Source organism: Stutzerimonas zhaodongensis (assembly GCF_003696365.1).
Classification (GTDB): Bacteria; Pseudomonadota; Gammaproteobacteria; order Pseudomonadales; family Pseudomonadaceae; genus Stutzerimonas; species Stutzerimonas zhaodongensis.
Window position 1 is genome coordinate 1 of record NZ_RFFM01000011.1, and the last position, 52,493, is coordinate 52,493.

The window sequence follows — 52,493 nt, forward strand, 5'->3', positions numbered from 1 at the left end:
TCTTTGGGCCAAGAAAAGTTGCCGCCTGATAAAAAACCAGGCTCTGATTGCGGCCCGTGCGTTGCTGAATAGCAGCGGGCAGGTCTTCGATAGGCTCAGCAAGCCATAAGGCTGCATATCGTAAATCTCGCATCGGGCCTTACCTGATCACTGGCTAGAGCTATCTACCTGTCCTTGAGCTGCGGTCGCCGAAGGCGACTGTCTTGCCGGTTCAGATTGCTCACTAAGAAGTGAAGCTATGGCAGTACGTGTCGTCCTCACTGACTGGTGGGTTATCAACTTTTGTCGAGCTCCGCTGAACATCGATGTTGATACGTAACGAAGCCTGGTTGCGCCTTGATCCACGGACCGGGTCAGACAGCGTGCGTTGGCACGCGATCCGAACGCTTCGCCAGTGCAGCTGCATCAGGTGGCAATCGGTCCAGGCTCTTAAACGAGTCCATTCAAAAGGCCTGCTTTCCATGAGATGCCTTCGAATAACGCTTTCCGCCGTAGCGGCTAGCAAGCCTAAGCAGGCATTTGGATAAGGCGCGTATTACGAAGGTTGCAAGGGTGCCTGCGTGTCGGTGCGCGCTGCCGCTCTTCATAGTGGCGAGCGATAGGTGCTGCGGAGCCGCCGTGTCGTACTCGGGATGGTTACCGAGTACGACGATCGGGGCTTTAGGTGGTGGGTTCGGTCGTCTTTTGTGCAGGTGCAACTGAACTCGGTTGAGCCGCTGGCTCGCGGCGCTTGATCAACTTCCAGTCCGCCTCGTCGATATAGATGCCGCTCGGGCCGCTACCGCCTTCCAGGTCAATGGCGACATGCGCCGAAACCTGCGGTTTGACCGAAGCCAGAATCGGTACGAAACCCAACTGCAGGCTGGTTTCGATCAGAGCTTGCTGGTTACGTTCGTCGATATCGGCTGCTTCGTCCAGATAGTAGGGTAGGCGTATACGTCCGGCCTGTTCTCGATCCATCAGGTGAAGCAGCAGATACATGTTGGTCAGCGCCTTGATGGTCATCGTGGTGCCGTTGGATGCTGCGCCATCGATATCCGTATGAATGACCGGCTGGCCACCTACCTTGGTGATCTCGAACGCGAGTTCGAACAGATCCTTCAAGCCGAGCTGGTTGTTGTTGGCAGCCACCAGGCGCGCCAGGTATTCCTTGGCTTCCTCGTTCTTGCTGTCCTGTTCGTTGCTCTGCTGCAGATCGAATACTGACAGCGTCTCACCCTGCTCGTATTGACCAGCGCTGTGGATGATCTGATCTATGTGCTTTAGCGCGTCCTTGTTGGGTGCCAGGACGATGCGGAAGCTTTCGAGGTTCGACACTTGCCTCTTGTTGATCTCGCGATTGAACAGGGCCAGCTGATGCTCGAGGCTATCGTAATCGCTGCGAATATTGCGCAGCGTGCGGGCGATATCGGTTACAGCCGCTCGGCGCGCCTTGGCAAGCGTCAACGCTTCGTCCTGGCGGTGGGCATAGGCATTCACCAAAAGCTGCATCCGACGCTCTGGATCTTCCTCGCTGTCGAACTTGGCGACTCCCTTAAGGCGAACCTGCGCATAAAGGGCTTCGATCTGACCATCGACACGCTGAAGCGCTTGCCAGCTGTCCTGATAGTCGTTGAGCAGCGGTTGCAGGTTTTCCAGCGAGTCATCCACTGGGTCCATGAAGGGGGTACCGAAAGGGAGATCCGTCGGCAGCAGCTGGCGACGACGAAGCGCGTCCTCAAGCGTACGCTCCTTGGCTTCGAGGTCCGCGAGCTGGCGGCCCACGAGTTGCAGCTTTGCTGACAAATGCTGGACTCGCTCAGTGAACGCATCGCTGGTCCGCTTGAGCTCATCCTGGGCTGCTTCGGCTTGCGCCAAATGTTCCAGCTTCGTCTGTTCTTCTGCAGACAGCGTCTGACAGCGGCGGAAATCCTCCAGCGCTTTTTGTGCGTCGAGGACCTCTTGATAGAACTGCTCGGCCTGGGCTTTGCTCGCAGCCCTGTCTACGGCAACAGAATGCTGGGCTTTGAGTTGTTTTAACTCGCGCTCCAGTCGGTCCTTCTGATCACGCAAAGCTGCGCGATCCGCCAGCGCCTGTAATGCAGGTGGTTCGATGTGGGACAGATCGATGGATAGACCAGGTGCCTCGAAACGCTCACCTTTGAATCCGTCGAGCACCGCTTCGAGCGATTTGACCCAGGCGTCGTCATCATCGACCGAGATGCCTTTTTCCCCCAACGGCAAACTGAACAACTGGCCGTTGAGCAACCGCATCAGTCGATCGACGTCCGCCTGGGAAAACTCTTCGCGCAGCCGGGAGTAGCTGTTGTTATCCGCGTGGTCCAGCTGCTGACGCACCGACTTGAGCCGTTTTTCCAGATCCCGCACGCGCTCGTCCAGGTCTTCGCTGGAAAATTGGCGGGATTGAGACAGCGCGCCAGCCAGCTCGTCGTGGGCATCCTTGGCTACGAGCAGCTGCTGTTCCAGTACCCGGGCATCGTCAACCAGAGCAAAGCGGTTCTTCAGCACGGACAATTCGCCCAGCCAGCGTTGAATGTCACTGATTTCGCGCTCCAGGCGCATCAGTTCCGCCGTGCTGCCGCGCTGCTCCTGCTGCAGACCATCCTGTTCCCGGCGGTAGTGCTCGGCCTGTATGACCAACTCTTCCTTGCGTGCGCCTGAGTAGTCCTGCCATGCGCCGAGGAGCGAATCGAGCAGGGGCGACAAGCGATGAAGCTTGCCTCGCAACAATTCACGTTGCGCTACTCCAGCTGCAAGCGCTTCGACCAGCGGGCCGGCGGCCACCAGAGCCTGATAGTCCTGCTCCATGCGGCGCACATCGCGGAAGGCCTCCTCTGTGGCAGCGATGTAGTCCACGCTGCCGGACCGCAGGCTGTGCTCGAACGCGTCGAGAAACAGCTGCTTTAGTTTGGCTGCGGTGATCTCGCGCATGTGCAGCAGATTGATGAACAGTGCGCGGAAAGTCTTGAGGCTCTGCTCGCTGGTTGAGCGCAGTGGGATCAGTGTCATGTCCAGCGGTATCGAGGTGTGGCCGCCCACCAGCAACCGACGAAGTTCATCAGGTTTGGCTTCGTACGCCTTGATACCGGCGCGCTCTAGGTTGGCGAAGAGCTCGCGCTGACGCAGGCATGTACCGTTCTGCTGGTAGTGGTCCAGGTCCAGCGACCCCTGATAGACGAAAAACTGATGGCCAAATCCGCCACCCGGTCCGCGACCCGCCACACCAATCACGTGTGGGCCATGGGGGAGGGCGACCTCGACGAGGATGTAGCTGGTGTCGCTGGCGAAGTAGAACTTGCGCGACTGCTCCAGACTGTACTTGCCGAAACTCATGTCCGACATGCGCGCCAGAATCGGAAACTGCAAAGCGTTGATCGATGCAGACTTACCGAGGTTATTAGCGCCATAGACCGACAGCGGAGTTTCCAGCGGAAAGATGCCGAGGCTGTAGCCCGCCGTGTTCAGGAGGGCGAAGCGTCGAATACCGTAGCGTTCCTGGCTCATGCTTCAAGCTCCTTTTCTGCAGCGATGGCTCGCGCCAGCGCGTCTTCTTCGGATTCATCTTCCGGGTAATCCAGCAGAATGATCTCTTCTTCTTCCTCTTCGGCGATCAACTGCGGCGCCGGCAGTGAGAGATCACTGCTGTGCAGGCTTGCGGCCAGATCGCGGTCCTGTTGGACGGAAAGGCAGACGTCGAGGAAGCGGTGCATGGGCGGCAGGAAGCGGTATATGCCGTTGCTGTCTTCGGCAAAACCCAGTTGACTGAGGCGGCGAATGATCTTCTCTTCCAGCTCGTCCTGGGTCGTCACCTCTGCCTGCAGGAAGAGGTCGCGGTACTTGTCCAGCAAGGACGGCAGCTCGTCACGGCCCAGAGTACCGCCATCAAGCACAGCGAGCGGATCGCGGCCCTGGTCCGCGAGATGCTCAACGAGAATGAATGTGAACAGCGCCAGGCGCTGGGCGGTCTTGTTGACCTGTGCACCCATCTGTTCAGGAACGAAGTAGTAAAACCCTCGCGGATCGCAGACCAGCTCGAAGCCGAGCGCCTTGAATAGCGCTCGGTATTGGTCCTGCATGTTGGAAAGCTGCGCGTAACACTCCGGCTCGCTCCGGGAAAGGTGGTAACCCTTGAACAGCTCGCGGAAGATCGGTGCCAGCTGGGTTAGTTCTTTCAGATCAATGTTCATACAGGACTCGGGTCGGTCGTGTGGTGAAAACCGCGATGCGCTTTTCACAACATGGATTCAAAACGGTACGGGCGATGTGTAGCTCAAGCATCGGTGTGAGCCAGCAGGGCGAATGAGCTGAGGCTGACCTGATGCTCGCGCGTCAGGTACTCGCGCCGCTCCAGACGGTCGCGCTGGAAGCGTGCATCACGCGACAGGCGTGAAAACCAGTAGAGCAATTCATCGGTGGCGCCTTCAGGCTCCTGCTCAAGCAGCCACTGCATCAGGTCTGGTAAGGGCAGGGCCTGCTCGCAACGGTCGAGCATTTCGCGGGCGGTAAGCGGCGAACGCGTGGTGTCGGCCTTGCGCTTGCTGCCAGCGCGCGGGAATTGCGCCGGCTTGGGCTCGAAGCGGGCCAATGCATAAACGTAGGCTTCGACTTGGCTGGCCGTTCCCAGGAAGGTGCTTTGCGGGCGAGTGAATAGCGGTAGCGAAGCCTGAGGCACTGCATCCAGCCCTTTCTTGCGAATGGCTGACAAGGCCAGCGCGGCCCCACGCGTGACGGCGTTATGCCGGCGCGCTTCTTCGCGCAGTGGCAGCAATAGCTCCCGGGCGTGACGCAGCGTTAGCTGAGCGGTGCTCTGCATGTCGAGAATGCGCGCATGGGTGCGCAGCAGTAGGTCATCGTCGACCAGTTGCCCCAGTCGCTGCTGTTCGCCGAGCAGCTTCATCAGCACCTGCTCAACGCGGTACACGCCTTGCTCGAACGCACCATCTGCTGCGACCAGCTGAATCATCGGCTCGACGTATTCATCCCAGGTCGCCAGCACTTCTGCATAACGCTGCCGCAGCGGGATCTGCCGGTCGCTGGTTTTGGCTCGGTCGGCCACGCCAATCAGAGCCTGTTCGTCGTTGGCGAGCTTCTTCAGCACGTCGCGCACACGCATGTCGAGCAGCCGTAGTTGTCGGGCGAGGTCCTGACCGTCGCGGATCTCGAAGGCGTCCTGGATGTGTCCGGCGAGGCGCTCCAGGTGGCGCAGGTAGGCTTCGATCTCCAGGCACAGGCCCAGCCGGTGCTCGCGGCGCAGATAAGCGAGAAAGTCATGGATCTGTGCGTTCAGCTCGAAGCGGTTCGGGCTTTTCGCCACAGGCACCAGGATATCCAGGCGGATCCACTGATCGAGCAGGGCGGTGATATCGGTGGGTGTGCCTTCCGGCAACTGCGCGGCGAGCTGGTGGCGGAGTTCGACCAGGCTCAATGTGCCGGTATCGAAGCGTTCGCACAGCGGCTCTAGCAACGTCCAGTGTTCGGCAAGTGCACGCAGTACGCGCTTGGGTTCGATCATCTGAATCGGTTCTGTCGGCTGCGAAATAGCCGGCAATTGTACTGCCTGGGCCTGGTGCAAATCAGCCCGTACCGATCACTGGGTTGGCTCAATGAGGCGCTCGGCCTTCCCGCTTTGTTGGTTTCCGGCCACAATTCACACTTGAGGTGCCGCCTGAGTCCGCACGGCTGGCCAAGAGGAGTTCGACATGAGCAGCAACGACCGCGTCATCATCTTCGACACCACCTTGCGAGACGGCGAACAGAGCCCCGGGGCCTCCATGACCGGCGAAGAAAAGCTGCGCATCGCCAAGGCCCTCGAACGCTTGAAAGTGGACGTGATCGAAGCCGGGTTTGCCATCGCCAGCCCAGGCGATTTTGCGGCCGTCAAAGCGGTCGCGGATAACATCAAGGACAGCACCGTTTGCAGCCTTGCGCGTGCGGTCGATGCCGATATCGAGCGCGCGGCCGAAGCATTGGCGGGTGCCAATTCCGGGCGTATCCACACCTTCATCGCCACCAGCCCGATCCACATGCAATACAAGTTGCGCATGCAGCCGGATCAGGTCGTTGAACAGGCCGTGCGGGCGGTGACCAAGGCGCGCAACCTGTGTGCCGACGTTGAATTCTCCTGCGAAGATGCTGGCCGCTCCGAAATCGATTTTCTCTGCCGAATCATCGAAGCGGCCATCGACGCAGGCGCACGAACGATCAATATCCCGGACACGGTCGGTTACGCCATTCCGCACCAGTACGCCGACATGATCCGCCAGCTGCTCGAACGCATCCCCAACGCCGACAAGGCCGTATTTTCCGTGCACTGCCACAACGACCTGGGTCTGGCCGTGGCCAACTCGCTGGCGGCGGTTGTCGCGGGTGCGCGGCAGGTCGAGTGCACCATCAACGGACTGGGTGAACGCGCTGGCAATGCTGCGCTGGAAGAGATCGTCATGGCGATCAAGACCCGCCAGGACTTGCTCGACGTGCATACCCGCATCGAGACCGAACATATCCTCAGCGCCTCCCGCCTGGTGTCTGGCATCACCGGTTTTCCGGTGCAGCCGAACAAGGCCATCGTCGGCGCCAATGCCTTTGCGCATGAATCCGGTATCCACCAGGACGGTGTGCTCAAGCATCGTGAAACCTACGAGATCATGTCCGCGCAATCGGTGGGCTGGAACGCCAACAAGATGGTCATGGGTAAACATTCCGGGCGCGCGGCGTTCCGTTCGCGACTCGAAGAGCTGGGCATCGTTCTGCTTGGAGAGGGCGAGCTGAACGCAGCTTTTGCCCGTTTCAAGGAGCTGGCCGACAAGAAGCATGAGATCTTCGATGAAGATCTGCAGGCGCTGGTGTCCGACACGCTCGCCGAAGACATGCACGAGCACTTCAAGCTGGTCACGCTGGAAGTCGCGAGCAAGACTGGCGAAGTGCCGGACGCCAAGCTGGTCCTGAACGTAGACGGCGAGGAGATGCCCGCGTCCGGACAGGGTTCAGGGCCGGTCGATGCCACCTTCAAGGCCATCGAATCTGTCGCCAACTCGGGCGCCACGCTGCAACTGTATTCAGTCAATGCCATCACCAAGGGCACCGACTCGCAGGGCGAAGTCACGGTGCGGCTGGAAAAAGGCGGGCGGATCGTCAATGGGAATGGCGCCGATACCGACATCGTCGTGGCATCGGCCAAGGCATACCTCAATGCGCTGAACCTGATGCAGGTCGGTGCTAAAGCTCATCCACAGGTGGCTGGCGTTTGATTACTGAAAGTCGGCGTCGAGCCTTTCTCGACGCCATGCAGATCACGACCTGGCTGCCCCGGACCGAGCTGCCCTTCGCCGCGCCATCGCGCCCGGAGCTGCTGTCCTTCGACGATACCGACGTTGAGCCTGCACCGGTCATTGAGCTTGAACAGCCGGAAGCCGCACCGGCTGCGCCAGCGCCCAAGGGGGCGAACTCAGCCACGGCGAGCCCCGCTGCTGATGCGGTTCGTGCCGCCTTGCCACGCATAGCGATGCCTGAATCCAGGAAAAAGGCTGTCAGTGATGAGCAGGCGCCCGCTGTCGAGCAGAAACCTGCTGTGCCGCCACCACGCTTCGCGTTGCAGCTATTACGAGCGGGTAACGTGGTGCTGCTGGTTGAGTTGCCCACCGGTGAGTCCTTTCAGAGCAGGGACCCGGCGTACATCCTGCTCAAGGATCTGTTGCGTGCTGCCAAGCTGCCGGACAAACCGCAGCAGGTCGGTGACGGCGAGCCAATACGTTGGCCATTGCTGCATCGCGGCAGTATCGATCAGGGCGCCGAGGCCGCACGTGACTATGTTCAGGGTGTGGTAGCTGCCGAGCTGGAAGAAATGGATTGTGCGTGTCTCTGGCTGATTGGTGCGCCGGCGCTGCGTTTCGCCGGGGAAGTCGATCCCGATGCGTGCTATCGCGAGCTCACCGTCGAAGGCCTTGGCGTCGCGCTGACCATGCCCGGCCTTGAGCAGTTGATGGAACAGCCGGGCAGCAAAGCGCAATTATGGAAGGCCATGCGCCGCAGTATGCCGAGATGGGTGGTGGGTTTGACTGAGTCCGCGAGTAGTGTTCATGACTGATGCAGTAAGTTTTCGGCCGATGATTGCGGAGGACCTGGAAAGCGTCCTGAAAATAGAATACGCAGCCTTCAGCCACCCCTGGACCCGCGGTGTGTTTACCGACGCATTGAGTGCCTACGAGTGCTGGGTCATGTTCGAAGGCGAGCAGCAGGTAGGCCACGGGGTGATCAACGTCATCCTCGACGAAGCGCATCTGCTCAACATCACGGTCAAGCCGCAGAGCCAGGGTCACGGGCTTGGGCTGCGGCTGCTCGAGCACCTCATGCAGCGTGCTCAGGAGCGTGGCGGACGGGAGTGTTTTCTTGAAGTGCGCGCCAGCAATACATCTGCTTACCGGCTCTACGAGCGCTATGGCTTCAACGAGATAGGGCGGCGTCGCGGGTACTATCCATCCGCCGATGGGCGCGAGGATGCGCTGGTAATGGCCTGCACGTTGCTCGACTGATCTGGAAGCGCACATAACAAGCCCGGTCATGCGAGCCGGGCTTTCTCGTGTCTGGAGTGCGGCAAAGGCCCGGCGCGATGCGCCGGGAGCGGCCGTTAACGTGGCTGCTTGTCGCGCCCGGAATCCAGCGGGGCGTCGCCTTCGAGCTCTTCATCGTCCATGAAATCATCATTCTCGTGTAGCACGGCGTCGCCGCTACTCAGCCCGGTATCCTCATCACCGTCCGCCGGGCCGTCCCACGGCTTGCCATCGAGTGGATGGACGCGACCCTCTTCGGCCTCGTCAAGGTCAACATCCGCGCCGATGCTGTGCGCGGACACTTCGCTCAACTCCTGATCAGCCGGCCCGCCATGGCCACGTTCGTTGGGTGAACGTGCACCGTCTTCTTTGATCAAGGTTTCCGGCGCCATGTCATCCATGGTCGTGTCGCCGTCAGGTACCTCGCCAGTGGTCATTCCGGCCTCCGCGACCCGCTCTGGGGGGTATTCGTTTTCGATCTCTTCAAGCGGTACTTCGTCACCGATGCGGCCCTTGCGGTCGTCGCGGCGCTGGTCGAAATCGAGCTGCTCGATGGAGCCCATGCGGTCCTCGGTGTCGTCGATTTCGGTGGGGGTGTAGGGCTTCTGATCGTTCATGACAACCTCCTGCGTGAGCTGCGTTCTTGCAGATTGTGACCCGGTGCCTCGGTGAAGATTCAGCGATACCGCTGGCCGGCTTCGGGTTTATGAACCAAGCTGCAATGATCCCTGGCAGCGCGTAAGCGCTTGTGGTGCTACAAAAAATTGCGAACCACCATCGACGATCCGGAGTCTCAAGGAGCATGAACGAACCAAATGACCGACCCGGGCTAGAGGTCCGGCGCTGCGCTTTTTTCTTCGATGTCGACGGCACGCTGGCTGAAATTCAGCCGCGTCCCGAACTCGTTTCCATCCCGCCTCGCTCGCTGATCGCCCTGGAGCACCTGCACCTGAGTGAGATACCCGTGGCGGTGATATCCGGAAGACCGCTCAGCCAGCTAGACGATCTGCTTTTACCTTTGCGGCTTCCCGCTGCCGGCGTGCACGGCGCCGAGCGCCGTACCGCTGCCGGAGAAATGCACAATCTGGCCCTGGACGACGATGTCTTCAATGCCATCCACCGGGAACTTGAGCAGGCATGCGCTAAGCATCCAGGCCTGTCGTTGGAAAACAAGACCGTCGCCTTTGCGCTGCATTTCCGCCTTGCGCCTGAGCTGGAACAGCAGGCGCGCGAGCTGGCAGAAAGCTTTGTCGAGCGCTACGGCGACGTGCTGGCCCTGCAGCCTGGCAAGTGCGTGTTCGAACTCAAACCACGCGGTGCCAGCAAGGGGGAGGTGATCCGAACCTTCATGCAGGAGTCGCCTTTCAAAGGGCAGGTACCCGTATTCGTGGGTGACGACCTGACAGACGAAGCCGGCTTCAAGGTCGTCAACGAACTGGGCGGAATCACCATCAAGGTAGGTGAGGGGCCGACCGAAGCCACCCAGCGTCTCGAGTCGGTAGGAGCCGTCGGTGAATGGCTTGAAGGCTTGCTCGGCGCCCTGGCCGAGCAGCCGCAACAATCAAATGAAACCAGACTGAAGCGAGAATGATCGATGAGCCGACTAGTAGTGGTTTCCAACCGGGTAGCGCCGATCAAACCGGGAAAGGTCGCTGCTGGCGGGCTGGCGGTCGGTGTATATGACGCCCTGCGTCAGGCCGGTGGCATCTGGTTTGGCTGGAGCGGCGACGTAAGCAGCACTCCACAAACCAATAGCGAGACCATCGGCAACATCACCTACGTCACCATGGGGCTGACCAAGCAGGATTACGACCAGTACTACCGTGGCTTCTCGAATGCCACGCTCTGGCCGATATTCCATTACCGGATCGATCTGGCACGTTACAACCGCCAGGAATACGAAGGGTATCGGCGGGTCAATGCAATGCTGGCGGAGAAGCTCAAGCCACTGCTCGAACCCGACGACATCATCTGGATCCACGACTACCATCTGATCCCCTTTGCCGAAGCCTGCCGTCAGCTTGGCATCCGCAATCGCATCGGCTTCTTCCTGCACATTCCGTTTCCGCCGCCGGAAATTCTCACCGTCATTCCGCCGCACAATGAGCTGCTGAAAACGCTGTGCTTCTACGATCTCATCGGGTTCCAGACCGAAACGGATCGTCTGGCATTTCAGGATTACATGACGCGTGAAGTGCGCGGCATCCTCGAATCCGATGGCAGCCTGACAGCTTATGGTCAGAACTTCCGCGCCGGGGTCTATCCCATTGGCGTGGTGCCGGATGAAATTCAGAAGCTCGCCGAGTCCTACAAGGGGCGTAGCAAACCAATGCGGCGCACCACGGACGTCGACCGCAAGAAGATCATCAGTGTGGATCGGCTGGATTATTCCAAAGGTCTGGTCGAGCGATTCAAGGCTTATGAGGCGTTTCTCGAGCGCTACCCGGAGCACCGCCGCGCCGTTGAATTCATCCAGATAGCGCCCACGTCCCGGTCTGACGTGAAAACCTATCAGAACATCCGGCAGCAGCTGGAAAGCGCAGCCGGGCATATCAACGGCTGGCTGTCTGACCTGGATTGGACGCCGCTGCATTACCTCAACAAAAGCCATGATCGCCGCTCGCTGATGGGCTTGTTCCGTCAGTCCGATATCGGCTTTGTCACTCCCTTACGAGACGGCATGAACCTGGTTGCCAAGGAGTTCGTGGCCTCGCAAGACCCTGAAAATCCTGGCGTCCTGGTTTTGTCGCGCTTCGCCGGGGCCGCGCGTGAACTGACCTCCGCACTGATCATCAACCCCTACGATTGCATTGGCATGGCCGAAGCCCTCGACCGAGCCATGCGCATGTCGCTGACCGAACGCAAGGATCGCTACGAACACATGATGCGCGCCATTCGCGCCGCGGATCTGGATGCATGGCGCGACAACTTCCTGCGCGACCTGCGTGCTTTCTCCTCCCGCCCGAGAGCCGAAGTCCCGTCGAATCCGCTGTTTGCCGTATAAGACGTGACGTACCGGTTGGCGTGCTTGTCAAAACGCCGACCGGTTCGTAACGTGCGTGTCGGAATGGAAGGGGCGGGCGATGAGCAACGAGCTTCAACAGTTATTCGAGAACAACGCGCGCTGGGCTGAGGCGATCCTCGAAGAAGATCCGACGTTCTTTACCAAGCTTGCCAAGCAGCAGGTGCCGGAATACCTCTGGATTGGCTGTTCCGATGCCAGGGTGCCCGCCAATGAAATCGTCGGTCTCCTGCCAGGCGATCTCTTCGTCCACCGCAACGTCGCCAATGTGGTGCTGCATACCGATCTCAATTGCCTGTCGGTGATCCAGTACGCCGTCGATGTGCTCAAGGTGAAGCATATCCTTGTCACGGGCCACTATGGTTGCGGTGGTGTACGCGCTGCAATGCGCGATGACCAGCTCGGCCTGATCGATGGTTGGCTGCGCACTATTCGCGACCTCTACTACGAGCACCGCGACCACATCGGCATCTTTCCGACCGAGGAAGCTCAGGTGGATCGTCTTTGCGAGCTCAATGTGATTCAGCAAGTCGCCAACGTCAGCCACACCAATATCGTCCAGAACGCCTGGCATCGCGACCAGCCGCTGTCGGTGCATGGCTGCATCTACGGCATCAAGGATGGCATCTGGAAAGACCTTAACGTCACCATCAGCGGCCTTGATCAGCTACCCCCGCAGTACCGCCTGCGCACGCGTCGGCCGGTCTGATGGGGACGCGTCAAGGATGGGCCTTCGCAGGCCTGCTGCTGGCCGTGCTCTGCTGGGCGGGTAACGCTCTGGTCGCGCGCGCTTTCCATGACGAGATTCCGCCCCTGAGCCTCGCGTTCTGGCGTTGGACCCTTGCGACCTGTTTGCTCCTGCCGTTCGTTGCGCGCTCGATCTGGGCCCATCGGGCGACATTACGCGCGGCGGGCTGGCGACTACCTGTCGTCGCGGCGCTGGGCGTCAGCAGTTACAACTCGTTGTTGTACACCGCTGCGCAAAGTACCGAGGCAATCAACCTCACCCTGGTCAACACCTGCCTGCCACTGTTCACCTTTATCGGGGGCGGGCTGTTGCTGGGTGAGTGGCCGGCCCGGCGTGCCTGGTTTGGCCTGAGCGTAGCTGCTGGCGGGCTGGTCTATTTGATCAGCCGTGGAAGCTGGGAAGCTTTTGCCAATTTCGCATTCAAGACAGGCGATCTGATCATGCTCGCGGCCGTACTGGTCTGGGCGCTGTACACCTTGTCATTGCGGCGCTGGGCGGGCTTTCTGCAAGTGCCGCCACTGACCTTGCTTGGCGTTCTGATGTTGCTGGGCACGCCATTGATTCTGCCGTTCTACCTCGTCGAGCTAAGCCATGTAGGGGGATTTGCACCGAGTCTGACCAACCTCTCGGTAATCGCCTACACAGCTATCTTCGCCTCGCTGGTGGCGTACCTGTCATGGAACCACGGCGTCAAAATCGTTGGCGCGGCCAAGGCATCGATGGCGACCTATTTGATGCCAGTGTTTACTGCGATTCTCGGTTGGCTGCTGCTGGGGGAGGGGTTGCAACCATTCCATTGGATCGGCGGCGGGCTGATCTTCGCCGGCCTGCTGCTCGCTACCCGTACCACGGTGCGCAGCGCCGCGCGCTGACACCGCTCCGGTCGATTAAGAAGCGCGCGATTCAGACCTTGCGCTTCGTTCGAGCGCAACCCGCTGTTCCTAAGCTCGCCGCCTTGGGCAGCTACTTTTCGAACCCGGCACTTGCGGCAGTCTGCTTCCGGCTAAGTAATGGATAGTCGGGGCAGGTGCGGTAAACAATTCCTGCGCCTCTCACGATTCTCCGCTCAGCAAACCCGACGGCCACTTCTCACTCGGCGAGGAATTTCATCACTGCACTGGAGAAGCGTTCGGGTTGATCCAGCATGACGAAGTGAAAACTGCCGTCGATGCGGCTGAAGCTGACGTCAGGGATCGAGACATAGGCGCTACGGTACATTGCGTCGACGTTGACGGCGGACACGCCGTAGAGCTCATCGTAGGCATAGATGACCTCGACTGGCGCCTTGATACGACCAATCTCGGGGCGCAGGTCCGTGGTCATCAATTCATACGCGGCATCGGCTACGGTCTCGCGATCCGACTTGATCGCCGCGCCGACGAGGCTTGGCCTGTGCGTTTCGGTTTTAGCGAGACGGGCAATGGATGCGTTCTGCATGGCTTCGTTCTGTTCGGGCGATGCCATCAACATCGCATCGCGCATCCGTGCAGCCTGTGGAGTCGCTGTTTCGCTGGTCGCAGAAGGATCGAACAACAGCGTATAAAACGGCAGCGCATCGACGACGATCAGCTTTCCGACTCGGTCTGGATGACGGGCACCCAGCATCAGAGCAACCTCACCCCCCAATGAATGACCAATGATCACCGGCGCCTCGATGCGCTGGCGCTCGATGTACGCGGCGATTGCGTCGGCTGTCGGCGCCGCGACCACTCCCTCTTGGTTAGGCACAGGAGGCAAGCCCGCGAAGCCTGCAATCTGTACGAGATGGAGACGATGATTCTGCCGTAGCTTTGAGACTAGGCCTGCCCATATTTCACGCGACGACGCCAGTCCCGGAATCAGTATCACATCTGCTCCAGTCCCTTCGACCACCACGGAGATACGGTCCTGAGTCACCTCCCCGGAGAGCAAGGGCGTCGAACCACCTGGCGCTGCCAGTGCCAGTGTGGGAACCATCGACAATACGGTCCCTAGTGCCGCAAGGATCATTCTTATACGCATGGGCTGCCTTTGGGAGTGGTACTCACTGACATCAGGGGGGGCATAAAAGTAGCCACTAAAGGGCGTATGAACAAGCCACGAAACCGTCGAACCAGCTGACCCAATATTCGCCACGGGAGCTGTGCTGAGTGTCCGATCAGTTAGCGTGCGTGCCCGCCCACGGCATGACGATCTGCAAATCGCCAACAAGCACCTGCGCCGCAACCATCCAAATCACAATCCCGATCAGCCCCAACGATAGGTGCCCCACGACGATGCCGATGGCGATCTGTTTCCAGAGCCCGGTGTATTGGTTGGAAGGGGTCGCTGCGGCGATGTGGTAGGGCGTTTCGCGCTCGGCGCGGATGTTGTCGAAGCTGTCTCTCATGGTGCGCTCTCGGTGGTGCTTGGCTGAACGACGGGCACAAAAAAAGGGTTCAGCTTTCGCTGAACCCTTTTGAATTTGGTGGCTACGCAGGGACTTGAACCCCGGACCCCAGCATTATGAATGCTATGCTCTAACCAACTGAGCTACGTAGCCAAGTGGCGCGCATTATTCGCGTCGCGCCTGTGCCTGTCAACCCTCCTTCCGTGATTTTTCGTCCGTCTTTCAAATGCTTATGCAGCGCCGCCGTTTGGCCCCTGTTGCGTGCGCGATGGCACGTCCGTTCTGCAGCAGATCAGTCCCACTTGGGGGCAAAGCCGGGGTTCGCCAGGCGGTCGTTACGGTCTAGCGCGGCGATCTGCTGCATCTCATCGTCATTCAGGCGCAGCTCTTGCGCCGCAAGGTTGGCTACGAGGTTCTCACGCTTGGTGGAGGAGGGGATCACAGCGAATTCCTGCTGCAAGAGCCAGGCGAGGGCGATCTGTGCGGGGCTGGCGTTGTGGGCTTCGCCGATGCGCTTGAGCACCTCGTCCTGCATCACCTTGCCGTAGGCCAGCGGCATGTAGGCGGTGATGTGTATACCCTGGCTGCGGGCAAAGTCGGTCACCTTGCGGTTCTGCAGGAAGGGATGCACCTCGACCTGGTTGGTGGCGATGTTCTCGGCGCCGATGGCGTCGATGGCTTGCTGCATATGGGCGATGGTGAAGTTGGAGATGCCGATGGCGCGGGTCAGGCCGCGCTCCCTGGCTTCCATCATGCGCGTCAGGTAGTCGGCAACAGCGAGTTCGTCGTTCGGCGAGGGCCAATGCACGAGGGTGAGATCGACCTGTTGCAGGCGCAGCTTGCTCAGGCTCTCCTCGAGGCTTGGGAGCAGGCGGTCCGCGCCGAGGTTGCTGGTCCAGACCTTGGTGGTGACGAACAGCTCGTCCCAGGGCACCTCGCTCTCGGCAATGGCCTGGCCGACTTCGGTTTCGTTGTCGTAAATCTGCGCCGTGTCGATGTGGCGATAGCCGAGTTCGAGTCCCGTTTTCACCGAGTCGATAACTTGCTGACCCTTGAGGCGGAAGGTGCCAAGGCCGAAAGCGGGAATGGTCATGAAAGGTCTCCTGGTTTGATTGAGGCCGTGGTGATGAATTCTTTTGGGGCCGAATGCGAGTCATGGAAGCGGCCAATGCGCCGGGATGAATACGAGCTGACCCATGTGTATGAGGTCTCGGTGTCCGAGATCTGACCTAGGTGCACTCCACTTGATCCATGTGCTGCCCGACGGACCGGGTGTGCCTCGCCAGGCGAAGTGGGGCTGTTGAGCTCGATGGTCCGCTGCGTGCCGCGGCCGCGAACACGTTCGCTGAATTGCTTGCGTGCAGTCTGTACCGCAGACTCCTGCGGATAAACCGGGCCACGGGCCAAACACAATTGACTGGGAGTCACAGATGAAAACCACGCTGGACGAGTTGCAGGCCTTTACGGCAGTGGTTGACACCGGCTCCCTCTCAAGCGCGGCGGTACAACTCGGGCGGACCGCTTCGGGTGTCAGCCGTGCCTTGAGCCGGCTGGAAACAAAGCTCGCCACGACATTGCTGCGTCGCACAACGCGTCGCCTCGAGCTGACGGAGGAGGGGGCAGCCTTTCTAATACAGGCGCGGCGCATTCTCGAGGCCGTTGAAGAGGCTGAAGAGCAGATGTCGCGCCGGTTACAGCAGCCGGCCGGACGGTTGCGGGTCAATGCCTCGGCGCCATTCATGCTGCATGTGCTGGTGCCGCTGACGGGCGGATTTCGCGAACGCTATCCGGACATCGAGCTCGAGCTGCACAGCAGCGACCAGATCATCGATCTGCTGGAGCATCGCACGGACCTCGCGCTGCGCCACGGCCCTCTGCGCGACTCCAGCTTGCATGCCCGCCCCTTGGGCCGCAGCCGGATTCGGGCGGTAGCCAGCCCGGACTATCTGGCGAGACGCGGCACTCCGCAGCAGGTGGAAGACCTGGAAAACCATAGTCTGATCGGATTTACCCAGCCGGAAAGTCTCAATCATTGGCCGCTGCGCCATTCGCTTGGTGAAGCCTGGTCGATCGTGCCGAGCGTTTGGGCATCAAGCGGTGAGACGGTACGGCAGCTTGCGCTGGCGGGCGAAGGCGTTGCGTGCCTGTCGGATTTCATGACGGCACGAGACCGCGCCGAGGGAGCGTTGGTGGAGATCCTGCCCGATGCCAATACCCACGTGTTGCAGCCGATTCACGCGGTGTATTACCGCAATACGGCGTTGTCGGCGCGCATCACCTGTTTCCTCGATTACCTGAGCGAGTGCCTGGGTGAGCAGGCCTGGACACGCCACGGATGACCGGTCCGAACGAAGGGAGGGTGTTCCTGCCTAATTGATAGACACCTATGTGAGGACACTTCCATGCTGAACATTTCCCTCCCAAGCCATCAGCCCTTGTATCCCTGGCTAGCTGATGAATCGCCCCTGAATGACCTCGATGACGCCGAGAGTGATACCGAGCTGGATGACGGCGACACCTTGCCTGATGAGGTGCTAGAGCAGCTTGAGAAAGCACCGCCGCCGCCAGATCCGATGCCTGATCAGGGTGTGATGTAGGCTCGCTGACGATGGATGGAGGACTTCGTAGTGCTGCCCATGCGACGGCGCTGCGAATCTGCGTTATACCGCGCAACGAAAAAGGGTCGGCTTCGCGTCAAGGGCGGTCGGAATAGGGCGGCCAGCTTCGAGTGTCAAATATCACTAACGATGTTTGAATTGCGCGTGCAAGGACGCGCTTCGACGGCTGAGCGGGCGCCGGCACTGACGATGGCTGCCTTCCAACGCATACCGATTTGCTAAGGCGACCGCGCTGAGTGACACGCGATGCTGTACATGTCGCCAGCAGGTTCGCTCGCCCTTTGCCAGTTGGGCTCATCCATTTAATAGCAGGTCGCTTTCCAGAGTTACTCTCAAGAGACGTGATGCATGAACAGGCGGTTGTTGGTTGGAGTGCTATTGATTGGTCTGCATGTATTCGTCGGCGTCACGTTGATTCCGGACTTGAGCCTGGGGCTCCTTGGGTCCGCGCTGGCGTGGGGCTATCTCACGCTTTCTGCAGTGCTGATGCGCTATGGCGTGTTGGTACGCGGAGGCGGCAACGCGCTACTGGCCTGGTCGGGGCTGCTGGCCATGGGGATTTTTTCCAGCCTGGCGATCTTTTCTCTGGTTCGAGCCTTCGTGCTGGCACTTGCGTCGCTGCTCAGCAGCGAGTCGGCAGAGCTTGCCCAGGGATCGGCCTTAGCTGTCATCGCTGCGGTGCTGGTAGTGACCCTGTTCGGTGTGATCAATGCCCGGCGAACGGCCGCAATTGCGGAGCGAACTATTGCCTTGCGGAATTTACCCACCGCGCTGCAGGGGTTCAGCATCGTGCAGCTCACTGATATCCACGTTGGCCCGACCATCAAGCAGGGCTACATCGACGCTGTCGTAAAACGTGTTAACAGCCTGTCTCCCGACCTGATCGTTATTACAGGGGACCTGGTGGATGGAAGCGTCGCTGAGCTGGCCGATGACTTCGCGCCACTGGGGCAGCTCAGGGCTCGTCACGGCGTGTACGTGGTCACCGGTAACCATGAGTACTACGCGGGGGCCGATAGCTGGATCGCCGAGTTCGAACGCTTGGGCATGAAGGTACTGCTGAACCGGCACGTGGTGCTTGAGCATGATGGCGGCCGCATGGTGTTGGCGGGCATTGCCGACTATTCGGCCGAGCTCTTCAGGCCCAGCCATAAGAGCGATCCGGTGGCGGCACTTGCGGGCGCTCCTGTCGATGTGCCACGCATTTTGTTGGCGCATCAACCGCGTTCAGCGAAGGCGGCGTTGGCGGCGGGCTGCGACCTGCAGCTGTCCGGCCACACCCATGGCGGCCAGTTCTGGCCATGGATGCACTTCGTGCGTTGGCAGCAGCCTTGGGTGGCGGGTCTGCAGCATGCCGGGGGCATGCAGATCTACATAAGCCGCGGTACGGGTTATTGGGGGCCGCCGTTGCGTTTCGGTGCCCCGTCGGAAATTACCCGGATTCAGCTGAGTTTCTCTGGCGCTTAGGGGGGCAGCCGCTCGGCAATCAGCCGGCCAGCAGTTCGCGCCTGAGCAGTGCGTAATCCTGGCCTTCGATCTGTCCGCGGCGTAGCGGGTTGCGTGTGCAATGTGCGGCGAACCCGGCATCGACGAAGCGGTAGGGCAGGTGCTCGTCGCGTCCGGTGGGAATGCCGAGGCGGGTGGTCTGGACGATGTCAGGCCGCGCACCAATGTCGTCCACGCGCAGTCGTGTCGGGTCCATGCGTTGGGCGTTCCACTCCGTGACGGTCAGGCCCAGCGCCTTGCACAGCAGCGTCTGTCCGGAGCAGAGGCGTGTCAGCGGACGCGGCCCACCGGCAGCAGCCGGGCTGTTAGTGCGCATACGTTCGATGGACTCTTCGCAGGACAGCAGATCGACCCACGGATAGCCCGCCTTGATGCACACGGCGTTGCCCTCGCCCTGGACGCTGAAATTAAGCGAATCGCCGCCGCGCGAGTAATAAAGGTACAGATGACCAGCCGGCATAAACATGGCACGTCTCGAAGGGCTAAAGCCGAGCGAGGAATGACTTGCTTTCTCGTCGACGTAGTACGCCTCGGTCTCGATGATTCTCGCCGATAGCCAGAGCCCGTCGACGCAGTGGCGGATGACGGTACCCAGCAGTTCCTGAGCGACGATCTGCGCGTCACGATCAAAAAAACTGTCGTCGAGGTGTTGCTGCGGCGGTTCGGTAAGGCTGTTCATCAGGGCTCCGGCTTCGGCTGGTCTGTTTTTCCGACCGATAAGCGAAGCGAATATTCCGCAATCGATGAACGTATTTCGTGCCGGTCGTCAGACAAATGCCCTGATCTGGCCTTAAATCAGCATTCAAGGACAGGGGATCTGATCCTCTGAATAACGGACGCCCAAGTCTGCGAGGCGTCTGGCGGGCTTCTCGAACAGGCGAGTCCTTAACTGGCGGCACGCAGTGAAAGCACCCTTTCTGAGGCCATCTCACCGTTGTGCTCGTTGAGACGGCAGCCGTACGTTTCGGGCTTATACCGGCCCGGCTGTAACGCAGCTGCCGCGCATATAAGGTTAGCGTTGCGTTGCACGCCCCGTGTTGGAGGAGCCGCTCTGGATGATGCTCACACTATTGCCAGTCCCGTACTGCGAAATGTCTGCCGCGTTCGCCGTGCCTCCTTGGCTGACAAGCGCGTAATGGCCTTCGTTGAATTGCGAGGCCTGGATGATATTGCTGTCACCGTCCTGCGCCAGATCTAGCTTGTTTTCTTCGCCAGCGCCAACCTGAATGGTCACGATGCTGTTGTCGTTTCCAGTCATCACTGCTTTCAGTTCGTTGCCGACCGCGTTCTGCGTAAGGTTGGCAGTATTGCGGTCGCCAGACTGCACTACGGCAATAAGGCCGTTTCTGCCCGTTTGTACTAGGTTGATGGTGTTGTCATCGCCAGTCCCGGAGGAAGTCGCCGTATTTTGCCGGCCACTTTGTGTGGCTGTGACCTGATTGCGATCGCCGCGTTGCTCACTTGAAAATCTCATCAGGATGCCGGATTGGCTCACTGTAGCGCTGTTATGGTTGCCAACGCTTTCAACCTGAGCGTCCGAGGCGATCGCAGAGAACTGTCTCAGGCTCGCCATATTGCCTATACCGAATGACTTGACCGTGGCGTCGGAAACGCTGCCGTAAATTTGCGTGACTGTGGCGTCGTTCTCGCTGCCATCCTGCCAAATAAAGGCCGCGCCGCCCAAAGTGTTGTCCTGGTACGAATAGCTGATGTTGTCGCTACCGTACTGAGTGCTGCTGGATTGCGATTCGGCAAACGATTGGATCGTGATAGCCGAGTTTCTGTCGCCTATCTGCAGCTGGTAGAGCTCTGCGCCGATGGAACTAGACTGGGTTCCTTGCGCAGAGTTCGAGCTGCCATATTGGTCTTGAGAGATGACACTCTCGGTTGAATTGGTCTGTGTGGCGTTAGCTACATTCCCGGATCCTACCGCCTGGTGCTGCAGGACTGAGTTGTCGATTGAAAGCCCCGTCACGGTGTTGTCCAGTTGACGCGCCTCACTGTAATTCGAACTGCCTTGCTGAAATTGGGTGATCGAGTCGGCTATACCGCTTTGCTGGAATGAAACCGCTTCGTTGGAAACCCCGCTTTGGATGATGGATATCGAGTTCTCGAAGCCAGCTGTCTGCGTGACTGTGGCTTCCAGGGAAACCCCCGACTGATCAACGTCGACGGAGTGTTGTGCAGCGAATGCCTGTGAGGACATTGCAGCAATGAGTGCAAGGGCAAGCGGCTTGAGCGTGCGCATGACGTATCTCCGGCGAGGGGCGCCTGCTACGAACTCAATGATGCGCCCACTGCACTATGGCTGGGTGGTGCGTTCGGAACGGACCCCGAGTTATCCCGCACCATCATGCTCGCGCTGACGCGGCCAGGAATATCCACTGTTCGATTGATAAAGCAGGATTAGGCTCAATAGTAAGCGCCGGGATGAGCGCGTCACGCCTAGTCTTCTTTGGACGTGCCACCGTAACGATGAAGGATGGCTGCGCCGGATACGCTGGGTTAGATCCGAAAAAAAGGCCGCGCTAGTGCACGGCCTTCTCGTACTCGTCAGGTTGGGAAACCTCACGGTACTGCTATTGATGTTGCTTAGACGTTGAAGCGGAAATGCATCACGTCGCCGTCCTTGATGATGTACTCCTTGCCTTCCAGTCTCCACTTACCGGCTTCCTTGGCGCCCGCTTCGCCTTTGTACTGAATGAAGTCGGCGTAGGCGACGACCTCGGCACGGATGAAGCCTTTTTCGAAATCGGTGTGAATGACGGCGGCGCCTTGCGGAGCGGTTGCGCCGACTTTCACGGTCCATGCGCGAACTTCTTTGACACCGGCGGTGAAGTAGGTCTGCAGGTTGAGCAACTCGTATCCAGCTCGGATGACGCGGTTCAGTCCGGGCTCTTCAAGGCCGAGGGATTCGAGGAACATATCCTTTTCCTCGCCATCATCCAGTTCGGCGATCTCCGCTTCGATTTTGTTGCACACCGGCACCACGACTGCGCCTTCTTCGGCGGCAATGGCGTTAACGACGTCCAGGTGCGGATTGTTCTCGAAACCGTCTTCGGCGACGTTGGCGATGTACATCACCGGCTTGCTGGTCAGCAGGTGAAAGCCTTTGGCGAGCTGAATCTCTTCCTCGCCAAGCTTCTTAAGCAGTGTGCGGGCAGGCTTGCCTTCGGAGAAATGCGGGATCAGTTTTTCCAGCAGCGCCTTCTGCGCAACGGCCTCTTTGTCGCCGCCCTTGGCATTGCGGGTTACGCGCTGGAGCTGCTTTTCGCAGCTATCGAGGTCAGCGAAGATCAGTTCGAGCTCGATAATCTCGATGTCACGCTTGGGGTCGACGGAGTTGGAGACGTGAATGACGTTCTCGTCTTCGAAGCAGCGAACGACATGGGCGATGGCGTCGGTCTCGCGGATGTTGGCCAGGAACTTGTTGCCCAGGCCCTCACCCTTCGATGCGCCTTCGACCAGCCCTGCGATGTCGACAAACTCCATGGTTGTGGGCACCACACGCTCTGGTTTGACGATTTCGGCCAGGGCCTGCAAGCGCGGATCGGGCATCGGTACTATGCCGCTGTTCGGTTCGATGGTGCAGAAAGGAAAGTTTTCCGCAGCGATACCGGATTTGGTCAGCGCATTGAACAGGGTGGATTTGCCGACGTTGGGCAGACCTACGATGCCGCAATTGAATCCCATGGTGTCTTGCCTCGGTATTGGCTGGCAGCTGATGCGCTACCGGCGTTGCCAAATTGCGTTAAACGGCCTCGTGATAGCTGTAGTGCTACAGCCTTCCGTACAGCCGTTGCTTGTCTTCTTTAGCGTGCCTGCCGCACCGTATCAGGCCTTCTGGCTGTGCAGGCGCTGCATGGCGCGCGTCCAGTCACCGGCCAGTATTTCGGGCAGCACGTCGAAAGTGAAATCGATGCTGGCGTCCAGCTTCTCCCGCTCGGTTTGCGGCGCTCGGCCCAGGACATAGCCGGTAACCAGGCTGCTGTGCCCAGGATGGCCGATACCCAAACGTAAGCGGTAGAAATTGTTCTGATTGCCAAGCTTGGCGATGATGTCGCGAAGCCCGTTGTGCCCGCCATGACCGCCGCCCTGTTTGAGCTTGGCGATACCAGGGGGCATATCGAGTTCATCGTGGGCAACCAGGATGGACTCGGGAGGAATTCGGAAAAATCCGGCTAATGCCGCTACCGCCTGACCGCTGCGGTTCATGTACGTGGTGGGGATCAGCAAGCGGACATCTTCGTCCTGGTGGCGAAACTTGCCGACCAGCCCGAAGTATTTACGATCGACGCTGAGGTTGACGCCCTTATGGGCAGCCAGACGCTCAACGAAAAGGGCCCCTGCGTTATGCCGGGTCTGGTCGTATTCGGGGCCTGGGTTACCCAGGCCGACGATCAGTTTCACGGCAGTCACGACAGAGGCCCTTCCTCAGATGCTTGCGAGTAGATTACTCGGCAGCGCCTTCTTCTTTCGGAGTGTCATCTTCTTTGCTCACGCGCGGAGCATGAACATTGGCAACCGGCAGGTCGCTGCCGTGTGCCAGAGCGACCAGCTCGACGCCTTTCGGCAGCTTGATGTCGGTCATGTGCAGAACCTGGCCGACTTCAACGTTGGCCATGTCGACTTCGATGAACTCTGGCAGATCCTGCGGCAGGCAGGAAACTTCCACTTCGTTGATGTTGTGCAGGATTTCGCCGCCTTGCTGCTTAACGCCAACCGAAGTTTCCTGGTTGATAAAATGCAGGGGGACGGTGGCGGTCAGCTTTTGGCCTGCGACGACGCGAACGAAGTCAGCGTGCAGGACGAAGCCTTTGGCCGGATGACGCTGCAGCGCCTTGATCAGAACGGATTCGCTCTGGCCGTCGACATTCAGGGTCAGCACGTGGCTGTAAGAGGCTTCGGTTTCCAGCAGCTTGGTCACATCTTTCAGCAGCAGGCTGATGGATTGCGGAGCCTTGTCGCCGCCATAGATTACGGCTGGAACGAGGTTGGCGTTACGACGCAGGCGGCGGCTCGCACCTTTCCCCAGGTCGGAACGCACTTGGGCATTCAGAGTGAAATCAGTCATTGTGTTTCTCCAGGATTACAACGCGCCCGATGCACTCGCGACCAGCGCTATCGGCGGTTGGGCAAAAAGCCCCGCACGAGGCGGGGCACATTTTCGTTCGACGCGAAGAGCTAAGTTTTTGGCTTAGCGGAACATCGCGCTGATCGATTCAGCATTGCTGATACGGCGAACCGCTTCAGCCACCATTGGCGCGATGTCCAATTGGCGAATACGAGTACAAGCTTGAGCCGCTGCGGACAGCGGGATGGTATTGGTCACGACCAGTTCGTCGAGCACCGAGCCTTCGATATTCTCGATGGCGCGACCGGACAGAATAGGGTGAGTGCAATACGCGAAGACCTTGGACGCGCCATGATCTTTCAGAGCAGTTGCGGCATGGCACAGAGTGCCGGCGGTATCGACCATGTCATCGACGAGGATGCAGGTACGGCCTTCGATATCACCGATGATGTGCATCACCTCGGACTGATTGGCCTTCGGGCGACGCTTGTCGATGATCGCCAGGTCTACACCCAGCGACTTTGCGACAGCGCGAGCACGCACCACGCCGCCAATGTCAGGGGAAACGATCATCAGATTTTCGAAGCGCTGAGCCTGAATGTCGTCGACCAGTACCGGCGAGCCGTAGATGTTGTCCACGGGCATGTCGAAGAAGCCCTGGATCTGATCGGCATGAAGGTCAACGGTAAGCACGCGATTGACACCCACCACGTCCAGCATATCTGCCACGACCTTGGCACTGATTGGCACACGAGCGGAACGCGGGCGGCGGTCCTGGCGGGCATAGCCAAAGTACGGGATAACGGCCGTGATGCGGGTGGCTGAGGAGCGGCGGAAGGCATCAGCCATCACGACCAGTTCCATCAGGTTGTCGTTGGTGGGGGCGCAAGTCGGCTGAATCAGGAATACGTCCTTACCGCGAACGTTCTCGTTGATTTCGACACTGATTTCGCCGTCGGAAAATTTACCGACGTAGGCATCACCGAGGGGGATATGCAGCTGACGTACAACACGCCGGGCCAGGTCGGGGTTGGCGTTCCCCGTGAAGACCATCATCTTGGACACGCGCAGTACCTGCCTGAGGGTGGATCCGATGAAACAAAAAGCTGTTCAAAAGGCCAGGCGTCTTGAACAGCTCTCATGATGTTTGGCAGGGGCGGCTGGATTCGAACCAACGCATGCCAGGATCAAAACCTGGTGCCTTACCGCTTGGCGACGCCCCTGTAGATGTAACCTTGACTGTGTTGCGGCTGTACTAACCCCGAGAGGTTATGGCAGGGGCGGCTGGATTCGAACCAACGCATGCCAGGATCAAAACCTGGTGCCTTACCGCTTGGCGACGCCCCTGTAGATGTAACCTTGACTGTGTTGCGGCTGTACTAACCCCGAGAGGTTATGGCAGGGGCGGCTGGATTCGAACCAACGCATGCCAGGATCAAAACCTGGTGCCTTACCGCTTGGCGACGCCCCTGTAGATGTAACCTTGACTGTGTTGCGGCTGTACTAACCCCGAGAGGTTATGGCAGGGGCGGCTGGATTCGAACCAACGCATGCCAGGATCAAAACCTGGTGCCTTACCGCTTGGCGACGCCCCTGTAGATGTAACCTTGACTGTGTTGCGGCTGTACTAACCCCGAGAGGTTATGGCAGGGGCGGCTGGATTCGAACCAACGCATGCCAGGATCAAAACCTGGTGCCTTACCGCTTGGCGACGCCCCTGTAACGTACAACCTAACCACTTACTTCCTGTTCCAGTTGCGCAAGCCTTCGGTGCAGCATCGAAATGTTGCGCCCTTGAGCGACGAAAGCTGGTAAATCGGCTGGAAGTTGGCGGCAAACTCTATCAGCCTCACCTTTGTTTGGGAAGCTCCCAAACACACAAGCTCCAGTGCCGGTCATTCTTGCTGGAACAAAATTGTTCAACAAGCTCAAAGCGTTACGTACTTCTGGATAACGCTTCTCGACCACCGGCTGACAGTCATTACGACCGCCCCCTGCAAGAAGGCTGCGAACTGTAATGGCCGGGGTATTGCGTGTCAACTCCGGGTCGGAAAATATTTCCGCTGTACTAACAGAGACTTGCGGGGCGATTACGAGGAACCAGGGCTCGCTCAATTCAACCGGTTCGAGGCGCTCGCCGACCCCTTCGGCAAAGGCCGCGCGACCTCTGACGAACACTGGAACATCCGCTCCCAGCGACAGGCCTATTTCGGCAAGCCGGTCCTCGCCGAGACGTGTCTGCCAGAGATGATCGAGGCCTAGCAGGGTGGTGGCCGCATCCGAGCTGCCACCACCGATGCCGCCGCCCATGGGCAAGCGCTTGACCAGTTCGATATCTGCGCCGAGCTCGCATCCACTCTGGGTTTGAAGCAGCCGGGCCGCACGCACGATGAGGTTGCTGTCGTGATCGACGCCCGGCAGTTCGGAGTTCAGCCGAATCTGGCCGTCCGCGCGGGGTGTGAAAGCAAGCTCATCGCCGTGGTCGAGGAACTGGAACAGCGTTTGCAGCTCGTGGTAGCCGTCGGCGCGACGACCCAGTATGTGCAGCATCAGGTTGAGTTTGGCTGGAGCGGGAAGCGTCAGTGCGGGCATCAGCGACCGAGCTGGCGCGGCTGCCAGTCCTTGACCACAAGGGTAATCTTCAAATCCCGGCCCGCGAGCTTGATGCGTGATGGCAAGGCGTAGCCGTCTTCCTCGCTATAGGCCAGATATTCCACGTCCCAGCCATCCTGTTGCAGCCTGGCGAGACGGCCGTCGACGTCCAGCTGTACTCTGCTGCGACTCTCCGGGGAGGGTAGGCCGCGCACCCACCAGAGCAGATTCGATACTGGCAGCTGCCAGCCAAGTTGAGTCTCAACAAGCGCCTCCGGCGACTCGGCTTCATAACGGCCCTGGCCCGCGACCTCGAGTGAAACAGCATCCGGGCGACCGGTCAGCCGGGTCGCACCACGACCCAGTGGGCCGGACAAGCGTATGTCGAAGTAGTCCTGACGCTGCAGCCAGAACAGGGTGCCGCTGCCGGAATCCTGAGGGGCCTGAATGCCGATCTTGCCGCTGATCTGCCAACCATCGATTGTGCCGATTCGGGCCTTGTGAGTGTTCCATTCATCGGTGCTGCCTGTGCCTTCGACAGACTCTTGCGGACCTAGCCCGGCGCAGCCGGCCAGTATCAATGCAAGGATAGGAGTTAGCAGGTTACGCATCAGCTTCATGGGTCAGGGTTTCTCCGAACCTGTCAAGCGTTTGATGGTCTCGCGCAGTACCGGGCTGTCCGGCTGTTGCTTCAGCGCTTCCTTCCAGACGGACCGAGCCTCTCGCTGGCTTCCGGACGCCCACAGCACTTCGCCGAGGTGGGCTGCGACTTCGTGGTCCGGGAAACGCTCATAAGCTTTGCGCAGCTGTTTTTCGGCCTCGTCCAGATTGCCCAGGCGATAGTTCACCCAGCCGAGGCTGTCGAGAATGGCGGCGTCAGTGGGGTTAAGCCGGTAAGCCTGCTGGATGAGAGCCAGGGCTTCCTCATGGCGATCGGTTCTGTCGGCAAGGGTATAACCCAGCGCGTTGAGCGCCATGGCGTTGTCGGGCTCGCGCTCGATGATGTAGCGCAGATCTCGTTCGAGCAGCCCGAGGTTGCCGCGTTTCTCGGCGATCATGGCGCGGGTATAGAGCAGGTTGAGGTCGTCAGGGAATTGCGCCAGGGCTTGTTGGGCCAGGTCCCAAGCGGCATCGTTCTGTTGCTGCCCCGAAAGTGCTTCGATCTCGATAAGGAACAGCTGGATGGCGTAGTCGGGCTGTTCGCCACGAGCGCTGGCCAGCATCTCGGATGCTTCCTGGTTGCGGCCGAGGGAAAACAGCAGCTCGGCCTGCATAAGCTGTGCTGGTAGATACTCGTTACCCGGACCAACTTTGGCGAAGGCAGCCAGTGCCTGTTGGTGTTGGCCCAACTGATTGTAGGCGCGGCCCAGATTGAAGTGGGCTGCGTCGACGTGACTGCCACGATCGATCAGCTCCTCGAGGTAAACAATGGCTTCGCGCCAGGCCTGGGCCTCTAGGCACACCAGTGCCATTGAAAAGCGTAAGTCATCGTCGTCCGGATATTGCTGTACGAGGGTGGCGAACTCGCCCATGGCTTCATCGAAGCGATCCTGTTCCACCAGCAGTCGGGCATAAGTCAGCCGAAGTCGCTTCTCTTCGGGATGACGGCGCAGACTCGCTTCCAGCAGGGGAATGGCGTCCTTGCTGCGTTCCAGGATTTGCAAAAGTCGGGCTTGGAGCAGGATAGAGGGAATTTCCTGCTCACGAGCGGGTTGCTCCTCCAGCAGCGCCAGTGCTTCCGCCGGCCGGCCGTCCTGCTGCAGCAAAACGGCTTTGCCGAACTTCAACTGAGGGTTGTCGGGGTGCTTGATCAGTAGCTGATCGAAACTCTTGAGCAGGCCAGTGCGTGTGTCAGGATCCGTTTCTGCGGCAGAAAGGGCGAGAAAGTCGAAGTGAGTGTCGCCCTGGCCCTTGAGAACTTCTTCCATGAACTTCAGCGACTCGTCATAACGCCCGGCGCGCGCCAGCTGCACAGCGGCGGCTCGTTGGGCGTCGAGGTTCTCCGGTGCGTTGTCCGCCCAGATCATCGCGGTGTCCAGCGCGGCCTGGTCTGCGCCGAGGTACTCGGCAATCCGGAACCCACGCTCGGCTACGCCAGCATCCTGGGTCGCATTGGCCTGCTGGACATAGTTGCCAAGTGCGATATCGAAGCGGTTGCGCTGCCCTGCAAGTTCAGCCACCAGCAAGGCATAGAGCGTGTCGCCGCTGAACGAGCCGTATTCCGTGACGATTGGTTGCGCCGGCTGCGGGGCGCTCTCCTCGACTGGCGGGCCGCTGTCGGGATTGCTCTGCATGAAGCTTTGGCAGCCACCGAGAAAAAGGACGGCACTGAGGACGAGGAGTTTTTTCATAGGGAACATTTGGCTGGTCTGCGGTCGCGGCATGATGACACAAGCGGTCAGGCAAGCACATGGGCCGGCTTTGAAGGGAATGGGGCTGGTCAAGCAGATTCAGACAATGACGGGCAATGGTTGTTCTGAGACAGGCGAAGTAGGAGAATCGCGCGCTCCGTTTTCGAATCAGCGATCCTGCATGGCTTTCATCGCGCTTGGCATTAATCACAAGACCGCATCGGTGGACGTGCGCGAGCGTGTGGCGTTCACGCCCGAGCAGATGGTCGAAGCGCTGCAGCAGCTGTGTCGTGTCACGCCGACGCGAGAGGCTGCGATCCTGTCGACGTGCAATCGCAGCGAGCTGTATCTGGAGCAGGAGCAGGTCGAAGCCGAGGCTGTGCTTGCCTGGCTTGCCAACTATCATCGCCTGAACCTCGAGGAATTGAAGGCCTGCGCTTACGTGCACACCGACAACCAGGCGGTGCGGCACATGATGCGTGTGGCGTCCGGGTTGGACTCCATGGTGCTTGGCGAGCCGCAGATTCTCGGGCAGATGAAGTCCGCTTATGCGGTGGCGCGTGAAGCCGGAAGTGTCGGCCCGCTGCTTGGGCGACTGTTTCAGGCGACCTTCAGTACGGCCAAAACCGTTCGGACTGACACTGCCATTGGCGAGAACCCGGTTTCCGTCGCATTTGCCGCGGTCAGCCTGGCCAAGCAGATCTTCTCCAACCTCGATCGCAGCCAGGCCTTGCTGATCGGCGCGGGAGAAACCATCACCCTGGTTGCCCGCCATTTGCACGAACAGGGCGTCAAGCGCATTGTCGTGGCCAACCGCACGCTCGAACGCGCCAGCGCACTGGCAGAACAGTTCGGCGCCCACGCGATCCTGCTGGCCGACATACCGCTGGAGCTCTACAACAGCGACATCGTTATCAGCTCCACGGCCAGCCAGCTGCCGATTCTCGGCAAAGGCGCCGTAGAACAGGCTTTGAAGAAGCGTAAGCACAAGCCGATGTTCATGGTCGACATCGCCGTGCCCCGCGACATAGAAGCGCAGGTTGGCGAGCTGGACGATGTCTACCTCTATACCGTCGATGATCTGCATGAGGTCGTCGCGGAGAATCTCAAGAGCAGGCAAGGCGCTGCCCAGGCTGCCGAAGGCCTGGTTGCCGCCGGTACCGATGACTTCATGGCTCGGCTGCGTGAGCTGGCGGCTGTGGATGTGCTCAAGGCGTACCGGCAGCACGCCGAACGGATTCGCGATGAAGAGATGCTCCGAGCTCAGCGGCTACTGGCCAATGGCGCTACACCCGAAGATGCCCTGGCGCAACTGGCGCGGGGCCTTACCAACAAACTGCTGCACGCGCCGAGCGTCCAGCTGAAGAAACTTTCCGCGGAGGGGCGTGTGGAAGCGCTGAGCATCGTTCAGGAGCTCTTCGCCCTTCAGGACAGCACGGACAAAACATGAAAGCGTCGCTGCTCAACAAACTCGATACGCTGCAGGACCGCTTTGAAGAACTGACGGCCCTGCTTGGTGACGCTGAGGTGATCAGCGACCAGACCCGGTTCCGTGCCTATTCGCGCGAGTACGCCGAGGTCGAGCCGGTTATTGCAACATACCGTGAGTTCATCAAGATGCAGTCCGACCTGGAGGGGGCTCAGGCGCTGCTCAAGGATAGCGATCCGGATGTTCGCGAGATGGCAGAGGAAGAAGTCGCCGAGTCGCGTGAAAAGCTCGATCAGATCGAAGCGCGTCTTCAGCGCATGCTGTTGCCAAAAGATCCAAAGGACGGGCGAAACGTCTATCTGGAGATTCGCGCTGGCACCGGTGGTGACGAGGCGGCGATCTTCTCAGGTGATCTGTTCCGCATGTATTCGCGCTATGCCGAACGGCAAGGGTGGCGCGTCGAGATTCTTTCAGAGAGCCCCGGCGAGCACGGGGGTTATAAAGAAGTCATCTCGCGAGTCGAGGGCGACAACGTGTTTGCCAAGCTCAAGTTCGAGTCTGGCGCGCATCGCGTACAGCGTGTTCCGGAAACCGAATCCCAGGGCCGCATCCACACCTCGGCCTGCACCGTGGCGGTACTGCCGGAGCCGGACGAGCAGATTGCCATCGAGATCAATCCGGCCGACCTGCGTGTAGATACCTATCGCGCCTCCGGTGCCGGTGGTCAGCACATCAACAAGACAGATTCAGCGGTACGCATCACCCATATGCCCAGCGGCATCGTCGTCGAATGTCAGGAGGAGCGCTCGCAACACAAGAACCGCGCCCGCGCCATGGCGTGGTTGGCGGCCAAGCTGCAGGACGTGCAGGACAGCGCTGCGCATAAGGAAATCTCCGACACACGCAAATTGTTGGTGGGCTCCGGTGACCGCTCCGAGCGGATACGGACCTATAACTTCCCGCAGGGACGGGTTACCGATCACCGCATCAACCTCACGCTTTACTCGCTCAACGAAGTGATCGGTGGTGCGGTAGAGCAGGTGATTGAACCCTTGCTGCAAGAGTACCAGGCCGACCAACTGGCGGCGCTGGGCGACTGACCTCGTTGTCACGGGGCATGGCGAGCCCTCTCGCTGCCTCGTTTACGAGCACGTTCAATCGAAACCGGTCAGCTTCGTCTGCCATCCGAGTCTACGAAAACGCCCATGTCCTCTATCGAGTCCCTGCTACGTGCGGCCACTTTGCCGGAATCTCCCAGCGCCAGGCTCGACGCCGAATGGCTGTTGGCGGCGGCATTGGGCAAGCCGACTAGCTACCTGCGCACCTGGCCCGAGCGCGAGGTCCCGGCCGATTGTGAGGCCCGATTCGTCGCAGACCTCGCCCGTCGCCGCCTGGGTGAGCCGATAGCCTACATTCTGGGTCGACAGGGATTCTGGTGCCTGGATCTGGAAGTTGCGCCACACACGTTGATTCCGCGTCCGGACACCGAACTGCTGGTCGAGACGGCGCTTAGGCTGCTGCCGGCCACGCCGATTGACGTTCTGGATCTGGGAACAGGTACCGGTGCGATTGCGCTGGCGCTGGCCCATGACCGACCTAACTGGTCCGTTACGGGGGTCGACCGTATTCCCGAGGCCGTTACGCTGGCAGCTCGTAATACCGCGCGCTTGCAATTGGCTAATGCCCGATTCCTCGAAAGCCAATGGTTCTCTGCGCTAGGCGGGCAGCGCTACGCGATGATCGTCAGCAATCCTCCTTACGTCAGGGCGTGCGATCCGCATTTGCGGCAGGGCGATCTACGCTTCGAGCCAGGCAGTGCCCTGGTGGCTGGTGAGGATGGTCTGGCCGACATTCGCCAGATCGTCTCAAGTGCGCCCGACCATCTTTCGCTGGGTGGCTGGCTGCTTCTGGAGCACGGTTACGACCAGGCGGATGACGTGCGCCGGCTGCTTGCCGCACGGGGGTTCGCTGATGTTCATAGCTGTAAGGATCTTGGCGGCCACGAACGAGTCAGCCTGGGTCGCTGGTCATGAATCATCACCAGGAGGGCGACATGCTTAGCGACGACGAGCTCTTGCGCTATAGCCGGCAGATTCTGCTCAAACAAGTCGACATCGAGGGGCAGCTGAAGCTCAAGGGGAGCCGGGTCCTTATCGTAGGACTCGGTGGGCTAGGGTCGCCCGTAGCGCTGTATCTCGCCGCCGCCGGGGTCGGCGAGCTGCATCTGGCAGACTTCGACAGCGTAGACCTGACCAATCTGCAGCGTCAGGTACTGCACGATTCGACCTCCGTTGGCGCACAGAAAGTGGACTCGGCGATAGCTCGACTGTCAGCGCTGAATCCGCTGGCGAGGCTGGTCCCTCACCGCACGGCGATGGATGTCGACTCTCTTGATGCTGCGGTAGCCGCCGTGGATCTCGTTCTCGATTGCACGGACAACTTTTCCGTCCGCGAGGCGGTCAATGCGGCCTGCGTTGCTGCGAAGAAACCCCTGGTGAGCGGCGCGGCAATACGCCTGGAAGGGCAGCTCTCGGTATTCGATTCCAGGGTGGAGACAAGTCCCTGCTACCACTGCCTCTACGGACATGGGAGCGAAGCTGAACTTACATGCAGCGAGGCGGGCGTGCTGGGGCCTGTGGTCGGGATGCTGGGGAGTTTGCAAGCGCTCGAAGCGCTCAAGCTGCTGGCCGGCTTCGGAGAGCCGCTGATAGGGCGTTTGCTGCTGGTTGATGCGCTTTCGAGCCGCTTCCGAGAACTCAGGGTCAAGCGCGACCCCGGCTGCGCGGTTTGCGGTAACCACAATGGCTGACAACGCGCCCGTCGGCGTCTTCGATTCAGGAGTGGGTGGCCTTTCGGTGCTGAGGGAGATTCGTGCGCGCCTCCCTAATGAGTCGCTGCTATACCTGGCCGACAGCGGCCACGTGCCGTACGGCGAGAAAAGCCCGGAGTTCATCCGTGAGCGTTGCCGCACGATTGCCGCCTTCCTATTGGGGCAGGGCGCCAAAGCGTTGGTGGTGGCGTGCAATACAGCAACTGCCGCGGGCATAGCCGAACTTCGTCTGCTATACCCAGATCTCCCGCTGGTAGGGATGGAACCCGCGGTCAAGCCTGCAGCGCTTGCTACTCGCTCCGGTGTCGTAGGGGTGCTTGCTACAACGGGCACATTGAAAAGTGCAAAATTTGCCGCATTGCTCGACCGTTTTGCCAGTGATGTCCGTGTCATTACCCAGCCATGTCCTGGCTTGGTTGAATGCATCGAGGCGGGTGAATTAAACGCGCCTGGTACGCGAGCGCTGCTCGAAGGCTTTGTTCGGCCTTTGATCGATCAGGGCTGTGACACGATCATTCTCGGATGCACCCACTACCCCTTCGTCAAAGCCCTGTTATGCGAGATGCTGCCCCCATCCGTCGCGTTGGTTGATACCGGCGCCGCGGTCGCCAGGCATCTGGAAAGGGTGCTTGCCGGGCTCGATCAGCTGGCCAATGGCCCATCGATGTCGCGCTTCTGGAGTAGCGGCGATCCACGGCGATTGTCGGCAGTTCTACCAGTACTTTGGGGGGAAAACGGTACAGTTTCGTACTGTGCTGTTTAGGAACTCTCGCTGACAGGACGGCTCTGTAACTAAGTAATACTGAACAATTAACAAGCGGCCTACGTTTTGATAAGGAAATTCCGTATGAAGAAACTGATCTCCCTCGCTGCGGTTGCGGCTGTTTCACTGGGTCAGGTAGCGGCTGCTCAAGCGCTAAATCTCACTGCTGCCGTCGGTCAGACCGGCGAATCCACGATGACTTATCGGATCGGCGCGCAGATGGACTTCAACCGCAGCTGGTTCCAGACCAGCGTTGGTCGGCTGACGGGCTATTGGGATGCGGGTTACACCTACTGGGAAGGCGATAAGACATCCGCCAATCACAGCGTGTCGCTGGCACCCGTGTTCGTATATGAATTTGCGGGCGAGTCAGTGAAGCCTTACCTGGAGGCAGGGATAGGCGTTGCTGCTTTCGAGAACACCGAGGTCGAGAATAACGATCTGGGTTCGTCGTTCCAGTTCGAGGACCGTATTGGTGCCGGTCTGCGCTTCGCAGGTGGTCATGAAGTCGGCATTCGGGCGATTCACTACTCCAACGCCGGCATCAAGAACCCCAATGATGGTATTGAGAGTTACGCGCTGCACTACCGCGCCGCATTCTGAGCGCCACTGCAGGGTTGCGCTGACGGTGCATCTCTGCCGTCAGCAATCTTCCAGGTAAGCCGCTGAGGAGCCCTTGCGTTCCTCTAGGCACTCTTCTGACCCGAGTTCGAATTCGCGGCAAATCATTGGGCGCTGGGCGTATATGGTGCACCGCATGCTGTCGCGGTCGAGTGCAGCACACCAGCCATCATCCAAGCGGCGCATGACTTGTCCACCCCAGTCATCTTCATGGATGAACTGCCATGGAACCTCGGTATCTCCGAATAGCATGACTTCGAGTCGGCAGCAGCAGGCTGCGCATGTCGAACAGCTGACACTGTCATCGGGTAGTTGGTAGTGTGGAATAGAAGCGTAGGTCATGAGGGCAGTCTACTCGTCTGCCGCGGGGCTGTGTTTTGTATGAGGGGGGAGACTGCCGGCACCCTGGTTGCCGGCAGTATGGGCTCAGCTGTTTTCGTCGAGCTGCTTGTTTTTCCAGCCTTGCCCGCCGGGCAGCACCAGGTTGAGGATCAGGGCGATGATGGCGCACAGCGAGATGCCTGACAGGCTGAATTCCCCGTAGCCGAACACCATGCCACCGATGCCGAATACCAGCGTTACCGACACGATGATGAGGTTGCGCGCTTCTGCCAGATCAACCTGATGACGAATCAGCGTGCTCAGTCCGACAACTGCGATCGAGCCGAACAACAGGCACAAAATACCGCCCATAACCGGTACCGGAATACTAAGCAGTCCGGCCCCGAACTTGCCGATGAATGCCAGGACAATGGCGAATACCGCAGCCCAGGTCATGACCTTCGGGTTGTAGTTCTTGGTCAGCATCACCGCGCCGGTGACTTCCGCGTAGGTCGTATTGGGCGGGCCGCCGAATAGTCCGGCGGCAGAAGTCGCCAGGCCGTCGCCCAGCAGGGTGCGATGTAGACCGGGTTTCTTGATGAAGTTCTTGCCCGTTACGCCACCGATCGCCACGACGCCGCCGATGTGTTCGATTGCCGGGGCCAATGCCACTGGCACCATGAACAGGATCGCGCCCCAATGGAATTCCGGGGTAACAAAGTTAGGAACGGCCAGCCATGGGGCCGTAACGATGCCGGTGGTATCCACGACGCCGAACGCGAACGACAAGCCGTAGCCCACCGCAACGCCCGCCAGGATAGGCACCAATCGGAACAGTCCCTTGCCCAGTACGGCCACCAGCAATGTGGTCAGCAGTGCCGGCATTGAAATCATCATCGCCGTTTCGTATGGCACCAGCTGAGCGCTGGCGTCGCCAGCTTTGCCCATGGCCATATTGACCGCTACGGGCGAAAGGGCGAGTCCGATGGAAATGATCACAGGCGCGATCACCACCGGAGGCAGCAGGCGATCGATGAATCCCGGGCCTTTCAGGCGAACCGCGAAGCCCAGGATCATATAGACGATGCCGGCAGCCACAACGCCGCCCAGCACGGCAGGCAGGCCGAAGTCGCTCTTGGCCGCGATTATCGGCGCGATAAAGGCAAAGCTTGAAGCCAGAAATACGGGCACTTGGCGCCTGGTAACAAGTTGGAACAGCAGCGTGCCGATGCCGGCAGTGAACAAGGCTACGTTGGGATCCATCCCGGTGATCAGCGGCATCAATACCAGCGCGCCGAAAGCAACGAACAGCATTTGCGCGCCCGCCAGCACCTGACGCCCGAGCGGGTCTTCCATGGGCTGCGACATGCTCAGATGTCCTTTTGCTTGGTGCCGAAGATTTTGTCTCCGGCGTCGCCCAGGCCGGGCATGATGTAGCCGTTTTCGTCCAGTCGTTCGTCGATCGAAGCGGTATAGATGATGACGTCCGGATGCGCGTTTTCAACTGCAGCGATGCCTTCGGGTGCGGCTACCAGCACCAACGCACGTATTTCCTTGCAACCGGCTTTTTTCAACATGTCGATGGCGGCCACCATGGATCCGCCGGTGGCAAGCATCGGATCGATGATCATTGCCAGGCGTTGATCGAGGTCGTCGACGAGGCGTTCGAGGTAGGTGTGTGCCTGCAGAGTTTCCTCGTTTCTGGCGATGCCTACCGCACTGACCTTGGCACCAGGTATCAGGCTAAGTACACCGTCGAGCATGCCAATACCGGCTCGCAGGATCGGCACAACGGTGATCTTCTTACCCGAAATCTTCTCGACCTGGACCGGACCGCACCAGCCGTCGATGCTGTAGTTTTCCAACGGCAGGTCGCGCGTCGCTTCATACGTCAGGATCGATCCGACCTCCTGCGCCAGTTCGCGGAAGTTCTTGGTGCTGATATCGGCACGGCGCATCAGCCCAAGTTTGTGGCGAATAAGCGGGTGGCGGATCTCTCGAATGGTCATGGCTGGCTCCGGCGGGCAAATAAACCGGCGTAGATTAATGCATCAGGGTGTTAGCGGCTATTGAAGTGTCAGCCAGGGGTTGCCCTGTCCGGGGTCGCATCGGTATTGTCCCGCCCCTTAATTTACGGGTAGCCGACCTGGCTGCTTCGATCTCACCATATTTTGGAGCATCGCCATGTCCGCCGATCTTGCACACGTACGCCAGATCATGGCTGAAGCCGATTGCCTTTACGCCGAAGCCGAGGTTGAAGCGGCGATCGACGCTGTGGCCGCAAAAATAAACGCCGAACTGGCTGACCGGAACCCTGTGGTGTTCTGCGTCATGAACGGCGGTCTGATCTTCTCCGGCAAGCTCGTTCCGAAGCTGCACTTCCCTCTCGAACTGTCGTACCTGCACGCCACGCGTTATCGCAACGAGACCAGCGGCGGCGAGCTGTTCTGGAAAGCCAAGCCGGAAATCTCGTTCATGGATCGCGATGTGCTGATCATCGATGACATTCTCGATGAGGGGCACACCCTTGGCGCCATCATCGATTTCTGCCGGCATGCGGGCGCGGCTGCCGTACATACCGCCGTATTGGTCGACAAGGATCATGAACGCAAGGCTCGCCCGGATTTGAAAGCCGATTATGTCGGGCTGAGTTGCGTTGATCGCTACGTATTTGGGTATGGCATGGATTACAAAGGCTACTGGCGCAACGCGCCCGGCATCTACGCCGTTAAAGGCATGTAAAAAGGCCCCAGCAACAGTTAAACGGCGCGGTTGCGAGGAGCACGCCTCCGCACCGGCCGTGATGTGGATCCCGTGCCTCTGGCAAGGGTAGCGCCCAGAGCGCTTCCTTCACCGCCCCGCTGGGCAATGACTCCTTCCACTGTTTCGTTTTGCCTCAGGCGTTCCGCTTCGGTAACGCTGGTTGAACTGTGCCTGAGGCTGATGGCTGTACGGCAGTGTATCAATAGTCTGCACCATGCCCTCTGGCTCGATAGATTCAGGATTTGCCCCCACTCCAGCACACCGATTTCCGCAAACGGTGTCGCAGCTGCTCTACATCGGGGGTTGCGTGACGGTTGCTTGCAGCTAAGCTCTCGGATAGCTTCGCTAGCGCCTGCATCGAAACTTGACGGGGAGCGTTTGCAGGCCAGTTGCGACAAGGCTGTTCATACTTAAGGATTACAAAACAAATCAAACCTTAGTGCGCTTAACCCCCTGCTTCCGTGTGGTTAGGGTGAGCGTACTTCGAACCAACCAGGAGCGCCTCATGACAAAAACAACAAGGCAAGGAATCTTCCAGCCCAAGACTCTGGCCCTCGCGGTCTCTTTGGGTATCGCCGCACCGGCTTACGCAGTCAATTTCAATATCGGAGAAGTGGAAGGTCAGTTCGACTCTTCAATGTCCATAGGTGCAAGTTGGTCCACTACCGACCGGGATATGGACCTGGTGGGCTCGGCTAATGGGGGCACTGGGTACACGCAAACCGGTGATGACGGCCGTCTGAATTTCAAGAAGGGCGAGACTTTTTCAAAAATTTTCAAAGGTATACATGATCTTGAGTTGCGCTACCGTGATAGCGGTGCGTTCATCCGTGGCAAGTACTGGTACGACTTCGAACTGAAGGATGAAAATCGGCTATTCAAGGACATAAGCGACAGCAACCGTAAGGAAGCAGCGCAATCTTCAGGCGCTCAGATTCTCGATGCGTTTCTCTACCACAATTATTACCTGGGTGAGCTTCCCGGTACTGTCCGCGTGGGCAAGCAAGTAGTTAGCTGGGGAGAAAGTACCTTTATTGGTAACTCGATTAACGCCATCAACCCTCTAGATGCAGCGGCTTTTCGTCGGCCAGGTGCAGAAATCAAAGAGGGCTTGATTCCGGTTAATATGCTTTATGTCTCTCAGAGTTTGAGCGACCGCCTCAGCATGGAGGCGTTTTATCAGTTGGAGTGGGACCAAACTATAGCCGACAATTGCGGCACATTCTTTTCAAGCGCGGACGTAGTTGCTGACGGGTGTGATAGTAACTACAACATCCTCGGTGCGGCTGCAGTCAACAACTTGTTGGCGTTGCCGGCGGCAACTCGCGCCGCTCTTGGTATCGATGTAGAGCGTGAAGGATTGCTGGTAAGTAGGGGGGGGGACCGTGACGCCCGCGATTCAGGTCAATATGGCCTTGCAATGCGCTGGCTAGGCGACGCCACGGAATATGGCCTTTATGCCATGAACTACCATAGCCGTACTCCTAATCTCAATATGCGTAATGCTGGGCGGGCATCGATCCTGGCCGCAATTTCTCCTGGTACTAGCGCATTGGCACAACCAATTCTGCTTAGTAACGGCGAATACTTCCTAGAATATCCAGAAGATATCCGACTGTATGGCGCTAGCTTTTCAACTACATTGCCTACCGGTACTGCATGGTCGGGCGAGATTAGTTATAGGCCAAATCTTCCGGTTCAAATCAATACAACGGACATGACTGGGCGGCTGGCTACAAGCGTTGCAGGGGCTGCGGCTGCCGCAGGCGGTGGGCTTGCAGGTGCGGCTGCAGCGTTGGGCACGGCGGGAAGGGAGCACAAGGGATACAATCGCAAAGAAGTAACTCAGGTTCAGACAACGTTCACGCACTTCATAGACCAAGTCTTGGGTGCGGGTCGGGTTACTCTAGTTGGCGAAGTGGGCTACACGCACGTCGGCGGGCTCGAAAGCAAAAGCGATCTTCGCTATGGCCGAGATTCCATTTATGGCCTCGATACACCTGAGTACGGCAATGACGGCTTCGTTACCGCAAACTCTTGGGGCTATCGCCTACGCGCGTTGGCGGACTACAGCAACGTATTTGCCGGTGTGAACCTTACGCCAAACGTTTCGTTCTCTCACGATGTAAACGGCTATGGCCCTAACGGCCTGTTCAACGAGGGCTCCAAAGCAGTCAGCGTTGGTATCGACGCCGTTTATCAGAACGCTTACACAGCCAGCCTGTCGTACACCGATTTCTTCGGCGGCGACTACAACACGCTGGTGGACCGTGACTTCCTCGCTCTTAGCGTGGGCATGAACTTCTAAGGGGGCGCTTAAAGATATCGCCATGCGGAGCAGTGTTCGAAGGGCTCCGCTGGCGTCAGGGCTGCATGCAAGGCCTCCGGCCAAAACAAGATCAAGAGGAACTGGAAGCGTATGAAAACAACAACAAAACTATTCAGTGTCTTGGCCTTCTCGCTACTGGCAAGTAGCGTGATGGCTGCGGTATCACCTGAGGAAGCCGCCAGGCTGGGTAATGAGCTGACCCCGCTGGGTGCCGAAAAGGCAGGTAACGCCGATGGAACCATCCCAGCATGGACCGGCGGTTTAAGCACCGACGCGGCGCCTTTGAACAATGGGCACCTGACCAACCCGTTCAAGAACGAGCAGCCGCAATTCGTAATCACCGCTCAGAATGTCGATCAATACAAGGACAAGCTGACGGCAGGCCAGCAGGCCATGTTCAAACGATATCCGGAAACCTACAAGATACGCGTGTTTCCAACCCATCGCAGTGCCGCTGTGCCTGATCGGATATACGAAGCGGCCAAGAAGAGCGCTCTGAATACCGAGCTGGTGGATGGCGGTAATGGAATTGCCAACTTCTCAGACAGCCGCTACTACGCGTTTCCCATCCCCAAGACTGGTCTGGAAGTGGTGTGGAACCACATCACCCGCTATCGGGGTGGCAACGTACGCCGCAACATCGTGCAAGCGACTCCGCAAACCAACGGCAGCTACACCCTGGTGCATTTCGAGGACGAGGTTGCGTTTCCCAGTGACATGACGGACCTGGATGCCGAGCGCGCCAAGAACGCATTGCTGTTCTTCAAACAGCGGGTCACCGCTCCTTCGCGTCTGGCGGGCAACGTCTTGCTGGTGCATGACTCGCTCGACCAGGTCAAAGAGCCACGTCAGGCCTGGATCTACAACGCCGGCCAGCGTCGCGTGCGTCGTGCGCCACAGGTTGCATATGACGGCCCAGGCACTGCAGCAGACGGCATGCGTACCACCGATAACTTCGACATGTTCAGTGGCGCGCCGGATCGTTATGACTGGAAGCTGGTTGGTAAAAAAGAGCTTTATATCCCTTATAACAGCTATGAGATCAACTCCAGCGAGGCGAAGTACAGCGACATCCTGAAGGCGGGTCACGTCAATCAGGATATGGCTCGATACGAATTGCACCGCGTATGGGAGATTGAAGCCAATCTTAAAAATGGCGAGCGTAATATCTACGCCAAGCGACGCTTCTTTGTGGACGAAGATACCTGGCAGATCGTGCAGTCCGAGCTTTATGACGGCCGCGGGCAGCTCTGGCGTGTAGGTGAGGCTCACCTGCTGCAGTATTATCAGCATCAGGTACCGGCTTATGCCTTCGAGGCGCTCTACGACGTGATTTCTGGTCGTTACATCGCGATCGGCATGAGCAACGAAGAGAAAGCCCATGAATTCGGTTACAAAGCATCGGCCCGGGATTTCACTCCGGCTGCGCTGCGTAACGCTGGGGTGCGTTGATCAGCTAGCATTTCAAAGGTGAATAAGGCGGCCGATAGGCCGCCTTTTTTGTTTCTGGCATAGCGAGGGTGATACTTTTTAGCCATTGCAGGCGAAAGGCAGTGAACCGCTCGGCATGAGTGCAGCGATTCGACAAAAGAGCTGCAATCGTGCAGGTTATTACGGCGCAAGGTGCCGCAATTATCAGATTTCGACCCCGGAGTGGGTCGGATGGTAGCGCTCATCGCATTCTCAATGGACTGATACGAATAAGAGAAACCTCGCTATGTCCGTACGCTTCAACCCTGGTGCCCTCAGCACAGAAGCCGCCGCGCAGGTTCAAGTTGCGACCATTCCACGTCTTCCTCCTCTTCATGTCCCCAGGCCAAGGCTCGTGGAAGCGCTCCTTGAGGCTCGGTGTCGCCTGCGTTTGATCTGCGCGCCAGCGGGTTTCGGGAAAAGTGTGCTGATGAATGAATGTGCTCGGCTAGTGCCTGCCGACACTCACCTCGTCTGGCTTGACTTGGGTGGTCGGTCCTTCACCGCCGAAGCGCTTTATCTTCAGCTCAGTAAAGTGCTGAATTACGCGGCCCCGGCAAGTGGTAATGCTCAGCAAGATCTGACTATCTTGCTGGATGAATTTCCACGGCCATTGTGGATCATGCTCGACGACTATCCTCGAGAGGCTACCGCTCAATTCGATGCCTGCCTCGATCTGCTTCTCGAAAGGGGGCCTGAGTCCGTTAGCTGGTGGGTGAGCAGTCGCCGACAGCCCGCCTGGAAGCTGCCCAGGCTTCTGCTCCAGGGCGACCTTTTCGAGTTGGAGGCCGAGGCGCTGGCGCTTACTGGTTCGGAGTTGAGGCAGCTGTTACGCGTGCATCGGTTGGAGCTGGCTGAAGATACCTTCAAGCAACTGTTGAATGGCAGTGAGGGGTGGCTGGCTGGCGTCAGCCTGCTCTTGTTGAGCGCTGATGAGCAGGCTGTCCGGGAGCGGTTGGTGGCTGGCACACCGCTACTGCGCGATTACGTACATAAAGAGGTACTGGATGGGCAGAGCGAGGATGTCCGCAGGGCCTTGTTCTCACTGGCACGCATGCCGCGATTTTCATCGAAGCTCTGCGAACATATTCTCGATGGCATCGGGGCTGACATCCTCGATGTGCTGAAGACGTTTCAACTCTTCATCCGTCAGATCGATAACTGTGGGGAATGGTTTCGCTTGTGGCGCCCGATGGCGTTGATGTTGCAGCGGATGCCCGAAGCCGTGTCGCCTACCCAGACACACTTGCGAGCCTGCCAATGGTTCGCTAACCGCGGCGAAATGCGGGAAGCCGTGGAGCACGCGCTTTGGGCAGGACAGCCAGAGGTCGCTGCAAACTTCTTGCAGCGGTACGGCCAAGAGCAGTTGCTGATCGGCGACAACGTTTCGCATTTCATGAAATGGCGGAGCGAGCTGCCTCAGGATCTGTTCAACAGTACGACTCGGCTGATCGTATTGCACGGCTGGGCATTGATCATTTCTGCACGTCTCGACGAGGTGGAAGATTGCCTCGCTGACCTGGCTAAATTCTTCCCGCAGCCTGATGCCCGCCGCCAGGCCCAGCTGCTGGCACAGTGGCAAGCGCTTCGGGGGTTCCTTGCGCGATTGCGTGGCGAGCCAGAAGCAAGAAGCTACTGTCTTCAGGCACTCGAAGTGCTGTCCGATCATGCCTGGGCGCAGCGGGTACTCTGCTATCAAGCATTATCACAGCAGGCTATGGCCGACAGTCAGCTCGAGTTGGCTCAGCAGTACAACAGCGAAGGCATGAAGCTTGCGCGGCTCAAGGGCAGCGTGCTGTATGAAGCGATGCTCAATGTAGACCGGATACAGCTGCTCGAAATAACCGGTGAGTTCGAGCGGGCCGTCGGGGTGCTCGAGGAATCACTGCTTGTGCTGCGTGATAACGTCAGGCATAGCCCCATTATCGGACGATTGAAGCTGCTGCAAGGGCACCTGCTGGCATATCAAGGGCTCGATGAGGGGGCACGGGAAGCCTATCAACAAGGGCGAATGGAAACAGAAACCTGCGGTGATTCCTATGTCTTCTTTGGCTATGCAGGCCTGGCCGAGTTGGCGGCTCGCAACCAGGAATTACCGACGGCTTATCACTGGTTGCGCGAAGCTGAGCGTCTGACCCAGTGGCGGCATGTGCCCGAGGCACGATTTCGCGGAATCCTGCCATTGATTACCGCAGTGACCTGGCTGTATCAAGGGCAACTGAAAAAAGCCAAGTCGGGCTTCCTGCAGATTCTGGAGTTGTACGACGGTCATACCTATCTGGCGCCTTCAGGGTTCTACGAGCTGTTGCCCCGGGTCCAACGCTATCTTGCCGTGGTCGACATGCTCTCCGGGCGCTGCGTATTGGCCATCGATACGCTGCGTGAATTGATCGAACAGAATTTGCGTTCACAGCGGCTTGGCCTGGCTTGTGAATGCCGTTTCACGCTTGCCGAAGCGCTGCAACTCGATGGCCAGCTTGCTGAGGCAGACCTGGAGCTGCGCAAGGCCCTTGGCGAAGCGTCGCGGCAGCATCTGGTCAAGCCGCTGTATGAGTTGCAGCACCGCCAACCGCAATGGCTAGGTAAGGTACTGCCTACTGGTAAAGACGAAAGTCTGCGGGACCGTCTGCTGCAATTCGAGCGCGAGCCGGAGGAGCTGATAGCTTCGAGCGAGGAGATGATACTCAGCAACCGGGAGCTAACAGTGCTTCGACTAATCGCTCAAGGTTGCTCGAACCAGGAAATCGCAGAACAGCTCTTCATCTCCCTGCACACGGTTAAAACTCATGCGCGACGCATCAATACGAAGATGGGCGTAGCCAGGCGCACACAGGCGGTCGCCCGAGCGAAGGCATTGGCCTGGCTGTAAAGCGAGCCCAGTCTCCGCGCCCACGGGACATCTCCGCACTTACAAGTACGTTTAGTCTGGTAACTGAGGATCTTATTGTTCTAATCGAGAGGAATTGCAACGGGTTCAGCAGAGCCTGCAGGCAGTCAGGCTGGTCTTATTGGGCGGCACTGAGCGAGTGTTTGGTCAAGCGGTAAGCGCTATTCTGATCGCCTCGCTCTATCGCCAGGCTGAACTGCAAGCTGGTGATTAGCCGTTCAAGTTGCTGCTGATCCCGCCACTGGCTTGAGCTAATGAACCGCTTGACCGCCACGCCAGTGGCGCCAGTCAGCGTAAGCAGAATACTACCGTCAGGCTTCGCAATGCTGAAATTGACGTTGTAGTCTGGCTGAAACACATCGCTGATTTTCTTGAATGGACTGTCCATGCCGGTTACCTGATTGGATGACTGCACCCAATGGACCGATTCGCGAATAACTAGTTTCGCCCACTGGGCATGTTCGCCGCGGCAAAAGGAAGCAGCCTCAGAGTGGCAATGATCAATTCTTCTCTAGTGCCGGAAGCTCAGCCAGTGCTTCGGGGTTGTTCTTGAATGCTCTTGCAAACAGCTCCCGGTGGCGGGCCATGAAAATCCCCAGGTCATCAGCCTGTTTCTCACTCAGGGTAGGTGCGGCGTTTTGAAGGGCTGATGCAAGCGCCTCGGCCAACTCAAGCATCTTGTCGTGACGATCGGCTTCGGCTTTATCCATGAACAAGCGCTCCAGGTCCCGGCTGCTGCGGTACACCACTTCGACGGCCATCTACCACCTCGGCTCAAATGAACGAATACTGTTTATCCATACAGATTAAGCTGAATGGTCCGTATTGCAAAGTCGCGCGGTTAAAAATGTGGCTCAGTCAGCGAACTGCCCTTGAAGTCGCTCGGCACGAAATTCGAGGTTGCCGCTTCGATATCCCGAACGTAACGGTGGCAGTGGCGCGCAGGAATTCCAACGCTGCCCGGGTTGCAGGTCCCCTGGGCCTCGATACTGTGGAGAGTCGTAGTTCGAGGTGACCAGATTCAGATTCGAGCCGGATGAGTAAGCTGCCACTTCCCAGCGCAGGCTGCGCAGCGGCTTGGTGCTATGGTTTTCAAGTGTGATGTGCAGAGGATGCCCCGCTGGGCAGTCGCTCGGGGCGTAGGCCATACGTAATTCGAGCTGGGCGAGAAGTTGCTCCCCACGCTGCTCCTGCCATATCACCCATGCCGCGACCAGTCCCAGCCCCAGCAGAGCACCGAGCGAAATCGGTGCGGCTCGAAGCGGGTAACGGATCAGGAGAATTACCCAGGTGACGACCAGCAGGGCTCCAATCAACATGGCGAATGGCTCTTCGGATGGATGAGCATCGTTACCTCGATATAAGCGAATTCTGAACGCATCCTAACCTGCGATTCCGGCAGCTTGCACGGCGCACTTCGCCACAGCGTGCGACAAGGATGCCAGTCAATCATCCGAGACGGGGCGAGCGTGGCTGGCGAGCCGCTCCAGCGCCGCCTTGAGTTTCGGATCAGCGATACCTCGCGCTGTCTCCTGGATATTGTCGGCCGCGCGAACTGACAGCTCTGGAGCCGGGCCGGGCTTGTGCCGGGGGGGATCGGGAGGCTGAACCTTGAACTGGATACGTGTCAGCTCTCTGAACGGTTCAAGCGCCAATAGCTGCCGCTGCAAGCGGCGTTGCTGGTATCGCAGGCGCGTTGCCCAATGACCATCGGTGACTATCAGCAGGAGGGTCCCTTCGCGCCAGGAGGCTACCCGACAGAATTCGCGGGCCGCCGGCTGCAGCTGGCTTTCTACCAACTGTTGCAAACGGTCAAGCCTTCTTGTTTCTCCAAACAACGCTTTTAGCGGTTTGGCTTCACGTAGAAGCGACGCGGGAGCTCGGGCCGGCTGTGGGCGAAACGACATGGCGAGGACTCGTTGACGTAAGCGGCCATGTTAGCAGAAGCCTCCTTGGGCTCTGAGCTGCCTAGCTTCAAGCGCCGCAAATGCCTCGCGATATCCGGCAGACCTTGGGGCGAGCGATGCTGGCACATTGCCCATAAAGTCGCCGGCTCGATTGTTCGATCGCCGGGGCTGCGCCCCCGGGAGCGACAATAGCTGCGCAGTGGGCACCTTTCCTCTCTGACGTTTCCGAGTAGAATGCCCCCTTTGCACGCAGCCGTGGTGGCCCTGCGGCCGTGCCTCCATCCCCAGCATGGAAGTCTTTGTCGATATGTTCGCGCCTTTAATGAAGAAGCTCTTTGGTAGCAAGAATGACCGTGAGGTCAAGCGCATGCTCAAGGCGGTCCAGTCCGTCAATGCGCTCGAAGAGCAGATGCTGTCTCTCTCCGATGAGCAACTACGGAGCAAGACCTTAGATTTCAAGGCCCGCCTCGGCCAAGGCGAGACCCTCGATCAGATCCTGCCGGAAGCCTTCGCTGTATGCCGCGAAGCGGGCAAGCGTGTAATGGGGATGCGTCACTTTGACGTGCAGCTTATCGGTGGCATGACCCTGCACGAGGGCAAGATTGCCGAGATGCGTACCGGTGAAGGTAAGACGCTGGTGGCGACCCTTGCGGTCTATCTCAACGCTCTCGCCGGTAAAGGCGTCCACGTCGTCACGGTGAACGATTACCTGGCGCGTCGTGATGCCAACTGGATGCGACCACTTTATGAGTTTCTCGGTCTGACCGTGGGCATCGTTACCCCCTTCCAGCCGCCGGAGGAAAAGCGTGCAGCCTATGCCTCCGATATCACCTACGGCACCAACAACGAATTCGGCTTCGACTACCTGCGCGATAACATGGCGTTCAGCCTCGAAGAGAAGAATCAGCGCGAGCTCAACTTCGCGGTCATCGACGAGGTGGACTCGATCCTGATCGACGAGGCTCGGACACCGCTCATCATTTCCGGGCAGGCTGAAGACAGCTCCAAGCTCTATCAGCAGATCAACCAGCTGATCCCGTTGCTCAAGCAGCACATCGAGGAAGAGGAAGGCGTCGTCACCCAGGAAGGCCACTTCAGCATCGATGAGAAGACACGTCAGGTCGAGCTCAACGAACAGGGCCACCAATTCGTCGAAGAGATGCTGACCAAGGCGGGTCTGCTCGCCGAGGGCGAGAGCCTCTACTCGGCGCACAATCTAGGACTGCTGACGCACGTTTACTCCAGCCTTCGGGCGCACAAGCTGTTCCATCGCAACGTCGAATATATCGTGCAGAACAACCAGGTGCTGCTGATCGATGAGCACACCGGCCGGACCATGCCGGGACGGCGTCTGTCCGAAGGCCTGCACCAGGCCATCGAGGCTAAGGAAGGCTTGCCGATTCAGCCCGAAAGCCAGACCTTGGCCTCGACAACCTTCCAGAATTACTTCCGCCTGTACAAGAAGCTGTCGGGTATGACCGGCACCGCCGACACCGAAGCCTTCGAGTTCATGCAGATTTACAGCCTGCCAGTAATGGTGATCCCGACCAACAAGCCGCTGGCACGCAAGGATTACAACGACCTGGTCTATCTGACCCAGGAAGAGAAGTTCGCTGCGATCATCACCGACATCAAGGACTGCCAGAACAATGGCCGTCCGGTATTGGTCGGTACTGCGACGATCGAGAGCTCCGAGTACGTATCGCGCCTGCTGGAAAAGGAGGGCATCGAACACAAGGTGCTCAACGCCAAGCATCACGACAAGGAAGCCGAGATCATCGCCCAGGCGGGTCGTCCTGGTGCCGTCACCATTGCGACCAACATGGCTGGTCGGGGTACCGACATCTTGCTTGGTGGCAACTGGGAAGTCGAAGTCGCAGCGCTGGAGAACCCCACCGACGAGCAGGTCGCGCAGATCAAGGCCGACTGGCAGAAGCGTCACCATGCGGTCCTCGAGGCGGGTGGCCTGCATGTAATCGCCTCCGAACGTCACGAGTCGCGCCGTATCGACAACCAGTTGCGCGGCCGTGCCGGTCGCCAAGGTGATGCCGGTTCGAGCCGCTTCTACCTGTCGCTGGAAGACAGCCTGATGCGTATCTTCGCCTCCGATCGGGTGAAGAACTTCATGAAAGCGCTGGGTATGGAATCCGGAGAAGCCATCGAGCATCGCATGGTCACCAATGCCATCGAGAAGGCCCAGCGCAAGGTCGAAGGCCGCAACTTCGACATGCGCAAGCAGTTGCTCGAATACGACGATGTCGCCAACGAGCAGCGCAAAGTCATCTACCACATGCGTAACAGTCTGCTGGCCGCTGAGGAGATCGGCGAAACCATCAGCGAATTCCGCCGCGAGGCCCTTGATCACGCGATCAGTCAGCATATTCCGCCACAATCGCTGCCAGAGCAGTGGGATATCGCCGGTCTGGAGGCAGTGTTGTACAGCGATTTCGGTACGCGCTTGCCGGTCCAGCAGTGGCTCGACGACGATGAAAAGCTGTACGAGGAAACCCTTCGCGAGCGCATTCTCGAGGCCCTCGTAGCGGCCTACCACGAGAAAGAAGAGCTGGCCGGCGCCGAGGCGCTGCGCACCTTCGAGAAGCAGATTGTGCTGCGAGTGCTGGATGACCTCTGGAAGGATCATCTGTCCACAATGGACCACTTGCGTCACGGCATTCATCTGCGTGGCTACGCGCAGAAGAACCCCAAGCAGGAGTACAAGCGCGAGTCGTTCGCCCTGTTCCAGGATCTGCTGGAGTCCATCAAGCGCGACAGCATCCGCGTGCTATCCCACGTGCAGGTGCGTCGGGAGGACCCCGTCGAGGAAGAACAGCGTCTGCGCCGTGAGGCCGAGGAGCTGGCGCAACGCATGCAATTCCAGCATGAGGAGGTATCTGCGCTGGAGCCTGCCGAGGAGCAGTCAGAAGCCGAGGGTGGCGTTGCAGCCGCAACCGCGCCCGTCCGCACCGAGCAGAAGATCGGGCGTAATGAACCCTGCCCATGTGGCTCCGGTAAAAAGTACAAGCACTGTCATGGACAGGTTCAATAAGCGGCCCTGTACTCTGTGACTCCACGCCGCGACCGGCTTAGCCGCTCGCGGCGTTTTTCTCCCTGCTTTTCTAGGTGGCTGAAGGCCATCCAATCGTTCTGAGGAGTGCATCAATGGCTGTAGGTCTTGGTCCCTTACCCACACTGCATCCGGTTCCCGGTTTTGAGCTTGGTATCGCCTCTGCTGGTATCAAGCGGCCGGGACGCAAGGATGTCGTCGTAATGCGCTGTGCAGAAGGTTCGACAGTTGCGGGCGTGTTCACTCTGAACGCTTTTTGCGCTGCACCGGTGATTCTGGCCAAGCAGCGTACTCAAGGGACCGTTCGTTACCTTTTGACAAACACCGGCAATGCGAACGCCGGCACTGGTGAGCCGGGCATGCAGGCTGCGATTCGTAGCTGCGCCAGCCTTGCCAAACTGGCGGGCATCGATGAAAACTCCATTCTGCCGTTCTCGACCGGAGTCATCGGTGAGCCGCTACCAGTAGACAAGATCGAAGCCGCGTTGCCTGCCGCCCTGGCGGATCTGAGTGAAAATCACTGGGCCGAAGCGGCTACCGGCATCATGACCACTGACACCTTGCCGAAGGGTGCCAGCCGACAGTTCGAACATCAGGGCGTCACCATCACCGTTACCGGTATTTCCAAAGGTGCTGGCATGATCCGCCCGAATATGGCCACCATGCTTGGCTACATTGCGACCGATGCCAAGGTTAGCCAGGGTGTGCTGCAAGACTTGCTGCGTGACGCGGCCAACAAGTCCTTCAACCGCATCACCATCGATGGCGACACCTCCACCAACGACTGCTGCATGCTGATAGCAACCGGCAAGGCGGCGGCTCCGGAAGTCACCGAGGCCAAGGGAGAGTTGTTCACCAAGCTAAAGCAGGCCGTATTCGAGGTGAGTATGGAAGTGGCGCAGTCCATCGTGCGCGATGGCGAGGGCGCCACCAAGTTCGTCACGGTAGTGGTCAATGGCGGTGCAAACCATCAGGAGTGTCTGGACGTGGGCTATGCCGTCGCTCATTCGCCACTGATCAAGACAGCGCTGTTCGCCTCCGATCCCAACTGGGGACGTATTCTCGCAGCGGTCGGCCGCGCAGGTGTGCCTGAACTGGATGTGAGCAAGATCGATGTCTACCTTGGCGCGGTCTGCATTGCCAGCCGGGGTGGTCGCTCTCCCAGTTATACGGAAGAGCAGGGCGCCGCCGTCATGGCTGAAGCAGAAATCGAGATCCGCATCGAGCTGGGACGAGGTAAGTGCAGCGAGACTATCTGGACCACTGATTTGTCACACGAGTATGTGCGTATCAATGCTGAATACCGCACCTGATGCAGCGAGGCCGGTTCGCTCGCTGATGCCCTGCCCGCACAGGGAGCCGTACGGATTGTCGCGTGGAGCCGCGGAATGAAGCGGGTCCATGTGGCTGCGGGCGTGATACGCAGCGGCGACGGCCATGTGCTGATCGCCAAGCGTTCGCTGGACAAGCATCAGGGCGGGCTATGGGAGTTTCCTGGCGGCAAGGTCGAGGCGGGCGAGACAGCTGAGGCGGCGCTTGGTCGGGAGCTGGCGGAAGAGTTGGGCATCGGTGTGACGGCAGCGCGGCCGCTGATCAAGATCACGCACGACTATCCCGACAAGCAGGTTCTGTTGGATGTCTGGGAAGTGCTGGCATTCTCCGGCGAGCCGCACGGTGCCGAGGGTCAGCCATTGGCTTGGGTGCATCCAGAAGACCTGCCGGGTTTCAGTTTCCCTGCCGCCAATCGGGCCATCGTCGCAGCAGCGCGTCTGCCGGACCATTACCTCATCACCCCGGACCACCTATCCCCACCAGAGTTGATCGGCGGCTTGGCATTGGCCCTCGACGCTGGCGTGCGGCTTATCCAGTTGCGTTCGACGTCGCTGGACGGGCTGGCCTATCGGGCTTTGGCAAGTGAGGTTCTCAGCCTATGTGCCGGCCGGGCAAAGGTGATGCTCAAAGGGCCTTTGGAATGGGCGCGCGATTTTCCGGCTGCAGGCTGGCATCTCACTGCTCAGCAGATCCGCCAGCATGCGGGAAAGGGTAGGCCGATAGCTTCGAGTCGCTGGCTGGCAGCGTCATGCCACGATGAGGCCGAAATAGAACTGGCGGCGGAGCTGGGGGTTGATTTCGTCACGGTGTCGCCGATACTGCCTACCGCGACCCATCCGGATGCGCAGGCACTAGGATGGCACCGCGCCGCCGAATTGTTGGCTGGATTCGGCCAACCCGCCTATTTGCTGGGTGGCCTTGGGCCACGTGATCTGGCTCAGGCATTGCGAGTAGGCGCCCAGGGCGTGGCAGGTATCCGGGCGTTCTGGCCTGACTGAGCGTGCGTGAGGCCAGGGCTGGATATGTCTGCCAGCCTTGATTGTCGAATTGCCAGTCGAAATCGATGTCGTACCCGATGATGTTGCTCATGAGGAATTATGATAGTCAATTACTATCGCAGTGATTTCCTCAATCAATTAACCTTATGCGGTCCCCTGCGTTATCGTAGCGGCCGTTAAAGTTCTTAACCCCCCGAGGAGTTAGTAGATGTCTCTGATCAACACCCAAGTTCAGCCATTCAAAGTCAACGCTTTTCACAATGGCAAGTTCATCGAAGTCACCGAAGAGTCCCTCAAGGGCAAGTGGTCGGTACTGATCTTCATGCCGGCAGCCTTTACTTTCAACTGCCCTACCGAGATCGAAGACGCTGCCAACAGCTACGCTGAGTTTCAGAAGGCCGGTACCGAGGTGTACATCGTCACCACCGATACCCACTTCTCTCACAAGGTATGGCACGAGACTTCCCCCGCAGTAGGCAAGGCTCAGTTCCCGCTGATCGGCGACCCGACTCACCAGCTGACCAACGCTTTCGGCGTACATATCGCTGAAGAAGGTCTGGCACTGCGTGGCACCTTCCTGATTAACCCGGAAGGCGTGATCAAGACCGTTGAGATCCATTCCAACGAGATCGCTCGCGACGTCTCCGAGACTCTGCGCAAGCTGAAGGCCGCTCAGTACACCGCTGCTCACCCGGGCGAAGTGTGCCCAGCCAAGTGGAAAGAAGGCGAAGCCACTCTGGCCCCGTCGCTGGACCTGGTCGGCAAGATCTAAACGGCCTTCCGGGCGCTGCGCTTGGTCGCAGCGTCCACTGTGCTGTATTTCGGACGACTCATCGATCCGAGCTCCAACGCCTGGGCGTGAACCGTCCGGGCGTTTTATTACCTGAATTCTGCAAGAAGGGGATCGCTGCTCATGTTGGACTCCAATCTCAAAGCGCAACTGAAAACCTACCT

At 59.0% G+C, this 52,493-nt stretch carries 47 protein-coding genes and 6 tRNA genes; 24 read left to right on the forward strand and 29 right to left on the reverse strand.

Annotation, left to right across the window (positions count from 1 at the left end):
• Window positions 1-660: 660 nt before the first annotated feature.
• From mksF to mksB, 3 genes are all read right to left on the reverse strand, one after another.
• Complete coding sequence (gene mksF, locus EA797_RS21120) at window positions 661-3,504, reverse strand: Mks condensin complex protein MksF (protein ID WP_122168885.1); 2,844 nt, start codon at window positions 3,502-3,504, stop codon at window positions 661-663.
• On the reverse strand, window positions 3,501-4,187 hold the full coding sequence (mksE, locus tag EA797_RS21125; RefSeq protein ID WP_122168887.1) for an Mks condensin complex protein MksE: 687 nt from the start codon (window positions 4,185-4,187) through the stop codon (window positions 3,501-3,503). Before mksE ends, mksF begins: the two co-directional genes overlap by 4 nt.
• 83 nt (window positions 4,188-4,270) lie before the next feature.
• Window positions 4,271-5,512 (reverse strand): Mks condensin complex protein MksB, encoded by a 1,242-nt coding sequence (mksB, locus tag EA797_RS21130; RefSeq protein ID WP_122168889.1) that lies wholly within the window; start codon window positions 5,510-5,512, stop codon window positions 4,271-4,273.
• A 187-nt stretch (window positions 5,513-5,699) separates the two neighbouring features.
• Here mksB and EA797_RS21135 point away from each other — a divergent pair, with 187 nt between their 5' ends.
• The 3 genes from EA797_RS21135 to rimI are packed head-to-tail and all read left to right on the forward strand — an operon-like array spanning window position 5,700 to window position 8,528.
• Entirely contained in the window at window positions 5,700-7,247 is a 1,548-nt protein-coding gene (locus EA797_RS21135) for a 2-isopropylmalate synthase (RefSeq protein ID WP_122168891.1), read from the forward strand.
• The gene (locus tag EA797_RS21140) at window positions 7,244-8,083 is read left to right on the forward strand and encodes an energy transducer TonB (protein ID WP_122168893.1); all 840 of its coding nucleotides are present in this window, start codon (window positions 7,244-7,246) and stop codon (window positions 8,081-8,083) included. Before EA797_RS21135 ends, EA797_RS21140 begins: the two co-directional genes overlap by 4 nt.
• Window positions 8,076-8,528 carry a ribosomal protein S18-alanine N-acetyltransferase gene (rimI, locus tag EA797_RS21145; protein ID WP_122168894.1) on the forward strand — a complete coding sequence of 151 codons (453 nt, stop codon included), beginning with the start codon at window positions 8,076-8,078 and terminating at the stop codon, window positions 8,526-8,528. Before EA797_RS21140 ends, rimI begins: the two co-directional genes overlap by 8 nt.
• A gap of 95 nt (window positions 8,529-8,623) precedes the next feature.
• Here rimI and EA797_RS21150 read toward each other — a convergent pair whose 3' ends face one another.
• Complete coding sequence (locus EA797_RS21150; RefSeq protein WP_122168896.1) at window positions 8,624-9,163, reverse strand: hypothetical protein; 540 nt, start codon at window positions 9,161-9,163, stop codon at window positions 8,624-8,626.
• 185 nt (window positions 9,164-9,348) lie between these two features.
• Here EA797_RS21150 and otsB point away from each other — a divergent pair, with 185 nt between their 5' ends.
• The 4 genes from otsB to EA797_RS21170 all read left to right on the forward strand — a co-directional run bounded on the left by otsB (window position 9,349) and on the right by EA797_RS21170 (window position 13,188).
• Entirely contained in the window at window positions 9,349-10,137 is a 789-nt protein-coding gene (gene otsB / locus EA797_RS21155; RefSeq protein ID WP_122168898.1) for a trehalose-phosphatase, read from the forward strand.
• A 3-nt stretch (window positions 10,138-10,140) separates the two neighbouring features.
• Window positions 10,141-11,550 (forward strand): alpha,alpha-trehalose-phosphate synthase (UDP-forming), encoded by a 1,410-nt coding sequence (gene otsA / locus EA797_RS21160; RefSeq protein ID WP_122168900.1) that lies wholly within the window; start codon window positions 10,141-10,143, stop codon window positions 11,548-11,550.
• A gap of 79 nt (window positions 11,551-11,629) precedes the next feature.
• Window positions 11,630-12,277: a carbonate dehydratase gene (can, locus tag EA797_RS21165; protein ID WP_122168902.1), complete on the forward strand. Its 648-nt coding sequence runs from the start codon at window positions 11,630-11,632 to the stop codon at window positions 12,275-12,277.
• Window positions 12,277-13,188 (forward strand): DMT family transporter, encoded by a 912-nt coding sequence (locus EA797_RS21170; protein ID WP_122168904.1) that lies wholly within the window; start codon window positions 12,277-12,279, stop codon window positions 13,186-13,188. Before can ends, EA797_RS21170 begins: the two co-directional genes overlap by 1 nt.
• Window positions 13,189-13,405: 217 nt before the next feature.
• Here EA797_RS21170 and EA797_RS21175 read toward each other — a convergent pair whose 3' ends face one another.
• The 4 genes from EA797_RS21175 to dkgB form a co-directional block, all read right to left on the reverse strand.
• The gene (locus EA797_RS21175) at window positions 13,406-14,317 is read right to left on the reverse strand and encodes an alpha/beta fold hydrolase (RefSeq protein WP_122168906.1); all 912 of its coding nucleotides are present in this window, start codon (window positions 14,315-14,317) and stop codon (window positions 13,406-13,408) included.
• 136 nt (window positions 14,318-14,453) lie between these two features.
• Entirely contained in the window at window positions 14,454-14,684 is a 231-nt protein-coding gene (locus EA797_RS21180; RefSeq protein ID WP_122168908.1) for a hypothetical protein, read from the reverse strand.
• A gap of 76 nt (window positions 14,685-14,760) precedes the next feature.
• A tRNA-Met gene (locus tag EA797_RS21185) sits at window positions 14,761-14,837 on the reverse strand.
• Window positions 14,838-14,976: 139 nt separating this feature from the next.
• A complete protein-coding gene (dkgB, locus tag EA797_RS21190) occupies window positions 14,977-15,777 on the reverse strand; it encodes a 2,5-didehydrogluconate reductase DkgB (protein WP_122168910.1) in 801 nt (266 codons plus the stop codon).
• A 337-nt stretch (window positions 15,778-16,114) separates the two neighbouring features.
• Here dkgB and EA797_RS21195 point away from each other — a divergent pair, with 337 nt between their 5' ends.
• The 3 genes from EA797_RS21195 to EA797_RS21205 all read left to right on the forward strand — a co-directional run bounded on the left by EA797_RS21195 (window position 16,115) and on the right by EA797_RS21205 (window position 18,769).
• Window positions 16,115-17,023, forward strand: coding sequence for a LysR substrate-binding domain-containing protein (locus EA797_RS21195; RefSeq protein WP_122168912.1), 909 nt, complete (start codon window positions 16,115-16,117; stop codon window positions 17,021-17,023).
• 63 nt (window positions 17,024-17,086) lie between these two features.
• A complete protein-coding gene (locus tag EA797_RS21200) occupies window positions 17,087-17,281 on the forward strand; it encodes a hypothetical protein (RefSeq protein ID WP_122168914.1) in 195 nt (64 codons plus the stop codon).
• A gap of 369 nt (window positions 17,282-17,650) precedes the next feature.
• Window positions 17,651-18,769 (forward strand): metallophosphoesterase, encoded by a 1,119-nt coding sequence (locus tag EA797_RS21205; RefSeq protein WP_122168916.1) that lies wholly within the window; start codon window positions 17,651-17,653, stop codon window positions 18,767-18,769.
• 19 nt (window positions 18,770-18,788) lie between these two features.
• Here the strand turns inward: EA797_RS21205 and EA797_RS21210 are convergent, their stop codons facing one another.
• The 14 genes from EA797_RS21210 to EA797_RS21275 form a co-directional block, all read right to left on the reverse strand.
• A complete protein-coding gene (locus tag EA797_RS21210; RefSeq protein ID WP_122168918.1) occupies window positions 18,789-19,487 on the reverse strand; it encodes a DNA-3-methyladenine glycosylase in 699 nt (232 codons plus the stop codon).
• Window positions 19,488-19,820: 333 nt separating this feature from the next.
• Window positions 19,821-21,056 carry a hypothetical protein gene (locus EA797_RS21215; RefSeq protein ID WP_122168920.1) on the reverse strand — a complete coding sequence of 412 codons (1,236 nt, stop codon included), beginning with the start codon at window positions 21,054-21,056 and terminating at the stop codon, window positions 19,821-19,823.
• A gap of 344 nt (window positions 21,057-21,400) precedes the next feature.
• Window positions 21,401-22,501, reverse strand: a complete 1,101-nt coding sequence (gene ychF, locus EA797_RS21220; protein WP_122168922.1) for a redox-regulated ATPase YchF — start codon at window positions 22,499-22,501, stop codon at window positions 21,401-21,403.
• Window positions 22,502-22,642: 141 nt separating this feature from the next.
• Window positions 22,643-23,227, reverse strand: coding sequence for an aminoacyl-tRNA hydrolase (pth, locus tag EA797_RS21225; RefSeq protein ID WP_122168924.1), 585 nt, complete (start codon window positions 23,225-23,227; stop codon window positions 22,643-22,645).
• 34 nt (window positions 23,228-23,261) lie between these two features.
• Window positions 23,262-23,882 (reverse strand): 50S ribosomal protein L25/general stress protein Ctc, encoded by a 621-nt coding sequence (locus EA797_RS21230; RefSeq protein WP_122168926.1) that lies wholly within the window; start codon window positions 23,880-23,882, stop codon window positions 23,262-23,264.
• Window positions 23,883-24,005: 123 nt separating this feature from the next.
• The gene (locus EA797_RS21235; RefSeq protein WP_019341796.1) at window positions 24,006-24,947 is read right to left on the reverse strand and encodes a ribose-phosphate pyrophosphokinase; all 942 of its coding nucleotides are present in this window, start codon (window positions 24,945-24,947) and stop codon (window positions 24,006-24,008) included.
• Between the two features lie 83 nt (window positions 24,948-25,030).
• Window positions 25,031-25,105 (reverse strand) — tRNA-Gln (locus EA797_RS21240).
• Window positions 25,106-25,154: 49 nt separating this feature from the next.
• A tRNA-Gln gene (locus tag EA797_RS21245) sits at window positions 25,155-25,229 on the reverse strand.
• Window positions 25,230-25,278: 49 nt separating this feature from the next.
• Window positions 25,279-25,353: transfer RNA gene (locus tag EA797_RS21250), tRNA-Gln, on the reverse strand.
• Window positions 25,354-25,402: 49 nt separating this feature from the next.
• A tRNA-Gln gene (locus EA797_RS21255) sits at window positions 25,403-25,477 on the reverse strand.
• Window positions 25,478-25,526: 49 nt separating this feature from the next.
• A tRNA-Gln gene (locus EA797_RS21260) sits at window positions 25,527-25,601 on the reverse strand.
• A 12-nt stretch (window positions 25,602-25,613) separates the two neighbouring features.
• Window positions 25,614-26,474, reverse strand: a complete 861-nt coding sequence (gene ispE / locus EA797_RS21265) for a 4-(cytidine 5'-diphospho)-2-C-methyl-D-erythritol kinase (RefSeq protein ID WP_122168928.1) — start codon at window positions 26,472-26,474, stop codon at window positions 25,614-25,616.
• Window positions 26,474-27,094 (reverse strand): lipoprotein insertase outer membrane protein LolB, encoded by a 621-nt coding sequence (gene lolB / locus EA797_RS21270; protein ID WP_122168930.1) that lies wholly within the window; start codon window positions 27,092-27,094, stop codon window positions 26,474-26,476. The genes ispE and lolB overlap by 1 nt, the downstream gene beginning before the upstream one ends.
• 3 nt (window positions 27,095-27,097) lie before the next feature.
• Window positions 27,098-28,825, reverse strand: a complete 1,728-nt coding sequence (locus EA797_RS21275; protein WP_122168968.1) for a tetratricopeptide repeat protein — start codon at window positions 28,823-28,825, stop codon at window positions 27,098-27,100.
• 181 nt (window positions 28,826-29,006) lie between these two features.
• On the opposite strand from EA797_RS21275, the gene hemA reads away from it, so the two are divergent.
• From hemA to EA797_RS21305, 6 genes are all read left to right on the forward strand, one after another.
• Window positions 29,007-30,275 carry a glutamyl-tRNA reductase gene (gene hemA / locus EA797_RS21280; RefSeq protein ID WP_122168970.1) on the forward strand — a complete coding sequence of 423 codons (1,269 nt, stop codon included), beginning with the start codon at window positions 29,007-29,009 and terminating at the stop codon, window positions 30,273-30,275.
• The gene (prfA, locus tag EA797_RS21285; RefSeq protein ID WP_122168932.1) at window positions 30,272-31,354 is read left to right on the forward strand and encodes a peptide chain release factor 1; all 1,083 of its coding nucleotides are present in this window, start codon (window positions 30,272-30,274) and stop codon (window positions 31,352-31,354) included. The genes hemA and prfA overlap by 4 nt, the downstream gene beginning before the upstream one ends.
• 105 nt (window positions 31,355-31,459) lie before the next feature.
• Window positions 31,460-32,287: a peptide chain release factor N(5)-glutamine methyltransferase gene (prmC, locus tag EA797_RS21290; RefSeq protein ID WP_122168934.1), complete on the forward strand. Its 828-nt coding sequence runs from the start codon at window positions 31,460-31,462 to the stop codon at window positions 32,285-32,287.
• Between the two features lie 20 nt (window positions 32,288-32,307).
• Window positions 32,308-33,063, forward strand: coding sequence for a molybdopterin-synthase adenylyltransferase MoeB (locus tag EA797_RS21295; RefSeq protein ID WP_122168972.1), 756 nt, complete (start codon window positions 32,308-32,310; stop codon window positions 33,061-33,063).
• Complete coding sequence (gene murI / locus EA797_RS21300) at window positions 33,056-33,847, forward strand: glutamate racemase (RefSeq protein WP_122168936.1); 792 nt, start codon at window positions 33,056-33,058, stop codon at window positions 33,845-33,847. Before EA797_RS21295 ends, murI begins: the two co-directional genes overlap by 8 nt.
• A gap of 84 nt (window positions 33,848-33,931) precedes the next feature.
• Complete coding sequence (locus EA797_RS21305; protein ID WP_122168938.1) at window positions 33,932-34,450, forward strand: acyloxyacyl hydrolase; 519 nt, start codon at window positions 33,932-33,934, stop codon at window positions 34,448-34,450.
• A gap of 39 nt (window positions 34,451-34,489) precedes the next feature.
• Here EA797_RS21305 and EA797_RS21310 read toward each other — a convergent pair whose 3' ends face one another.
• The 3 genes from EA797_RS21310 to upp form a co-directional block, all read right to left on the reverse strand.
• Window positions 34,490-34,810 carry a YkgJ family cysteine cluster protein gene (locus EA797_RS21310; RefSeq protein WP_122168940.1) on the reverse strand — a complete coding sequence of 107 codons (321 nt, stop codon included), beginning with the start codon at window positions 34,808-34,810 and terminating at the stop codon, window positions 34,490-34,492.
• An 84-nt stretch (window positions 34,811-34,894) separates the two neighbouring features.
• Complete coding sequence (locus EA797_RS21315; RefSeq protein WP_122168942.1) at window positions 34,895-36,157, reverse strand: uracil-xanthine permease family protein; 1,263 nt, start codon at window positions 36,155-36,157, stop codon at window positions 34,895-34,897.
• A 2-nt stretch (window positions 36,158-36,159) separates the two neighbouring features.
• Entirely contained in the window at window positions 36,160-36,798 is a 639-nt protein-coding gene (gene upp / locus EA797_RS21320) for a uracil phosphoribosyltransferase (protein WP_122168944.1), read from the reverse strand.
• 175 nt (window positions 36,799-36,973) lie between these two features.
• Here upp and EA797_RS21325 point away from each other — a divergent pair, with 175 nt between their 5' ends.
• The 4 genes from EA797_RS21325 (at window position 36,974) to EA797_RS21340 (ending at window position 44,220) form a co-directional block, all read left to right on the forward strand.
• Window positions 36,974-37,531 carry a hypoxanthine-guanine phosphoribosyltransferase gene (locus tag EA797_RS21325; protein ID WP_122168946.1) on the forward strand — a complete coding sequence of 186 codons (558 nt, stop codon included), beginning with the start codon at window positions 36,974-36,976 and terminating at the stop codon, window positions 37,529-37,531.
• Between the two features lie 526 nt (window positions 37,532-38,057).
• Complete coding sequence (locus EA797_RS21330; RefSeq protein ID WP_122168948.1) at window positions 38,058-39,860, forward strand: DUF1302 domain-containing protein; 1,803 nt, start codon at window positions 38,058-38,060, stop codon at window positions 39,858-39,860.
• 111 nt (window positions 39,861-39,971) lie between these two features.
• On the forward strand, window positions 39,972-41,333 hold the full coding sequence (locus tag EA797_RS21335) for a DUF1329 domain-containing protein (protein ID WP_122168950.1): 1,362 nt from the start codon (window positions 39,972-39,974) through the stop codon (window positions 41,331-41,333).
• Between the two features lie 265 nt (window positions 41,334-41,598).
• Window positions 41,599-44,220 (forward strand): LuxR C-terminal-related transcriptional regulator, encoded by a 2,622-nt coding sequence (locus EA797_RS21340; protein WP_122168952.1) that lies wholly within the window; start codon window positions 41,599-41,601, stop codon window positions 44,218-44,220.
• A gap of 136 nt (window positions 44,221-44,356) precedes the next feature.
• Here the strand turns inward: EA797_RS21340 and EA797_RS21345 are convergent, their stop codons facing one another.
• The 4 genes from EA797_RS21345 to EA797_RS21360 form a co-directional block, all read right to left on the reverse strand.
• Complete coding sequence (locus EA797_RS21345) at window positions 44,357-44,626, reverse strand: DUF3509 domain-containing protein (RefSeq protein WP_122168954.1); 270 nt, start codon at window positions 44,624-44,626, stop codon at window positions 44,357-44,359.
• Between the two features lie 112 nt (window positions 44,627-44,738).
• Complete coding sequence (locus tag EA797_RS21350) at window positions 44,739-44,999, reverse strand: YebG family protein (protein WP_122168956.1); 261 nt, start codon at window positions 44,997-44,999, stop codon at window positions 44,739-44,741.
• Window positions 45,000-45,092: 93 nt separating this feature from the next.
• Window positions 45,093-45,557 carry a multidrug transporter gene (locus EA797_RS21355; RefSeq protein WP_122168958.1) on the reverse strand — a complete coding sequence of 155 codons (465 nt, stop codon included), beginning with the start codon at window positions 45,555-45,557 and terminating at the stop codon, window positions 45,093-45,095.
• Window positions 45,558-45,683: 126 nt separating this feature from the next.
• On the reverse strand, window positions 45,684-46,145 hold the full coding sequence (locus EA797_RS21360) for a DUF721 domain-containing protein (protein WP_122168960.1): 462 nt from the start codon (window positions 46,143-46,145) through the stop codon (window positions 45,684-45,686).
• A gap of 307 nt (window positions 46,146-46,452) precedes the next feature.
• On the opposite strand from EA797_RS21360, the gene secA reads away from it, so the two are divergent.
• The 4 genes from secA to ahpC all read left to right on the forward strand — a co-directional run bounded on the left by secA (window position 46,453) and on the right by ahpC (window position 52,311).
• Entirely contained in the window at window positions 46,453-49,191 is a 2,739-nt protein-coding gene (gene secA, locus EA797_RS21365) for a preprotein translocase subunit SecA (protein WP_122168962.1), read from the forward strand.
• A gap of 113 nt (window positions 49,192-49,304) precedes the next feature.
• A complete protein-coding gene (argJ, locus tag EA797_RS21370; RefSeq protein ID WP_122168964.1) occupies window positions 49,305-50,522 on the forward strand; it encodes a bifunctional glutamate N-acetyltransferase/amino-acid acetyltransferase ArgJ in 1,218 nt (405 codons plus the stop codon).
• Window positions 50,523-50,597: 75 nt separating this feature from the next.
• Window positions 50,598-51,539, forward strand: coding sequence for a Nudix family hydrolase (locus EA797_RS21375; protein ID WP_122168966.1), 942 nt, complete (start codon window positions 50,598-50,600; stop codon window positions 51,537-51,539).
• 208 nt (window positions 51,540-51,747) lie between these two features.
• Window positions 51,748-52,311, forward strand: a complete 564-nt coding sequence (gene ahpC, locus EA797_RS21380) for an alkyl hydroperoxide reductase subunit C (protein WP_102837994.1) — start codon at window positions 51,748-51,750, stop codon at window positions 52,309-52,311.
• The last annotated feature ends 182 nt before the right edge of the window (window positions 52,312-52,493 follow it).

Coding starts and splice junctions, on each gene's coding strand:
- mksF (WP_122168885.1), bottom strand. CDS start 3,504: ATGAGCCAGGAACGCTACGGTATTCGACGCTTCGCCCTCCTGAACACG.
- mksE (WP_122168887.1), bottom strand. CDS start 4,187: ATGAACATTGATCTGAAAGAACTAACCCAGCTGGCACCGATCTTCCGC.
- mksB (WP_122168889.1), bottom strand. CDS start 5,512: ATGATCGAACCCAAGCGCGTACTGCGTGCACTTGCCGAACACTGGACG.
- EA797_RS21135 (WP_122168891.1), top strand. CDS start 5,700: ATGAGCAGCAACGACCGCGTCATCATCTTCGACACCACCTTGCGAGAC.
- rimI (WP_122168894.1), top strand. CDS start 8,076: ATGACTGATGCAGTAAGTTTTCGGCCGATGATTGCGGAGGACCTGGAA.
- EA797_RS21150 (WP_122168896.1), bottom strand. CDS start 9,163: ATGAACGATCAGAAGCCCTACACCCCCACCGAAATCGACGACACCGAG.
- otsB (WP_122168898.1), top strand. CDS start 9,349: ATGAACGAACCAAATGACCGACCCGGGCTAGAGGTCCGGCGCTGCGCT.
- otsA (WP_122168900.1), top strand. CDS start 10,141: ATGAGCCGACTAGTAGTGGTTTCCAACCGGGTAGCGCCGATCAAACCG.
- can (WP_122168902.1), top strand. CDS start 11,630: ATGAGCAACGAGCTTCAACAGTTATTCGAGAACAACGCGCGCTGGGCT.
- EA797_RS21170 (WP_122168904.1), top strand. CDS start 12,277: ATGGGGACGCGTCAAGGATGGGCCTTCGCAGGCCTGCTGCTGGCCGTG.
- EA797_RS21175 (WP_122168906.1), bottom strand. CDS start 14,317: ATGCGTATAAGAATGATCCTTGCGGCACTAGGGACCGTATTGTCGATG.
- EA797_RS21180 (WP_122168908.1), bottom strand. CDS start 14,684: ATGAGAGACAGCTTCGACAACATCCGCGCCGAGCGCGAAACGCCCTAC.
- dkgB (WP_122168910.1), bottom strand. CDS start 15,777: ATGACCATTCCCGCTTTCGGCCTTGGCACCTTCCGCCTCAAGGGTCAG.
- EA797_RS21195 (WP_122168912.1), top strand. CDS start 16,115: ATGAAAACCACGCTGGACGAGTTGCAGGCCTTTACGGCAGTGGTTGAC.
- EA797_RS21200 (WP_122168914.1), top strand. CDS start 17,087: ATGCTGAACATTTCCCTCCCAAGCCATCAGCCCTTGTATCCCTGGCTA.
- EA797_RS21205 (WP_122168916.1), top strand. CDS start 17,651: ATGAACAGGCGGTTGTTGGTTGGAGTGCTATTGATTGGTCTGCATGTA.
- EA797_RS21210 (WP_122168918.1), bottom strand. CDS start 19,487: ATGAACAGCCTTACCGAACCGCCGCAGCAACACCTCGACGACAGTTTT.
- EA797_RS21215 (WP_122168920.1), bottom strand. CDS start 21,056: ATGCGCACGCTCAAGCCGCTTGCCCTTGCACTCATTGCTGCAATGTCC.
- ychF (WP_122168922.1), bottom strand. CDS start 22,501: ATGGGATTCAATTGCGGCATCGTAGGTCTGCCCAACGTCGGCAAATCC.
- EA797_RS21230 (WP_122168926.1), bottom strand. CDS start 23,882: ATGACTGATTTCACTCTGAATGCCCAAGTGCGTTCCGACCTGGGGAAA.
- ispE (WP_122168928.1), bottom strand. CDS start 26,474: ATGCCCGCACTGACGCTTCCCGCTCCAGCCAAACTCAACCTGATGCTG.
- lolB (WP_122168930.1), bottom strand. CDS start 27,094: ATGAAGCTGATGCGTAACCTGCTAACTCCTATCCTTGCATTGATACTG.
- EA797_RS21275 (WP_122168968.1), bottom strand. CDS start 28,825: ATGAAAAAACTCCTCGTCCTCAGTGCCGTCCTTTTTCTCGGTGGCTGC.
- hemA (WP_122168970.1), top strand. CDS start 29,007: ATGGCTTTCATCGCGCTTGGCATTAATCACAAGACCGCATCGGTGGAC.
- prfA (WP_122168932.1), top strand. CDS start 30,272: ATGAAAGCGTCGCTGCTCAACAAACTCGATACGCTGCAGGACCGCTTT.
- prmC (WP_122168934.1), top strand. CDS start 31,460: ATGTCCTCTATCGAGTCCCTGCTACGTGCGGCCACTTTGCCGGAATCT.
- EA797_RS21295 (WP_122168972.1), top strand. CDS start 32,308: ATGCTTAGCGACGACGAGCTCTTGCGCTATAGCCGGCAGATTCTGCTC.
- murI (WP_122168936.1), top strand. CDS start 33,056: ATGGCTGACAACGCGCCCGTCGGCGTCTTCGATTCAGGAGTGGGTGGC.
- EA797_RS21305 (WP_122168938.1), top strand. CDS start 33,932: ATGAAGAAACTGATCTCCCTCGCTGCGGTTGCGGCTGTTTCACTGGGT.
- EA797_RS21310 (WP_122168940.1), bottom strand. CDS start 34,810: ATGACCTACGCTTCTATTCCACACTACCAACTACCCGATGACAGTGTC.
- EA797_RS21315 (WP_122168942.1), bottom strand. CDS start 36,157: ATGTCGCAGCCCATGGAAGACCCGCTCGGGCGTCAGGTGCTGGCGGGC.
- upp (WP_122168944.1), bottom strand. CDS start 36,798: ATGACCATTCGAGAGATCCGCCACCCGCTTATTCGCCACAAACTTGGG.
- EA797_RS21325 (WP_122168946.1), top strand. CDS start 36,974: ATGTCCGCCGATCTTGCACACGTACGCCAGATCATGGCTGAAGCCGAT.
- EA797_RS21330 (WP_122168948.1), top strand. CDS start 38,058: ATGACAAAAACAACAAGGCAAGGAATCTTCCAGCCCAAGACTCTGGCC.
- EA797_RS21335 (WP_122168950.1), top strand. CDS start 39,972: ATGAAAACAACAACAAAACTATTCAGTGTCTTGGCCTTCTCGCTACTG.
- EA797_RS21340 (WP_122168952.1), top strand. CDS start 41,599: ATGTCCGTACGCTTCAACCCTGGTGCCCTCAGCACAGAAGCCGCCGCG.
- EA797_RS21345 (WP_122168954.1), bottom strand. CDS start 44,626: ATGGACAGTCCATTCAAGAAAATCAGCGATGTGTTTCAGCCAGACTAC.
- EA797_RS21350 (WP_122168956.1), bottom strand. CDS start 44,999: ATGGCCGTCGAAGTGGTGTACCGCAGCAGCCGGGACCTGGAGCGCTTG.
- EA797_RS21355 (WP_122168958.1), bottom strand. CDS start 45,557: ATGTTGATTGGAGCCCTGCTGGTCGTCACCTGGGTAATTCTCCTGATC.
- EA797_RS21360 (WP_122168960.1), bottom strand. CDS start 46,145: ATGTCGTTTCGCCCACAGCCGGCCCGAGCTCCCGCGTCGCTTCTACGT.
- secA (WP_122168962.1), top strand. CDS start 46,453: ATGTTCGCGCCTTTAATGAAGAAGCTCTTTGGTAGCAAGAATGACCGT.
- argJ (WP_122168964.1), top strand. CDS start 49,305: ATGGCTGTAGGTCTTGGTCCCTTACCCACACTGCATCCGGTTCCCGGT.
- EA797_RS21375 (WP_122168966.1), top strand. CDS start 50,598: ATGAAGCGGGTCCATGTGGCTGCGGGCGTGATACGCAGCGGCGACGGC.
- ahpC (WP_102837994.1), top strand. CDS start 51,748: ATGTCTCTGATCAACACCCAAGTTCAGCCATTCAAAGTCAACGCTTTT.